General features: G+C 35.6%; 37 protein-coding genes and 1 CRISPR repeat array (2 of these 38 cut by a window edge). Of the genes, 22 read left to right on the top strand and 15 right to left on the bottom strand.

Features of this window, described 5'->3' with window-relative positions; genetic code table 11:
- Positions 1 to 572 carry the end of a class I SAM-dependent rRNA methyltransferase gene (locus ACFSQS_RS04735; RefSeq protein WP_388014875.1) on the top strand. The gene continues 658 nt to the left of window position 1, outside the view, so only the last 572 of its 1,230 coding nucleotides appear in the window; the start codon falls outside the window, past its left edge; its stop codon occupies positions 570 to 572.
- Positions 573 to 632: 60 nt separating this feature from the next.
- Entirely contained in the window at positions 633 to 1,580 is a 948-nt protein-coding gene (locus ACFSQS_RS04730) for an NAD(P)H-dependent flavin oxidoreductase (RefSeq protein ID WP_388014872.1), read from the top strand.
- Here ACFSQS_RS04730 and ACFSQS_RS04725 read toward each other — a convergent pair.
- From ACFSQS_RS04725 to ACFSQS_RS04715, 3 genes are all read right to left on the bottom strand, one after another.
- On the bottom strand, positions 1,573 to 1,929 hold the full coding sequence (locus ACFSQS_RS04725) for a hypothetical protein (protein WP_388014869.1): 357 nt from the start codon (positions 1,927 to 1,929) through the stop codon (positions 1,573 to 1,575). The two genes, ACFSQS_RS04730 and ACFSQS_RS04725, sit on opposite strands and share 8 nt — an antisense overlap.
- A gap of 169 nt (positions 1,930 to 2,098) precedes the next feature.
- Positions 2,099 to 3,016, bottom strand: coding sequence for a mechanosensitive ion channel family protein (locus ACFSQS_RS04720; RefSeq protein ID WP_388014866.1), 918 nt, complete (start codon positions 3,014 to 3,016; stop codon positions 2,099 to 2,101).
- 104 nt (positions 3,017 to 3,120) lie between these two features.
- Positions 3,121 to 3,981, bottom strand: coding sequence for an AraC family transcriptional regulator (locus tag ACFSQS_RS04715; protein ID WP_388014863.1), 861 nt, complete (start codon positions 3,979 to 3,981; stop codon positions 3,121 to 3,123).
- Between the two features lie 436 nt (positions 3,982 to 4,417).
- On the opposite strand from ACFSQS_RS04715, the gene cas9 reads away from it, so the two are divergent.
- Together cas9 and ACFSQS_RS04705 are read left to right on the top strand one after the other, a co-directional pair.
- Entirely contained in the window at positions 4,418 to 7,819 is a 3,402-nt protein-coding gene (gene cas9 / locus ACFSQS_RS04710; RefSeq protein WP_388014860.1) for a type II CRISPR RNA-guided endonuclease Cas9, read from the top strand.
- A 382-nt stretch (positions 7,820 to 8,201) separates the two neighbouring features.
- Positions 8,202 to 8,531: a GIY-YIG nuclease family protein gene (locus ACFSQS_RS04705; protein WP_388014857.1), complete on the top strand. Its 330-nt coding sequence runs from the start codon at positions 8,202 to 8,204 to the stop codon at positions 8,529 to 8,531.
- 205 nt (positions 8,532 to 8,736) lie between these two features.
- Positions 8,737 to 10,417: a CRISPR direct-repeat array (repeat unit 36 nt; unit sequence GTTGTGGTTTGATTAAAGATTAGAAAACACGATATT).
- Between the two features lie 123 nt (positions 10,418 to 10,540).
- On the opposite strand, the gene cas2 is transcribed toward ACFSQS_RS04705, so the two are convergent.
- The 4 genes from cas2 to ACFSQS_RS04685 all read right to left on the bottom strand — a co-directional run bounded on the left by cas2 (position 10,541) and on the right by ACFSQS_RS04685 (position 13,199).
- Positions 10,541 to 10,870: a CRISPR-associated endonuclease Cas2 gene (gene cas2 / locus ACFSQS_RS04700; protein WP_388014854.1), complete on the bottom strand. Its 330-nt coding sequence runs from the start codon at positions 10,868 to 10,870 to the stop codon at positions 10,541 to 10,543.
- The gene (gene cas1, locus ACFSQS_RS04695; RefSeq protein WP_388014851.1) at positions 10,861 to 11,745 is read right to left on the bottom strand and encodes a type II CRISPR-associated endonuclease Cas1; all 885 of its coding nucleotides are present in this window, start codon (positions 11,743 to 11,745) and stop codon (positions 10,861 to 10,863) included. Before cas1 ends, cas2 begins: the two co-directional genes overlap by 10 nt.
- A gap of 204 nt (positions 11,746 to 11,949) precedes the next feature.
- Positions 11,950 to 12,642 (bottom strand): DUF4328 domain-containing protein, encoded by a 693-nt coding sequence (locus tag ACFSQS_RS04690; protein WP_388014848.1) that lies wholly within the window; start codon positions 12,640 to 12,642, stop codon positions 11,950 to 11,952.
- 110 nt (positions 12,643 to 12,752) lie between these two features.
- Positions 12,753 to 13,199, bottom strand: a complete 447-nt coding sequence (locus ACFSQS_RS04685) for a hypothetical protein (RefSeq protein WP_388014845.1) — start codon at positions 13,197 to 13,199, stop codon at positions 12,753 to 12,755.
- A gap of 72 nt (positions 13,200 to 13,271) precedes the next feature.
- Between ACFSQS_RS04685 and ACFSQS_RS04680 the strand changes: the two genes are divergently transcribed.
- Positions 13,272 to 13,715: an Lrp/AsnC family transcriptional regulator gene (locus tag ACFSQS_RS04680; RefSeq protein WP_388015118.1), complete on the top strand. Its 444-nt coding sequence runs from the start codon at positions 13,272 to 13,274 to the stop codon at positions 13,713 to 13,715.
- 20 nt (positions 13,716 to 13,735) lie between these two features.
- Here the strand turns inward: ACFSQS_RS04680 and ACFSQS_RS04675 are convergent, their stop codons facing one another.
- Complete coding sequence (locus ACFSQS_RS04675; RefSeq protein ID WP_388014842.1) at positions 13,736 to 14,161, bottom strand: hypothetical protein; 426 nt, start codon at positions 14,159 to 14,161, stop codon at positions 13,736 to 13,738.
- A 520-nt stretch (positions 14,162 to 14,681) separates the two neighbouring features.
- Positions 14,682 to 15,893 (bottom strand): MDR family MFS transporter, encoded by a 1,212-nt coding sequence (locus ACFSQS_RS04670; protein ID WP_388014839.1) that lies wholly within the window; start codon positions 15,891 to 15,893, stop codon positions 14,682 to 14,684.
- A 536-nt stretch (positions 15,894 to 16,429) separates the two neighbouring features.
- Here ACFSQS_RS04670 and trxB point away from each other — a divergent pair.
- From trxB to ACFSQS_RS04595, 15 genes are all read left to right on the top strand, one after another.
- Positions 16,430 to 17,380 carry a thioredoxin-disulfide reductase gene (trxB, locus tag ACFSQS_RS04665; protein WP_388014835.1) on the top strand — a complete coding sequence of 317 codons (951 nt, stop codon included), beginning with the start codon at positions 16,430 to 16,432 and terminating at the stop codon, positions 17,378 to 17,380.
- A 349-nt stretch (positions 17,381 to 17,729) separates the two neighbouring features.
- Entirely contained in the window at positions 17,730 to 19,241 is a 1,512-nt protein-coding gene (locus ACFSQS_RS04660; protein WP_388014832.1) for an aminotransferase class V-fold PLP-dependent enzyme, read from the top strand.
- Between the two features lie 216 nt (positions 19,242 to 19,457).
- Positions 19,458 to 22,265: a helix-turn-helix and ligand-binding sensor domain-containing protein gene (locus ACFSQS_RS04655; protein WP_388014829.1), complete on the top strand. Its 2,808-nt coding sequence runs from the start codon at positions 19,458 to 19,460 to the stop codon at positions 22,263 to 22,265.
- Between the two features lie 230 nt (positions 22,266 to 22,495).
- Positions 22,496 to 25,522 carry a SusC/RagA family TonB-linked outer membrane protein gene (locus tag ACFSQS_RS04650; protein ID WP_388014826.1) on the top strand — a complete coding sequence of 1,009 codons (3,027 nt, stop codon included), beginning with the start codon at positions 22,496 to 22,498 and terminating at the stop codon, positions 25,520 to 25,522.
- A gap of 9 nt (positions 25,523 to 25,531) precedes the next feature.
- Complete coding sequence (locus ACFSQS_RS04645; protein ID WP_388014823.1) at positions 25,532 to 27,010, top strand: RagB/SusD family nutrient uptake outer membrane protein; 1,479 nt, start codon at positions 25,532 to 25,534, stop codon at positions 27,008 to 27,010.
- A gap of 107 nt (positions 27,011 to 27,117) precedes the next feature.
- Positions 27,118 to 29,154, top strand: coding sequence for a hypothetical protein (locus ACFSQS_RS04640; protein ID WP_388014820.1), 2,037 nt, complete (start codon positions 27,118 to 27,120; stop codon positions 29,152 to 29,154).
- 25 nt (positions 29,155 to 29,179) lie between these two features.
- Complete coding sequence (locus ACFSQS_RS04635; protein ID WP_388014817.1) at positions 29,180 to 30,823, top strand: glycoside hydrolase family 16 protein; 1,644 nt, start codon at positions 29,180 to 29,182, stop codon at positions 30,821 to 30,823.
- A gap of 160 nt (positions 30,824 to 30,983) precedes the next feature.
- Positions 30,984 to 34,442, top strand: a complete 3,459-nt coding sequence (locus ACFSQS_RS04630) for a hypothetical protein (RefSeq protein WP_388014814.1) — start codon at positions 30,984 to 30,986, stop codon at positions 34,440 to 34,442.
- An 8-nt stretch (positions 34,443 to 34,450) separates the two neighbouring features.
- A complete protein-coding gene (locus ACFSQS_RS04625; RefSeq protein WP_388014811.1) occupies positions 34,451 to 35,722 on the top strand; it encodes a glycosyl hydrolase family 17 protein in 1,272 nt (423 codons plus the stop codon).
- Positions 35,723 to 35,724: 2 nt separating this feature from the next.
- A complete protein-coding gene (locus ACFSQS_RS04620; RefSeq protein WP_388014808.1) occupies positions 35,725 to 36,732 on the top strand; it encodes a glycoside hydrolase family 2 TIM barrel-domain containing protein in 1,008 nt (335 codons plus the stop codon).
- Between the two features lie 4 nt (positions 36,733 to 36,736).
- Positions 36,737 to 38,233 (top strand): glycoside hydrolase family 30 protein, encoded by a 1,497-nt coding sequence (locus ACFSQS_RS04615; RefSeq protein ID WP_388014805.1) that lies wholly within the window; start codon positions 36,737 to 36,739, stop codon positions 38,231 to 38,233.
- Between the two features lie 39 nt (positions 38,234 to 38,272).
- Complete coding sequence (locus ACFSQS_RS04610) at positions 38,273 to 39,742, top strand: MFS transporter (protein WP_388014803.1); 1,470 nt, start codon at positions 38,273 to 38,275, stop codon at positions 39,740 to 39,742.
- 580 nt (positions 39,743 to 40,322) lie between these two features.
- A complete protein-coding gene (locus ACFSQS_RS04605; protein ID WP_388014800.1) occupies positions 40,323 to 43,577 on the top strand; it encodes a SusC/RagA family TonB-linked outer membrane protein in 3,255 nt (1,084 codons plus the stop codon).
- Positions 43,578 to 43,589: 12 nt separating this feature from the next.
- Entirely contained in the window at positions 43,590 to 45,098 is a 1,509-nt protein-coding gene (locus tag ACFSQS_RS04600) for a RagB/SusD family nutrient uptake outer membrane protein (protein WP_388014797.1), read from the top strand.
- Between the two features lie 128 nt (positions 45,099 to 45,226).
- Positions 45,227 to 46,153 carry a dihydrodipicolinate synthase family protein gene (locus ACFSQS_RS04595; protein WP_388014794.1) on the top strand — a complete coding sequence of 309 codons (927 nt, stop codon included), beginning with the start codon at positions 45,227 to 45,229 and terminating at the stop codon, positions 46,151 to 46,153.
- Between the two features lie 66 nt (positions 46,154 to 46,219).
- On the opposite strand, the gene ACFSQS_RS04590 is transcribed toward ACFSQS_RS04595, so the two are convergent.
- Positions 46,220 to 46,945, bottom strand: a complete 726-nt coding sequence (locus tag ACFSQS_RS04590) for a FadR/GntR family transcriptional regulator (RefSeq protein WP_388014791.1) — start codon at positions 46,943 to 46,945, stop codon at positions 46,220 to 46,222.
- Positions 46,946 to 47,070: 125 nt separating this feature from the next.
- On the opposite strand from ACFSQS_RS04590, the gene ACFSQS_RS04585 reads away from it, so the two are divergent.
- Both ACFSQS_RS04585 and ACFSQS_RS04580 read left to right on the top strand, forming a co-directional pair.
- Positions 47,071 to 48,231, top strand: coding sequence for an AGE family epimerase/isomerase (locus tag ACFSQS_RS04585; protein ID WP_388014788.1), 1,161 nt, complete (start codon positions 47,071 to 47,073; stop codon positions 48,229 to 48,231).
- A 28-nt stretch (positions 48,232 to 48,259) separates the two neighbouring features.
- Entirely contained in the window at positions 48,260 to 49,411 is a 1,152-nt protein-coding gene (locus tag ACFSQS_RS04580; RefSeq protein ID WP_388014785.1) for a sialidase family protein, read from the top strand.
- A gap of 574 nt (positions 49,412 to 49,985) precedes the next feature.
- Here the strand turns inward: ACFSQS_RS04580 and ACFSQS_RS04575 are convergent.
- From ACFSQS_RS04575 to ACFSQS_RS04555, 5 genes are all read right to left on the bottom strand, one after another.
- The gene (locus ACFSQS_RS04575) at positions 49,986 to 53,102 is read right to left on the bottom strand and encodes a glycoside hydrolase family 2 TIM barrel-domain containing protein (RefSeq protein ID WP_388014782.1); all 3,117 of its coding nucleotides are present in this window, start codon (positions 53,100 to 53,102) and stop codon (positions 49,986 to 49,988) included.
- A gap of 105 nt (positions 53,103 to 53,207) precedes the next feature.
- Entirely contained in the window at positions 53,208 to 53,981 is a 774-nt protein-coding gene (locus ACFSQS_RS04570) for a creatininase family protein (protein WP_388014779.1), read from the bottom strand.
- Between the two features lies 1 nt (position 53,982).
- Positions 53,983 to 54,633: a GDSL-type esterase/lipase family protein gene (locus ACFSQS_RS04565; RefSeq protein WP_388014776.1), complete on the bottom strand. Its 651-nt coding sequence runs from the start codon at positions 54,631 to 54,633 to the stop codon at positions 53,983 to 53,985.
- Positions 54,634 to 54,644: 11 nt separating this feature from the next.
- Positions 54,645 to 56,687, bottom strand: coding sequence for a family 20 glycosylhydrolase (locus tag ACFSQS_RS04560; protein ID WP_388014773.1), 2,043 nt, complete (start codon positions 56,685 to 56,687; stop codon positions 54,645 to 54,647).
- 82 nt (positions 56,688 to 56,769) lie between these two features.
- Positions 56,770 to 57,671, bottom strand: partial view of a glycoside hydrolase family 27 protein gene (locus tag ACFSQS_RS04555; protein ID WP_388014770.1) — the 3' portion only. The gene runs 277 nt beyond the window's last position; the window shows 902 of its 1,179 coding nt (coding positions 278–1,179); its start codon lies off the right edge, out of view; it ends in the stop codon at positions 56,770 to 56,772.

The following is a 57,671-nucleotide window of genomic DNA, read 5'->3' as shown; positions in this document are numbered from 1 at the left end:
TTTTAGACCATCGTGCCAATAGAAAACAAGTGGGCGCGTGGAGTAAAGGCAAAACGGTTTTAGATGTGTTTAGTTATGCCGGAGGGTTTTCGGTTCATGCTTTGGCAAATGGCGCAAAAGAGGTTACAAGTTTAGATATTAGCAAGCAGGCCATGGAAATTGCCCTTGAAAATGGAAAACTGAATACCTATGCCGGAACACATAAAACCATTGCTGGCGATGCATTTGACGAACTTAAAAAACTCATTAAAAACAAAGTTACATTTAATGTGGTTGTAATAGACCCACCAAGTTTTGCCAAACAAGCTTCAGAAGTTGTACTTGCCAAAAAAAAATATGCACAATTAGCAGAATTGGGTGAAAAACTTACGGCCAAAAACGGTTTGTTGGTATTGGCATCCTGTTCTTCAAGAGTTAATTTTCAGGCTTTTTTTGATGTGAATAGCCAACAATTAGCTTTAACAGGCAGACGCTTTAAAACCCTATTAAAAACGCAGCATGACATCGATCATCCCATAGGGTTTCCCGAGGGTGCTTATCTTAAAACCGTTTATTATCGTTTTTTTAATTAGATTTATCTTCATTTGTTATGCGTGCATAATATTTGTTATATTTGTTCAAATCAAAAAAAAATGGAGACCAAACTCACACACCTCTTAAATATTACATACCCCATAATTCAGGCTCCCATGTTTTTGGTATCGAACGTGGCTATGGTAACCGAGGCGATGAAAGGCGGTATTGCAGGTTGTATTCCTGCTCTAAATTATAGAACACTTGATGAATTACGGGCTGCAATAAAAGAATTGCATGCCAATAAAGTAGAAGGTGGCTCGTTTGGATTTAATTTAATTGTAAACAAATCCAATATTAAGTATAAAGACCAATTACGCGTGCTTTGTGAAGAAGGTTGCGATTTTATAATTACCTCGTTAGGAAGTCCCGAAGAAACTATTATACAGGCTCATAAAGTTGGTATAAAAGTATTTTGCGATGTGGTAGATTTAAAATTTGCGAAAAAAGTTGAAGATTTAGGTGCAGATGCTATTATTGCAGTTAATAATAAAGCCGGAGGCCACAGAGGCGGCATGTTGCCCGAAGTGTTAATTAAACATTTAGTTAAAAATTGTAATATACCAATAATATCTGCGGGTGGCGTTGGTTGTAAAGCAGATATTGATAAAATGCTTAGCTATGGAGCAGAGGGTGTATCGGTTGGTAGCCCGTTTATAGCATCGGTAGAGGCCAATGTAACAGAAGAATACAAACAGGCTTGTGTAGAATACGGGGCAGACGATATTGTGGTTACCGAGCGTATTTCGGGTACACCATGCACGGTAATAAACACACCTTATGTACAGAAAATTGGTACTAAAGCAACCTGGATAGAACGATTGCTTAACAAAAACAGAAAACTTAAAAAATGGGTAAAAATGATTCGTTTCTCCATTGGAATGAATGCTACCAAAAAAGCCGCTACCAAAGCCACTTACAAAACCGTTTGGGTAGCAGGCCCTAGTATAGAGCATACCACGGCAATTTTGCCAACAAAAGCCATTATAAACCGCTTGGTTAATTAACCAAGGCTATTTTAGCCTGTCTTTTATTTTTGTTTTTTCCAACAAACAAGCTAAGTGTTGCACTTACAGTTAAACCACCTAATGCCGTTGCAGCAACATCGCCAGTATCAAAAGTATTAAATTCTTTTTGGCTATCTATAACTTCTTTTGCAATTCCGGCAAGCGTTGCTGCTCCAAAACTATACCAAAATGCTTTTTTCTTATTTTTAGTAGTAGTATATACAATAGTATAAGTTGCTCCAGAAATTAGAGCACCTGCAGCAAGGTGAAGTTCGCCATCGTTAGAAATAAATTGCGCGCTGCAAAAACTTGTAAATGATAGGGCTAAAATAATAATTAATGCTTTCATATTGGTTTGGTTTTTAGTTATTTATGTGTAATTGTAATTAATATTTACAAAAGCATTAATAAATATTTGTTGAAATACCTTTTTATTTGATTACCGACTGTTATAGGAATTGAATTCTTATTTTTTTAAATTCAACAAGGGTAATGGCTAGTGTAGATTACAAACTAAATCAACGCAAAGTTCCTTCTGGAAATTTAACTTTATCCGGTGCTTCGTTAAGCAGGGGTAAAGCGTACCGCAATATGCGATTTCGTCGCCCACTAATATCTTTTGGTTCCACCGGATAAGCGACTACGGCTTCCATCCAAGCAAATGTATTTATCCTAAAATAAACCATGGGCTTCCATTGGTTTTGGTTTGTTAATTTGGGGTAGTATTCTTGAAAATCTTTTATCGAAGCCTCCAACAAACAGGTTTCTACAAACTTAAGGTCGCTGGTATAGGCAACCTGAATTGGGGTCTCGTTCCAAATAAAGGGCATTTCCGGCCCCGAATAATTAATGATTTCCTCTTTTAATATTAAGCTATTGGGAAACCGAATTACTCTACCGCTAGACCTGTCGTTGCCCAAATAGTCTCCACTACATTCTAAAATAGAAGTATCCAAATAGCTTATCTCGACAACATCGCCTCTAAAACCTTTTATCTGAATGCGGTCGCCCACTAAATAAGACCGTCTAAAAATTAAATACACCCAAGCTATAAAAGATACTATGGGAGCTTGCAATGCAAAACCTAGAATTAAGGAAATTAAACCAAAACTAACCGCTGCAGCATAAAGGTTTTGAAATAAAAACGAAGCCGCAACAATAAGGCTTAATGTAATGGATAAAAACCGTATAATGCGCAACAGGTTGTACTTGTCGCCTTCATTATGGTTTTGCTTTTTAACGATTCTAGAAATAATATTGCTAGAAAGAAAGATTAAGGAAATTAAAAATAAACTTATGCTTAATTTTTTTATTAAGGGTATATACTCGTTCCAAGGGTCTAAAACATTTAGTTCCAACAGATAATATATAATTAATAACAGTACCGCTATGGCCGAATAAATTACAATCCAACGTTTACTTTTTTGGTTTTGCATAATGTTTCAATTCTGTTTTGCCCTATAAAAATAAGACATCTTAATAGATAAATGGCATAATTTTAAGCAGAGAATTACAGGGCATAAACATGGCAATTCTATTTCTACTTAACGGGTATGTAAAATTCTGTTTTAAGTTTCTCTTCTGCAACCCTATCCGGATGGCTTATGTAGCGTTCTCTAACGGGTTCGTCTCGCAGTTGGTAGTTGGTGCTTAACAGCCATTCGTTAAAAATATAATTATAAACATTGGCAAAATAGCTATACGATCCTTGGTATAAAAACACGGCAAACTTACCGCCTTTTAAGGTTTTTACGCCAATATCGCCAACGGGTTTAGCATCTTTATGTATAATTAAACAGGCGTCGTAGCGTATTTTGTTTTCGTTGGTTACTTTAGGGTCGTCGTGCGGCAAACCAAAATGCTGTATCCCTTTGGTAAAAAGCTTTTGGGCTTTTACTTGCTCCCAAAGTTTTTTCCATGCACCTGAGTAATCTAGCGTTTGGTAGGCACCTTGCATGCGCAAATACAGGCATTTTTTATCTTCTATATCTTGAATTTTTGGTTTTTTAATGTTTAACTTGGCATTCATAATGTTTATTTTTTTTATGGATATGGATTTGTTTTTTCGATACGCTGAAGGCGACATTCCAAAGTGAATTTTAAAAGCTTTCGATAAAGACGAGGGCGTTTCAAAACCAACGCTGTAAGCAATAGTTTCGATATCTGTTGATGAATACCGAATCATTTTTGCTGCCGTTTCAAGTCGTGTTCTGGAAATGTAAGCCCCTATGGGCTCGCCTAAAAGCGCTCTACTAATGCGATGAAAATGATAGGGCGAAAAACACGAGATTTCAGCAAGGGTTTTAATGTCTATTTTACTGTCTAAATGCAAGTTTATGTATTCTATAATCACATTCAGTTTTTCCTTGTAAAACGTTTTATTAGTATGTTTTCCTTTCATCGTGTTGTATTAATACCACAAATATATACGCTAACTAATATAAAAACTTTTCCAATCTTGCTGTATTGTTTCAAATTACGGTACTGTAATCAAAAAAACACAATTTGGGAAAAAGCACCGGATAGTTTTATACACAAGGTGTTAATTTTGAAAATAACAGATATTGTGTCAATCCTAATCATTATATAACAAAAACCGAATTAGAATACTTGTGAAATTTGTAATGCAATTATTCAAGGAAAGCCAATAAAAAAAGTCCCACCGAAGCAGGACTAAAGATTTTCATCTACGGCATATAGCCTTATTGTGATAAGATTAAAGATTAGAAATTTTAATCTGAAACAAATATAGTAAAAAAACTTAAATAATAGTAAGTTTTTTATCATAAAAAATACAGGGTTTTTATATCTTTAAAGCGTATTAAATTTTTATTTTTATGAGTGGAATTTTAGGATTAGATTTAGGGACGAACTCTATTGGTTGGGCGCTGATAGACGATAATAAAAACAATATTTTAACTATAGGAAGCAGGATATTCCCCGAGGGTGTTGTTAATTTAGGTGAGGGAGAAGGACGGGAAGCTTCAAAAAACGCAAGTAGAACAGACGATAGGGGTGCAAGGCGACAATTTTTCAGACGTCGGTTGCGCAAACGTTATTTGCTTCGAGAACTTGCCAAACATAATATGTGCCCTATTGATTACAAAGCAGTAAAAATTTGGAATCAAAAAGAAATTTTCAATAATGAAAAACTTCAACAATGGCTAAAATTAAATCCTTACGAGTTAAGAGCCAAAGCACTAAAAACGCAAGTTAGTTTAGAGGAGTTAGGGCGTATTTTTTATCACATGATTCAACGGCGAGGTTTTCAAAGCAATAGCAGAAGTGCTGGCGCAGAAAACAATGAGAAAAGTGTCATTTTTAAAGGCGATGCGAAAGCAGGAAAAATAGGAATTGCCGAAACTGCAGAAAGCATAAAGGAAAGTAAAACACTGGGTGCATATCTAAATGAAATTTATCCGAAACAAAACAAACCTTTTTCGGGTAAACAAGAACGAATTAGAAATCGTTACACCACACGACAAATGTATATTGATGAGTTTGAAACAATTTGGGAAACACAAACTAAATATCATCCAGAACTTACAAACAACCTGAAAACAATATTTGGTGGCCGAAAAAAAGACGATTATCCAGAAGATGGTGTATTATTCCATCAGCGACCTCTGCGCTCTCAAAAACATTTAGTGGGTAATTGTACTTTTGAGCCTAAAAAAAACAAATGCCAAATTAGCGCTATCCACAATGAAGAAAGACGTATTTACGAATGGTTAAATACTCTAAAATGCGATTTAGCAGGCGAGAAAGTAGCGATTACAGCTTCGGATAGAGAAAATATTATAAAACTCCTGTTTTCAAAAGAGAAGGTTAAATTTAAAGAAATAAGAAAAGCTATAAATAAATTGGATGGCAATTATCAGTTTAATTATAAAGATGATGATCCTGTTTATGGTAGCCACACGATTAGTAACCTATCTAACAAAAAATTTTTTGGTGAACAATGGTTTAGCTTTTCAGAAAAAGAACAAGAAGATATTTGGCATGTGCTTTATAGCTTTGACGACAGAGATAAACTTAAGCAATATGCTATTAATAATTGGAACTTTGATGAAACAAGAGCAGAGAAAATATCAAAATTTAATCTAAAAGAAGGATATGCTAATTTAAGCAGAAAAGCCATAAACAACCTACTGCCATTTTTAAAACTCGGGTTTACTTACGATGTTGCTGTTGGTTTAGGTGGTGTTAAAAATGCTTTAGGAATAGATTGGGAGTTGCACGAGCAGTTTTTACTAGACAATGTACCCGAAATAGTACGCTCAAATATTAAAGGCGGTTACATAGAGCCTTTAAAAGAGATGTTAAAAAAGGAATGTAATTTAAATGATAAAGCATTATCAAAATTATACCACCATAGCAGTAATATTGAAAGCACACAACTATTAAACAGTCTTCCAGTTGGTCCGGAAGCCGATAAAGAAATACAGCGCATAAAAAATCCTGTAGTAATTACGGCACTTTTTGAAATAAGAAAATTAGTAAACGAAATTATTAAAGATTACGGAAAGCCAGATGAAATTAAAGTAGAGCTTGCGCGCGATTTAAAAATTTCAAAATCTAAACGAAACGAAATTAGAAGAGAGCAAAAACGTTTAGAGCAACAAAACGATAGGGTAAAAGCAGAGTTAGATTATATTGGGCAACGACCAACACACCTTAACATTCTAAAATACAAACTTTGGGAAGAGTGTAACAGAACATGCCCTTATACAGGGAAACCTATTGAAGTAAACCAATTATTTTCGGGCGAAGTTCAAATTGAACACATCTACCCATGGAGCCGATCGCTTAACGATAGTTTTATGAATAAAACACTTTGTTTTGCCGATGAAAATAGAGCAAAAGGCGATTTAACACCTTATGAGTTTTACAGCAAGCAAGGCGAAGAAGCTTGGCAAAATAAAAAATTACAGGCTTTAAGCTGTTTTAAAAACAAACCTAACTATCCAAAAGCTTATCAAAAATTTAAACAATTTGTCAAGCAAAAACATGACGGCGATTTTATTAGCAGACAATTAAACGATACGCGTTACATAAGTAAAGAAGCTAAAAATTATTTAGCTAAAATATGCGATAAAGTTACCGTGGCACCAGGACAAATGACATCCAATTTGCGTCACCATTGGGGGCTTAATACCATTTTAAATAAGGACGATGACCAAAAAACAAGAGAAGACCATCGCCACCATGCTATTGATGCGCTAGTTATGGCATGCGCTACCAGAAGTCATTTACAAGAATTAAGCAAATGGAACAGATACGACAGAAGCTACGAATTAAACAATTTCCCCAAACCATGGGAAACGTTTAGAGAAGATGCCGAACGCGCCGTAGATAATATTTTAGTTTCCCACAAAAAAACAAAATCAATACTTACCGTCAGGACGCATAAAACAAAAAGAAACGGTCAAATTTATAAAAATATAGGTGTAGCCGCCCGCGGACAGTTGCATAAAGAAACCGTATTTGGTAAACGAAAATCACCTAATAAAGAAGAAGCCTATCATGTAAGAAAACCAATAGACAGCTTAACAACTGAAAAGCAATTAGAAAAAGTAGTAGATGAAACAATTAAGCAATTAATTTTTAAGCGTATCCATGTATTAGGTGGCTTTGTAAAAGGTAAAATACCAACTGAAACATTTTTTGTTGTAGATGAAACAGGAATTAAAAAACCACAGATATTTTTACCAAATAAAAATGGAAATCCAGTCCCAGTTTTAAAAGTTCGGATGCGAGAAAACATTGGAGGTGCCGAGCAGTTAAAAGACGATTCAAACCAGTGGGTAAACCCAAGAAACAACCATCATGTATTAATTTATAAAGATGAAAAAGGCAACTTACAAGAGGATGTGGTTACTTTTTGGACGGTGGTAGAGCGTAAACGAAAAGGCTTTCCTGTCTATCAATTACCAGCAGACGGGATAGAAATTGTAACCACCATGCAAATTAACGATATGTTTTTATTAGGGCTTAATGAGGATGAAATTGACTGGGAAAAACCAAACAATAATCTTTTGAAAGCACATTTATATCGTGTGCAAAAACTATCTTCTAAATTTTATGAATTTCGATTAAATACTGAAGCATCTATACAAAATAACTTCCAACCTTACTATGTCAGAATACAAGGTTTTGGAGCAGGTAAAACAGGATGGTTTACGTTTAACCCCATAAAAGTTAAAATTAGCGTTTCAGGTAAAATTGAAAAGTTGTAGTTTATTATTCCAAAGCATAAGAAAACCCAGTACCATTTGTCATTCCGAAGCACAAGGAATTTCTCGCTAATTGTCATTCCGAAGCATGAGGAATCACATAAATCAGTAAAGCAAAGAAAAAACGAAAACAAAAAAAAACCAGTACCAAGTGTTATTGCAAAGTATAAGAAAACCCAGCATCAGTTGTCATTCCGAAGTATGAGGAATCACATACCAAGTATCATTCCAAAGCATGAAAAACCCGGTATCATTTGTCATTCCTAAGCATGAGGAATCCCATAAAACTATAAGAACAATGTTGCCAATGAAAAGTAGATAAAACCAAGACACACAGTTACCAAGTATCATTCCAAAGCATGAAAAACCCATAAACCACTAAACTATGTTAGATTTTAATGAAAATGAAGGTTATCACAGCTATTATGTTTACATAATAACAAACCCTTATCGTTCTACATATTATATTGGTATAAGCAATAACCTGGGCAAGCGTTTGCTTCAACATAAAGAAAACATAGAAAAAGGTAGAAAAACTTATGCAGCAAAGTATAATTTAAAGCATTTAGTGTATTATGAAAAATTTAGCTGGGTGCAAAATGCTATAGCCAGAGAAAAGGAATTAAAAGGTTGGAGACGCGAAAAGAAGTTAAACTTAATTCGAGCGTTTAATGAAAATTTCGAGTTTTTGGAAAACCGTTTTATAAAAAGCTAACTATTGTCATTTCGAATAAAGTAAGAAATCGCATAAAGAGAATTAATCAAGTATTAATAGAAATCACATAAAAAGAATAAAAGAAGTATTATGAGATTCCTCATGCTTCGGAATGACAAAACAAGTTCTTTGACATACCTTTTTGTATTAATCATCCAAACCACAACGAAAAATTGACCTTTTCAATTTTTTGCAACGATTTTTCGTTGTGGTTTGATTAAAGATTAGAAAACACGATATTACTCTTTTAACTCCCCTGGTTGAAAATCAAGTTGTGGTTTGATTAAAGATTAGAAAACACGATATTACCAAACAATTCATATCCGTTAGAGTTCATGTTGTGGTTTGATTAAAGATTAGAAAACACGATATTTAGCTGTAACCATCTTTACATCTACAATTGGTTGTGGTTTGATTAAAGATTAGAAAACACGATATTACTAGCGCATCGCGTTTTATTTGTAGATTTGTTGTGGTTTGATTAAAGATTAGAAAACACGATATTGAAAGTTACGATTTAGACAAATCAACTTTAGTTGTGGTTTGATTAAAGATTAGAAAACACGATATTAGGAACGTAGCAATATTGTGTACAACGTTAGTTGTGGTTTGATTAAAGATTAGAAAACACGATATTTAATATTGATGCTAGCGGTTTAGCCTGTAGTTGTGGTTTGATTAAAGATTAGAAAACACGATATTAGTAATTTAAAAGAAAAAACAAAAGGAGAGGTTGTGGTTTGATTAAAGATTAGAAAACACGATATTTTTGTTGTTGTCCCAGAATTTCATGTTATAGTTGTGGTTTGATTAAAGATTAGAAAACACGATATTTTATTACAATAACTATAACAACACTTATATGTTGTGGTTTGATTAAAGATTAGAAAACACGATATTGGAACAGTTTAATTTATGGCTTGGAATTTGTTGTGGTTTGATTAAAGATTAGAAAACACGATATTACGAGCAAGTTAACCCTAGCTCTATTTTTGTTGTGGTTTGATTAAAGATTAGAAAACACGATATTAGAAAGAAATGAAGGTGTGTTAAGTGCATAGTTGTGGTTTGATTAAAGATTAGAAAACACGATATTAAACTAAAAAAATAAAAATTATGCAAACATGTTGTGGTTTGATTAAAGATTAGAAAACACGATATTCAGTAAAGAAAAGCAAGTTAATTTGGCTAGTTGTGGTTTGATTAAAGATTAGAAAACACGATATTATATAGAAAGAGAAGATAGTAATAACAATGTTGTGGTTTGATTAAAGATTAGAAAACACGATATTGGAGACAATACCATTAATTGGGAGCGTAGAGTTGTGGTTTGATTAAAGATTAGAAAACACGATATTAATCCGCAATAGCTGCTTATGCATCCCAATGTTGTGGTTTGATTAAAGATTAGAAAACACGATATTCCAATAGCTATTAAACCTAAAAGAAAAAGTGTTGTGGTTTGATTAAAGATTAGAAAACACGATATTGCTCCTGTATAGCAAAGTACTTTTTTAAATGTTGTGGTTTGATTAAAGATTAGAAAACACGATATTTATTATAATATTGAATTAGACCCAAAGCACGTTGTGGTTTGATTAAAGATTAGAAAACACGATATTTCACAAATAATGTATTAGCATCATAAACACGTTGTGGTTTGATTAAAGATTAGAAAACACGATATTCTGATTTAAAACATAAGGAATATAAACCTAGTTGTGGTTTGATTAAAGATTAGAAAACACGATATTAATTGGAACGTTACACAAAAGGTCCTGGAGGTTGTGGTTTGATTAAAGATTAGAAAACACGATATTCTTTCGCTTTAATACTATTTTACTTGATATGTTGTGGTTTGATTAAAGATTAGAAAACACGATATTAGTTGGTATGTTACCTTCTAATAATCAATAAGCTAGAGTGAAATATCGTATAAAAAAACGCTTCTTTTTTGCAGTGATAAGGCAAGATTGAAGCGTTTTTTTTGTTTTAAGATTTTTTTTAAATTAAAATAACTCAAGTTGTGTGGGTGGTGGTTCTTTGGGTACTTCTGCACGTCCCCAAAAATTCATAATGTTTCCAAATTGTTTGTCGGTTATTCTTAATATGCTCACTTTGCCCAAAGGCGGTAATAAGCGTTTTATGCGTTTTTCGTGCGCATCGGCACTTTCGCTACTGGCGCAGTGGCGCATATATACAGAGTATTGCATCATGTTAAAACCATCTTTAAGCAAGTTTTTTCTAAAGCCTGCTGCGTTTTTACGGTCTTTTGCCGTATCGGTTGGTAAATCAAAAAAAACAAATAACCACATAATTCTATAGCCGTTTAATTCCATAATTTTGGGTACTTTATTTTTTTTATTTCGCCTGTAAAACATTGCTGTAGCGAGCTGGCTGTTTTTTGTAAAGCCACCATTAAAGGACTTTTTTCGTCTTTAAAATAAACGGTGCGTGTTAGTATTTGTAATAAAACAGATTTTATTTCGGTGTTAAGTTCCTGCGCGTCGTAATGTTCCATTAAGGTGTAAACGGCTTCGTCAACAAGTGGTCTAAAAGGTTCCATAATATCGTCTGCAAGCGCAAAGGCATTGTATTTGCTTTTGTGGTGTATGCCCAAGGTGTTTAGCAGTCCACTGCCAGAAAGTGCTCTAGCGGTAGCTGCCCTTAAAATGGCATAACCGTAGTTTAAAAAGTTGTTGGGGTATTGGCCAAAACGTTCGCGTTTAAAATCTTCTTTAAAAAAAGATTTCCAATAAAAGTTGGCGGCAACACCTTCCATATTGCTGGTATCGCCACTTAATACTTTAGATGCCAAATAATCAAATTTGTTTTTATTTCGAGTAATTTTTTCTAGCAGTAAACCTTGATTTGTAATTTTTTCAATTACGGTTTGCTGCCATAATTGCTTTTTTAAAGGTGTGCTGGCGTTTATTTGGTGCTTAAACAGTGCTTGTTGAATGTGGTGGCTGTTTAGGTTTAAAAACAGGCCGTTTGGCAAATGCGATTTACTGCAAATTACAACAGCACAATTGTTTTCTATAAGTAAGTTTAACGTGGTAATGCTTATGTAAACTTCGGGATTGTCTATTATTACAAATCCAATATCTTCAATAGGTATAGTAGATTCCCTATAATCGTTTTTTATTACCAATTGCAGGTTTTTGGTGGTTATACTGCTTTTGTTTTCAACTAAAATAGATTTTTTTAACATACTTTTGCTTTTAGCAAAGTAAGATAAATATCACTGTTAATATATAAAAATATTAGCTTAGGAATCTTATTTTTTTTAATTATTTGGGTAAAATTCTTATGTTTTTTTAATAGCTGTCTTTAATTTTTTAAAAAAGTAATGTTGACAAACCAAAAAATCTCCGGTTTATCAAACATAAACAGGTAAGTAAGCGTTGCAAAAGGTTTATTGGGTTCCAATTTGATCGATTAGCGATACAGATCTATCTGTTTTTTTAAGGGATAATTCAAGTTTAGAAATTTTTTGAATAACAATTACAGCTAAAGCAATCGATAAAATATCTACCAAATCAGACACCATGTAAAAATTATTTGCATCTATAAACTCATCAATCGTTGTTGCGCGGTTCATGGCTTTCGAGGCGAAATTGCCAACCACACCATTTACTATATACAGTATCCACCACAAAACTATAAAACTTGTGTTTTGATCTAAAACCAATGTAGAATCGTATGCTTTTATGGCTTTTTGCGTTTTTAAATATATTTCCTTCATTGTTTTTACGGGGCGCACCCAGTTTACAAACGGAATAAAGTAGCCCCAAACGGCAGCGTTTTCAGTATAATCCATACCAATATCCAAACGGATTAAATTCGCGTAAGCTCTTCTAAACCATTTTATAAACAAAACAATTAGGCTTATTATGCATATAAATTTAAATATTGCCAAAAACATGGTGGCATAATCTAGGTTGGTAATATACTCATCTGAATATTCACCGTACTCATAAGCTTTTAAAACCGAGTTTTGATAATAGCTTAAACCTATCGAGAGCAAATCTGTACCTGCCAAAATTGCAAATAGAATTAATGTATGCTTGCTTCTTAAAAAGTTGTCTTTTACCAATAGGTTTTCCATAATTTACTTTTTGTAAATATAAGATTATTCTTAAAATGTAAAAGAAAAATTTTACAAAAAACAGTAAACTGTCTCCTAAAAAAAGCGTAAAAGGGTATTGGTTAAATAGCTTATAGAGTAAGCAACCAAGTACGTTGCAATTTTTTAAACTTTTTTAATTCTTTACGTAAAATGGGTAAAAAATCTTTGCCGTTGCTGTTAGAATGCTCTAAACGATACGAGTTTTTGTATAACATGTTTGTAATGCGTTTAAGCGATGCGATGTGTTTGTGTCTTCTTTCTGTATAACGCTCTAATTCTGCATTAACGATTTCAGGAACCAAAGATACCGATTGCTGTACTATATCGCCTGAAAAATAAATGTTAACATCCTCGGACCCATCGTCTTTTAAAACAGATAAATCCTGATTTAAGTAAGCGGAAATGTTCTGAGATAAGACAAAAATATCTAAAGCTTTTTTATAAATCGGTAATTCCGATAGGTTTTGTGGGGTATTAGGTAACATGATTATTTTTTCTAAAGCAATTTCATCAAAATTACTCACAAGAATCCACATTGGTCTTTAGGTTTTAAAGTAAATTTGTATTTTTGATTTAAATATTAATGTTTTACTGTTTAATTTCTTTAAATAAATATGGACAACCTGAATAAGAAGATTTTAAAGTGCTTACAACAAAACGCAAGGCAATCTAATGCAGAGATTGGAAGGCAGGTTGGCATTAGCTCACCGGCCGTTTCAGAGCGTATAAAAAAAATGGAAGATTTGGGGGTTATTGAAGATTATAAAACCTTGGTTTCGCCATTCGAGCTGGGATACCAATTTAAAGCCATTATTACTTTGCGGGCTTTTATGGGAAAGCTAAAACCGTTTTTGGAAAAAGTAAAAACCTACCACGAAGTTATAAATTGCTATCGTATTACGGGCGATGAGAATATAGTTATGGAAGTGGTTTTAAAAGACCAAAAACACCTCGAGGAATTTATAGACCAATTGATAATTTACGGCGAAAGCAAAACGCAGATTGTTTTGTCTCGGGTGGTAAAACAAAAAGAGGTTAAGCCTATTGATTAGTTATTGTTCTTCAAAATCATCTAAATTAAAAGGTATGTATCATCTGGGTCTTTTTCGTCGTAATTTATACCCAGAGGATTAAAAAGCCCCTCCCATCTATCAGTAATATAATACTTACGGTTAAAAGTTTTTACCCATTCTGCAAATAAAATTCTAAACGCATCCACTTCAATTCTTAGTAAGTCTAAATATTCAATATCTTTAAAACCGTGCATTTGTATAGCTTTAGCATCGGTAATAAGTTCTCTTGCGGCTTTTCTAATAATAGTAGCGTTTTCCATTTTAATATCGTAAAACATATCTTGGTCTGCGGCCCCAGCAATTTTTGAGGGTATAATTATTGCGTTTTCTCTTAGGTATTGTAAATTATTCTTTCTTATTTTTGATTCAATTTCATTTTCAAATTCAATAACAGATTTTTCAACACATTCTAAAATGTAATCCACCAATTTTGTATTTCCATAGCTTTTTTAAAAACTGGTAATTTTTTCCATTTTTCAATCATACTCATAACTATTGTTTTTTGCCTTAATGAGAATTAAAATTCACAAAAAGTATCGTAATTAAAATAGATATTGTTCTCTTCATAATTTATTGTAGGCGCCAAGGCGGATTTTTCTTGTTTTTACCAGCTTTATAAAAATGATGTGATTGCCATCTAAATCGTTTAAATGGGCTTCTCGCCACAACCACATTTTATCTTCGGGTTCACTTGTAAATATAATGCCTTTTGCTTTTAGATGTTTTGTTAATTCATCAAGAATGTCATCTTCAAAATAAACAGTAATGCCTTTGCCTCTGGTAATTTTTTTACTTTATGAAATGAAAACGTTGAATTTCTGTCTGGGCATTCAAACCTTACATAATTTGGTGTTGCATCTACAATAAGATGCAGCCCCAAGATTTTATAAAACGCTGTTGCTTTTTCAACATTTAACGACGGAATGGTTATTTGGTTTAAATGGATTATAAATTGTTTTTTACTCTATTATTCAACCATATTGAAAGTAATGTTGCCAAGGTTGCGAACGCGCCTGTAATTAACCAATTTATCTGATAGCCATAATGTTCTACAATACTTAATCCTATTTTAGAACTGAATATGTGTGCCAAAGAAAACGACATGGCGTACAAGGCCATATAGCTGCCCTCGAAACCAGCTTTTGCCCGTTTTAAGGCAAAGGTGTTGGTGTAAGGGAACCCTAACATTTCGGCAAAAGTTATAATAACCATGCTTACTATTAAAATACCTATCCAGAAATTGTTGTAAAGTACATAAAAACTCAGCCCGAATAAAATACAAGATACCATAATAAATTGGGTGTGCTTTATGTTTTTTTTCTCAAGAAAATGTATGAATGGCATTTCTAAAACAACAATAATGGCCACATTTATAAACATTATTAGCCCAATGTTAAATTCGTTTAAACCGAATTGTTCTTCGTAGTAAATGGGCATGGTAACTAATAACTGAAAAAACGTCATGCCCATTAAAAAACAAATGGCAATAAATATCCAATACGATGTATCTTGGTAAATTACATTTTTGGCTTTAATAACTTTAGATTCTATTTCTGTGCTACGTTTTTGTTTTACTTCTTTTACTAAAATATAAAATGCAACAATAGCGGTTATGCAAGTTATACCATCAATCCAAAACAGCATATTATAGCCTTTTGTAACAATTATTAAGCCGGCTAATGTTGGGCCAACACCCATTCCTAAATTAATGGCCAAACGAATTAAAGCTAAAGATCTGGTTTGGTTTTCTGGCTTGCTATACGTTTTTAACGATACAAATAAAGCAGGACGAAACGTATCTGCAACTATCATTATAAATAAAATGGCAAAACACAAACCCCAAAACGATGTTATGTACTGTAAACCTATAAAGCCTATTCCGGTTACAAACAGGCTTAAAACCATAACTTTATAAAAGCCAATTTTGTCTGTTAACCAACCGCCTAACCACGAGCCTATAAGCGAACCAATACCAAAGAAAACCAAAATCCAACCAGCATCATCTTTACTAAAATCGAGGTTTTTGGTTAGGTATAACGACAAAAACGGAATAACCATTGTGCCCGCCCTGTTAATTAAAGATATTAAAGCGAGGTACCAAATGTTTTTCGATAAACCTTTAAAAGATTCTAGGTAATTGTTAAATAGTGTTTTCATTGTATTGGTTGGTTTTTTTATTTCCGCTAAAGCGGAAATCTCATTTTCATCATATTTTTTAAATTGATGGTTTTACTAAAAACAAAAAGTCCGACTGCGAAGTCGGACTTTTAAAAATAGTGTAATGTTTTATAATCATATCACCACAATAAATAATAAGCCCAACATCTTGCCTTTAAACAAGAGGTGCTTTGCTTTCTATAAATGGCGGTGTTACGCATCATTTCTGTTTTTTTTTGATTTACCAAAGCTAAATAAAAATTTCGGTAAGTTTTGTTTTCGAGCAGATTTTTTTAATTATTGCTATGTTTTATGGTGCGATTCAAGTATTGTTAGGGGTATAAAACTTACTGGTTATTATATGATATCCTAAAACAATATTCATTAGAATGTCTATAACCTTAGCTTAAAAAAATGCTGTAATTAGCATAAAATAGATTAATAAATTATAACTATTTTTTAATAAAAACTGTTGATAACTTCTCGGTAAGCATTGCCTCAAAAAAGCTACTTTTGCAACTATAAATTTTGAAAATATGTCTGATACAATAGAAAAAGTAAAATGCTTAATTATAGGGTCTGGGCCCGCAGGTTATACGGCTGCTATTTATGCGGCAAGAGCTAATATGAAACCCGTTTTATATCAAGGTACACAACCAGGTGGGCAATTAACAACTACCAACGAAGTTGAAAATTTCCCTGGGTATCCAGATGGTATAACTGGGCCCGAAATGATGATTGAATTACAAAAACAAGCAGAACGGTTTGAAACCGATGTGCGCAATGGTTGGGTTACCAAGGTAGATTTTTCTGGCGATGTGCATAAAGTATGGGTTAACGATACCAAAGAAATACACTGCGATACAGTAATTATTTCAACAGGAGCTTCTGCTAAGTATTTGGGTTTGGAATCTGAGCAAAAATACTTGAAACTAGGTGGTGGCGTTTCGGCATGTGCCGTTTGCGATGGCTTTTTCTACAGAAATCAAGAAGTGGTTATTGTTGGTGCCGGAGATTCGGCTTGCGAGGAAGCGCATTACTTATCTAAGCTATGTACTAAAGTTACCATGTTGGTAAGACGAGACGAGTTTAGAGCTTCAAAAATTATGGCGGCTCGAGTTAAAAACACAGAAAACATTGAAATATTATTCAATACCGAAACCGATGAGGTTCTGGGAGATGGACAAGTGGTAACCGGTGTGCGCGTATTTAATAATATAACCCACGAAAAGCACGAGATTCCAGCCACAGGCTTTTTTGTGGCTATTGGACACAAACCAAATACCGATATTTTTAAAGATTACCTTAATCTAGACGAAACAGGATACATTATTAACGAACCCGGAACATCTAAAACCAATGTAGATGGCGTTTTTGTATCTGGCGATGCCGCCGACCATGTTTACAGGCAAGCCGTAACTGCTGCAGGAACAGGCTGTATGGCAGCTTTAGATGCAGAGCGTTATTTGGCTGCTAAAGAAGGATAAAATTATAAAGCTGCACGGGTTTGCCAAAGTTACTATTAACCAAAAAAATGCCCCATAGCTTCGCCTTGGCGTTTCCGTTTAAGTTTAATTCCCGATCCCGATCCCGATAGCGATCGGAATCGGGAATATAAATAATAAATTTAGTTTTTTGGCCCTAAGATTCCCAAAAAACCAAGCTTAAACACTTCTAAGCCACAAGAATACTGGTACTGCCTCGAGCTTACTTCGTTTCAATAAATTTTTATTGGGCCTAATTTTATCGTTATTTTTGTAAATAAAACAAATAGCTTCCTTTAAAGTAATCTAATAAAAGTACCTTAGCTATTGTTTTGTTAAGAATTTATAATTTATGTCCAATACCCTTAAAAATATTTTAAGCATTAAAAAAAAAGCATCAAATCTTGAAGCTTACTTTAAGCCTTTTAGAGAAGAAATTATTGGCATTAACCAAGAATTTGATTCGCCTTATGGTAAAAAGAAAATTATTTATGCCGATTGGACAGCCAGCGGAAGACTTTATAAATCCATAGAAGAAAAATTACTGAATGATATTGGCCCATACGTAGCCAATACCCATACCGAAACCTCTGTTACAGGTTCTGCAATGACGCTGGCTTACCACGATGCGAGAAGCATTATTAAAAAACATGTTAACGCTTCAAAAGACGATGTTTTAATAACCGTTGGTACGGGCATGACCGGTGCAATTAACAAGTTTCAGCGTATATTAGGATTAAAAATAAATGAAAATTTAAAAGATCACACCCAGGTTCCAGAAGCAAAACGGCCAATAATTTTCGTTTCGCACATGGAGCACCACTCCAATCAAACCTCGTGGTTGGAAACCATTGCGCGGGTAAAAGTAATTCCTTCTAATACTGATGGCTTACCCTGTATTAATAAGTTGCAAGATTTAATAACCCAACATAAAGACTGCCCCATAAAAATAGCTGCCATTACAGGCTGCTCTAACGTTACCGGCATAAGAACAAACTACCACGATATAGCTAGGGTAATGCACCAAAATAACGGCTTGTGCTTTGTAGATTTTGCCTGTTCTGCACCCTACGTTAATATAAATATGCATCCAAAAAACGACGATGAGTATTTAGATGCCATAAGCTTTTCTCCGCATAAGTTTTTAGGTGGACCGGGGGCTTCCGGCGTATTAATATTTAACAAAAAACTCTATAAAAACCTAGTGCCCGATAATCCCGGGGGCGGTACGGTAAGCTATACAAACCCATGGGGCGACCACGACTATATTGATGATATTGAAACCCGAGAAGATGGTGGCACCCCAGGCTTTTTACAGGCCATTAAAATAGCTTTATCTATTAAACTAAAAGAAAAAATGGGCGTTAAAAATATTTTAGACAGAGAGCACGAGCTTAATGCTATTATATTTAAACGTTTAAAAAAAATAAAGAACCTGCGTGTTCTAGCAGAAAACCATACCGATAGATTGGGCGTATTTTCATTTTATATAGAAGATGCACATTACAACTTAATAGTAAAACTTTTAAATGATAAGTTTGGAGTACAAACCAGAGGTGGTTGTAGTTGTGCAGGTACCTATGGGCATTATTTGCTTAATGTTGATGAGCCAACATCCAAATCCATAGAAAAGAAAATACTCGATGGCTGTTTAATTGAACGCCCGGGTTGGGTAAGAATGTCTATTCATCCAACCATGACTAATAATGAAGTGCAATTTATTTGCGATGCCATTGAAGCTGTTGCTAAACATTTTAAAGACTGGGGAGAAGTCTATACTTATAATGCCATTAAAAATGAGTTTGTACATAACAGTCATCAAAATATAGAAAAAAACATAATTAAAAACTGGTTTAATATTTAACCAAAAAAGTTAGGCTTTAAAAAAGTATAAAACATATAGCTCCGTTGTTATCATGCACCGGAGCTTTTTTTTGTGGTAAATTTATTGTTTTATCCAACAATTGTTAGTTGATTTTATTTATGTAAAAAACCATACAAAAACCATACAAAATGCTCAAGATTTCAATAAATAAAAGGATTTTGTTATATTGGTAACGCAACAATAACTGCTTTAAAATTGAAAAAACTATTTAGGCTTGCAACATGTATATACCTTTTGGGTTCTTTAATAATTAAGGCCCAGGAAATACCGCCCATACAAGTTTATACGCCAAAAATGTATGGAGCAGAAAATCAAAATTGGTCCATTGCCCAATCAAAAGATAAAAACATTTATGTTGCCAACAACAAAGGCCTTTTAGAGTTTAATGGAGCCAAATGGCGTTTATACCCCTCGCCTAACCAAACCATAATTAGATCTGTTAACGTTTTTGATGATGTAATATACACGGGCTGCAGTAAAGAGTTTGGGTATTGGCAAAGAAACCAATTGGGCGATTTGATCTATACATCGCTTTCACAAAGGCTTCAAATTGAATTTCTTGAAGAAGAGGAATTTTGGAGCATTGTAAATTTCGACGATTATATCTTGTTTCAATCCCTACAGCGCATCTATATCTATAACAAAATCAATGACACTTATGTGGTTATCGATACAGATTCTACCATTTACAAAATGTTCAAGGTTAACGGTAGCATTTACTTTCAGCAAACAAAAGCGGGGTTGTATAAAATTGAAAACGGCATGCCCAAATTAATTTCAAACCATGCGGTCTTAAAAAACAGTTTGTTGGTTAACGTTTTTAATCATAAGGAAAACCTTCTAATAGAAACCGAAAATGCGGGTTTTTACATTTTAGAAAACAACACTTTAAAGCCATGGAATATACCGGCCAACAAATTGCTTCCTCAAAGCGGGGTTTACAGGAGCGCTAAATTACGCGATGGCAGTTTTGTGCTGGGTACCAGATCTAACGGGATATTCCACGTTACAGAAGAAGGCGAGATCAAGTTCCACATTAACATAAAACGTGGTTTAAGCAACAATACCATACATGCTATTTTTGAAGACACCGAAAATAATATATGGCTAGCGCTAGATAATGGGATTAATTGTGTTAACATAAAATCGCCCTTCAGGATATATTACGACAAAGAAGGCAAAATAGGAACTGTTTACGCCTCGGCAGTGCACAATGATTACTTGTACTTGGGCACCAATCAAGGTTTGTACTACAAACCTCTGTATTCCGATTCCGAGTTTCAATTCGTCGAAAACACCCAAGGTCCGGTTTGGAGTTTAATAAAATTAAAAAACACCTTGTTTTGCGGCCACGATGCGGGTACTTTTATTGTAAACAAAGACACTGCCAAATTAACAGTGGACATACAAGGTACCTGGAACATTGCTCCAATACAAAACAAAGAAAACGAGTTGTTGCAAGGTAATTATAATGGGCTTAACGTAATTACCAAGGTAAATGGTATATGGGTTTTAAAAAACAAAATTGAAGGTTTCGATATTTCAAGCAAGTTTTTCGAAATTTACAATGATAATATTTTTGTAAGCCACGAATCTAAGGGTATTTATAAAATAACAGTTGATAAAGATTTTACCAGGGCTACCCAAGTTGTTAAAGATTCAATAGTTGGCAAAAGCCTTAATTCTAGCGTTATAAAGCACAATAGCAATATTTTATATGCCCATAACGAAGGGGTTTTTAAGTATAGTTTAGCACAGAAGCGATTTATAAAAGACTCTGTTTATAATGGTTTGTACACTAAAACCAATTATACTTCTGGCAAACTAATATCAGACAAAGAAAACAATATTCTATGGAGTTTTTCCCAAAATAACCTAAGTTATCTTTCACCCGGTAAATTAAGTAGCATACCAAAAGTTAATAAAATATCGTATTCTACGGCACTCCCCAAAGGCTTAACAGGCTACGAAAATATCTCGCATTTGCAAAACAATAAGCATTTAATTGGTACATCAACAGGATACGTTGTTTTAGACCTAGATAAGTTAAATGAAAAAACATACAGCATATCCATAAATACCATTTCTACAAACGATTTAAAAGGAAACCTGCAAATTGTATCCAAACACAATAAAGGGCTTTTTAAAAACAAGGCCAATAATATTGAGTTTAATTACAGTGTCGCAGAATTTGATAAGTACCTAGATACCGAGTATCAATACCAATTAAAAGGCATTTACCCAGAGTGGAGCAGTTGGTCTGCCAGTTCCAGCATACTGTTTAAAAACCTACCGTATGGCGAGTATGTTTTTAACGTAAGGGCAAAAGTTGGCAACAATATAACCAATAATACAGCAACCTATAGTTTTAAAATTGAAAGACCTTGGGCCCTGTCTTACCAAGCCATAATTGTTTATAGTATTTTATTTATCTTGTTTTCTCTACTGTTGCATAATTTATATAAGCGCCATTACAAAAAACAAAGAGAAAAATTGTTGCAGAAAAACGCAAGCGAATTAGAATTGAAAGAACTTGAAAACCAACAACAATTAATGCGTTTTAATAACGAAAAACTAAGGCAGGATATAGAAAGTAAAAACCGCGAGTTGGGAATATCAACCATGAGCCTAATTAAAAAGAACGAGTTTTTAAATAGCCTTAAAAAAGAGCTTAAAAGCGTTTCCGAAAACGATAAAAGCCTTAAATCTGTGATTAGGATGATAGATAAAAACCTTAACAACACAGACGATTGGAATGTGTTTGAAGAAGCTTTTAACAACGCCGATAAAGACTTTCTTAAAAAAATCAAGGCTTTGCACCCATCGTTAACATCAAACGATTTAAGGCTCTGTGCATACCTTAGGCTAAACCTTGCTTCAAAGGAAATTGCACCTCTATTAAATATCTCGCCTCGAAGCGTGGAGGTTAAGCGTTATCGATTAAGAAAAAAAATGAATTTACCGCACCAATCCAGCTTAACAAATTATATCCTTGAAGTATAGGTGTTTAGTATGAGCCATACATACCTATACAATACCACAACATTTAATAAAATAACGTTTTTTTAACACTAATTTATTGTTTGGTAATATGTTGCCAAAACACCCGATTTTATTATGCTTTAAGCATCAAATGCTATAGTTTTTTGTTATGTATGCTTTTTGTTTGGGTAAAATATAAGGATACATCAATCGTATAGTTTAATTTTAACTAAACTCAAAAAACTAATTCAATGAGACACAATCTCTTTAAAATTCTAGCGCTTTTCTTTATGGCATATTCCAGTGCCCAAAATGTAAGTGTTAGTGGAAATGTACAGGACGATACAGGCTTTCCCATACCCGGAGCCAACGTATTGGTTAAAGGTACAAGTACGGGATCCGTTACCGACTTTGATGGTAATTTTACTATAAACGATATTCAAGTCGGTTCAACACTTGTATTTAGTTACATAGGCTATATAACGCAAGAAGTTGTGGTGGCCAATGGCAGTAACCTTAATATACAGATGTTGCCAGATATAGCCCAATTAAGCGAAGTAGTTGTAATTGGTTACGGCACGCAAACCAAAAAAGAAATAACAGGAGCTGTTTCCGTTATCGGGTCAGAGACCATAGAAGCCTTAAAGCCCACAAGAGTAGAGCAGGCTTTACAAGGGCAAGTAGCCGGTGTTAATATTACATCGCAATCGGGTTCCCCGGGCGGTGGCACAACCATAAGTATTAGAGGTGTTTCTACAAACGGAGATAGCAGACCATTAATATTAGTAGATGGCAATGTAGTTGAAGACTTAAGCGTTGTAAATCCCAGCGATATAGAAAGCATTAATGTGCTAAAAGATGCTACGGCGGGTATTTATGGTGTAAGAGCAGCCAATGGTGTAGTATTAATAACAACTAAAACAGGGCGTAAAGATATGCCTTTAACAATAGAGTATTCTGCCTATACTGGTTTTCAACAAACCTCCAGGAAGTTGCCGGCGCTAAACGCTACAGAATACGCTGCTTTGGTAAACGAAGCCTTTGCAGCTGGTGGCAGTACTCCTCCTTTTACAGATTTATCTGCCTTGGGTGTTGGTACGAATTGGCAAGACCAAGTTTTTCAAACAGCGCCGATTTTTAACAATAGCATTACCTTTAAAGGTGGTACCGAAAAATCATCGTACTCGTTTAGTAGCTCTTTTTTAAAACAAGATGGTATTGTTGGCGGAAGCAAATCTAATTTTACCAGATTTACAAAACGCGCCAGTTACAATTTTGATTTTTTAGAAAATTTTAAATTCACTTCTGGCTTAACCTATACAAGTACCAACAAGAATAATTTAGTTGAGTCTGCATTAGGCTCGGTGCTTTTTAATGCCTTGAACATGGATCCCACAAAAAGTGTTAAAGATCAAACAGGTGCTTTTACCATAGCCGAAGGCTTGGGTAACGAGGTTATTAATCCAATAGCTCAAACTGCTAATGCCTACGATAAAACCAAGGTAAGTAAACTAAGCGGAAATGCAGGTTTAGGGTATAACTTTTTAGAGCATTTTACGGCTCAAGCTAATGTTCAGTTTAACTATTCAGAAGTACGTTCTAAAATATTCAGGCCCACTGTTAATTACGGTAGCGGAAAAGTATTTAATATAGATAGGAGCGAGGTTATAGAAAACTTGGATTATTTTAGAGACTATACCTTTGATGCTTTTGTAAAATACGAAAACACGTTTAACGATATTCATAAACTCAACCTGCTTTTAGGAACATCGGTTTTTAAAACCACTGGCGAATTTACCGGAAAAAAAGGATTTGATATTGAAGGCAATATTGTGCAAAACGCCAATATTTTCCAAGCTTCGAATGTTGAAGACAGATTTCGCCTTAAAGGCAGAAACGACACCTTCGACTCTAGGTTGCTCTCCTATTTCGCAAGATTGCAATACGATTATAAAGGCAAATATTTATTGTCTGCTGTGGTACGTCGTGATGGCTCAACTAAATTCGGTCCAGAAAACAAATTCGGTATTTTCCCATCGGGTTCAATTGGTTGGGTAGTTTCAGACGAGGATTTTCTGGCCGATAGCAACTCCCTAAACTTCCTGAAATTAAGAGCATCTTACGGTATTTTGGGCAACGACAGAATTGGAGATTTTAGGTTTGTTTCTCTCCTAAACGGAGAAGGGACCTATGTTTTTGATGGCCAACTGGTGAATGGATTGGTTCCGGGCGTTATATCAAATCCAGAGATCCGTTGGGAAAAACAAAAAACCTTAAATATTGGCGTAGATATGAAGTTTTTAAGCAACAAGCTGGATGTTACTGCCGATTATTTTAAGAAAAGAACCGAAGATCTATTGGTAACCCCTCAGGTATCTGGTATTATTGGAGCAGGTGCAGCAGGTTCTGGCGCACCAACTATTAATGCAGGTGTGGTCGAGAACAAAGGATTTGAATTTGCCATTGGCTATTCTGATAATTTTAACGATAATTTTAAATTCAGCGTTAAATACAACGTTACCACAATTCAAAACCAGGTCGTTTCGGTTAGTGCAGACGGCGGGTTTCTTTCAGGCGGAAGTTTTGGTGTAGGCCAAGATCCGCCTTCAAGAATGGAAGCGGGTTTCCCAATAGGTTACTTTAGGGGGTACAGGACCGATGGTGTTTTTCAAAACCAAGCAGAATTAGACGCATATCCAACCATTGACGATCAAGTCCAGGCAGGAGATTTAAGGTTTGTAGATGTTAATAACGATGGTTTTATTGATGATGATGACAGGGTAAATCTAGGCGATCCAATTCCAGAAGCTACCATGGGGCTCAATATATCTTTGGATTATAAAAACTTCGACTTTTCAGCCTATGCCTTTGCATCAGTTGGAAACGAAATCGTACGAAATTACGAGTGTAATCAAAATTTAACAAACCGTACGGTTAATTTCTTAAACCGATGGACAGGTGAGGGCAGTACAAATACAGACCCAAGGGTTACCACAGGTGCAAATTCAAACGGCTTGTTTTCAGATTATTTTGTTGAAGATGGCTCTTTTGTAAGATTGCAAAACGTACAATTAGGATATACGTTTAAGCCTGAATCAGAAGATTCAAAAATAGACAAACTACGTTTATACGTATCAGCAAGTAACCTATTTACCTTAACAGAATACAGAGGTTACGACCCAACGGCATCTAGCGGAGATCCCATAGGTGGAGGTATAGATCAAGGGTTCTATCCAAACCCAAAAACCTTTTTACTTGGTCTTAACTTAAAATTTTAATTCAGAATTATGAAAAATTTAAAAATAAAAAATATACTTATAGTCTTTGTGCTAATGGTGTCCTGTAGCGACGACTTTGTAAATGTCGATTCGCCAGACGCGAATTCTGAAAGCTTCTTTAATACTGAAGCAGATTACGCAAGTGCTTTAATTGGAGCTTACGATGGGTTGCAATATACCTATGTAAATGTGATGCTGGGAGAAATAGCATCAGATAATACACTATGCGGTGGCGAGAGCGCTACAGATGTTGTTGGTTTTCAAGAAATAGACGACATGAGGCATACACCAAACAACGCCAATTTAAGGGATATTTGGAATTGGATGTTCGGCGCGGTAAATCGTGCGAATTTCATTTTAGAGTTTCAGGACAAAACAGATTTTCCAAACAAAAACAATATTATCGCCCAAGCCCGTTTTTTAAGAGCTTATTACAATTTCGAACTTGTAAAGTGGTTTGGCGATATTCCTTTTGCCATCGATAAGCGTATTCAATTTGGAGATCAATTCACTATTGAAAGATCTCCAAAATCTGAAGTCTATTCCCTTATAGAGCAGGATTTAATGTTTGCAGCTGCCAACTTGCCCTATGCACAAGCCCAAAAAGGAAGGGTAACAAAAGGCGCTGCCCAGGCTCTATTGGGAAAAGCGTTCTTGTACCAAGATAAATTTGCAGAAGCTGCAACCGTATTGGAGGATTTAATAATTAACGGTCCTTACGATTTGGTAACAGAAACCAGAAATGTTGAAGGTGTAACCATATTACCGATTTTTGAAAATGATTTTGAAAACAACATCGAATCGGTTTTCGAGGTGCAATATACAGATCAAGAGGGCGCTGGTTTTGACTGTTTGCAATGTAGCGAAGGTAACGTTGCAGTAGGTTTTAATGGCATTAGAAACTACAATGGGCCAGTTTTCGATTCTGGGTTCAGTTTTAACGTACCAACACAAGAAGTGGTTGATGCTTTTGAGGCTGGCGATATTCGATTAGATACAGCTATTTTAGATATTAATGCTTGGGCCTCAAATACTGGTGCAACTTTCGCTACAGGCTTCGAGCATACGGGCTATTACAACAGAAAATATATTGCCCGTAAAGGCGATTTAAATACCGGAGATGCTAACCTAACTAACCCAAACAATTACAGAGCCATACGTTTTGCCGATGTATTGTTAATGGCGGCAGAAGCCTTAAACCGAGGTGGAATAAGCGATACAAGAGCACAAGGCTATTTAAACCGTGTGCGTACAAGAGCAATGCTTCCAGATGTAGCAACTACGGGCTCTAACTTAACAAACGATATTTATAAGGAACGCCGTGTGGAATTGGTAGGCGAAGGCCATCGTTTTTTCGATTTGGTAAGAACAGGACGAGCAGCACAAGAAATAGAAGGCTTTACAACTGGAAAACATGAGGTCTTCCCTATTCCGGAAATTGAGATACAATTAGCAGGAAATACATGGGCGCAAAACCCAGGATACTAAATCATAAAAAATTAACTTATGAAATGCGCCATAATAAAAGTTTTGAAATTAACTGAAATCACTATTGGCGAAATACTTATGACGAAAAAAACAATAAATATTAACTTATGAAAACATTAAAATATATAATGAGTTTTGCTTTGGTATTCTTTATAAGTTGTGCCGAAGACGATAACGATTTAAGTTTTGTAGGAAACATAGTAGCTCCTACAGAGGTTTCGGCACAGTTTAAAGTAGCACAAGACAATAGCGGATTGGTTTCCATTACACCTAATTCCAATGGAGCAGTGTCGTACAACATTGCGCTTGGCGATGGTACAACAGATCTGGTAAATGTAAAACAAGGCGAAACCTTAGAACACACTTATACCGAAGGTACATATACGGTAAGTCTTGAAGCTGTTGGTTTAAGCGGTTTAAAAACGCTGGTAAATCAAGAATTGGTAGTGTCGTTTAAAGCACCCGAAAATTTGGTGGTTACCATCGAAAACGATGCGGCAATCTCAAAACAAGTCAATGTAACGGCTACGGCAGATTATGCAGTGTCTTTCGATGTGTATTTCGGCGAACCCGGAAATGATACTCCGGTAACGGCAAACATAGGCGAAGTTGCATCGTACAATTATCAAGATGCTGGAACCTATACCATTAGAGTTGTAGCCATGGGTGCAGCTATTGAAACTACCGAATATATTGAAGAGTTTCAAGTTACAGCAATATTGCAACCATTAGCTGGGGCGCCAACACCTTCGCGTTCTCAAAACGATGTTATTTCTATTTATAGCGATGTTTACGCAAATCCAAATCCTATTGATTATTATCCAAATTGGGGGCAAACCACCACATACACGCAAATAGATGTTAATGGAGACAATATAATCCAATATGGCGATTTAACTTACCAAGGTATCGATTTTAGTAGCGTTCCTGTTGATGCTTCGGCAATGGAATTCCTTCATGTTGATATATGGACCGCCAATGATAATTTTAATGCAAAACTATCGCCTATTAGCTCGGGGCCAAACGAGACCGCATACGATTTAGAATTAACCGCAAACCAATGGACATCGTTCGATATTCCGTTATCATTCTTTACAGATGCCAATCCTTTGGTAAATCTAGCCGATATTATTCAGTTTAAATTCGATGGCGTAGCTTCTGGGGCTGGTACTATTTTTGTCGATAACCTGTATTTCTACAGAGCGCCAACTACAACGGTACCAAGTGTAACGCCCATTACTTTCGAAACACCATTCGCTTTAGATCAATTTGATGGTGGCGGCACATCAATAGTAACTAACCCAGATACCAACGGAAACAATTCGGCAAGCGTTTTAGAAATGGTTAAAGGAGCAGGACAACCATGGGCGGGTTCTAAAATTACCATCCCAACACCATTCAATTTTTCAAATTCAACAACTGTTACTGCAAAAGTTTGGTCGCCAAGAGCAGGTTTAAATTTACTTATGAAATTTGAAGATAATGTACCCTGGCCTGGGGTTACAGGAACAGCAGAAATTACCGCAACAACTACACTAGCAAATGCATGGGAAACCTTAACCTTCGATTTTTCAGGAATTGATACGAATATAGATTGGTACAACATGGTACTCATTATGGACAACGGAACACAAGGCGACGGATCTGCCAATTACACCATTTATATAGATGATGTATCAACAAACCCGATGCTGGATTTCGAACCAAAATTCGAATTAAGTTCATTTGATGGCGGGGGTATTTCGGTAATAGCAAACCCAGATACCAACGGAAATTCTTCCAGTATGGTTGCAGAAATGGTTAAAGGCGCAGGACAACCCTGGGCAGGTTCTAAAATAACGGTGCCATCACCATTTAATTTTGAAGGAGCAACAACAGTAACCGTAAAAGTTTGGTCGCCAAGAGCAGGCTTAAATTTACTTATGAAATTTGAAGATAATGTACCCTGGCCAGGAGTTACAGGAACTGCAGAAATTACGGCAACAACAACCCTGGCAAACGCTTGGGAAACTTTAACTTATGATTTCTCTGGAATTGATACGAATATAGATTGGTACAACCTTGTTTTGATTATGGATAATGGCACACAAGGCGATGGATCTGCCAATTATACCATTTATATAGATGATATCGAACAAAACTAAAGTCAAAAATTTTAAAACTAAAATTATGAAAAAATTAAAATATAGCTTCAGGGTTTTTATAATGTTGGCTCTCGTTTTTACTGCCTGTCAAGAAGATGATGTTGCCGTTGGGGCAATAACAGCGCCTTCAAATATTCAAGTAGATGTAGATATTGTTGGAGCCGATGCAGCAAATCCAAACGGAGACGGCAGCGGAACGGTTAACTTTACCGCAACGGCCGATAACGCGATTTCCTACCAATTTGTGTACAATAACAATACAACATCTGCTCCCGGAGGAAAACAATCCTACGATTTTTCGGTATTAGGATTAAACACTTATTCGGTAACGGTATTGGCATTTGGTACGGGCGGCGCTTCATCAAGTAAAACCGTTGAGGTAGAAGTGCTTTCGTTATACGATCCACCAGCAGATTTAACAGAAATGTTACACGCCAATAGCTCAAGGGAATGGCGAATTAAAGCTGAAGCGAAACCCCACTTTGGCTTAGGGCCAGTTGGCGGATTTATTCCAGGTGAATGGTACAGCGCAGAGCCTTTTGAAAAAGACGCTGTTGGCATGTACGACGACCGATATATTTTTAATGCCGATGGTACATTTACACACATCACCAACAGCACTAATGACGATCCAACTACAGATACTTCAGGTACGGTTTTTGGGCGCGACCCATTAATTAACGAGTTAGGTGGTACGGGCGGCGGTACCGCTGATGGCGCGGATATATTAAATTACCCGTTTAGCGATTATACAGCACAATGGAGTTTAGGCGCACCAGGTGGTGTAGAAACACTTAGTTTAACCGGGACTGCTTTTATGGGGTATTACACAGGAGGAAATCATAAATACGAAATTTTTAGTCGCTCAGCTAACGAAATGGTTTTAAAAACTACCGATGGCAATGGCGAGTTCGATTGGTGGTTTACCCTTACAACTGAAGGTGAGGCGACCAGCGAATTTGAAACCGCTTACACCAACTTGGTTTGGGAAGACGGGTTTGATACAGATGGTGGTGCTCCTAATCCTGCCAATTGGACTTACGATATTGGTACAGGAACCAACGGATGGGGAAATAACGAAGTGCAAACCTATACCAACAATGCAGAAAATGTTTTAGTTGAAGGTGGTCTTCTTAAAATAACCGCAAAAGCAGATGGCAGTGGCGGTTATACATCGGCAAGAATAAAATCTGAAGGTTTACAAGAATTTACCTACGGAAGAATTGATGTTAGAGCTAAATTACCATCGGCTCAAGGCACCTGGCCAGCAATATGGATGTTGGGTTCAAACTTTTCAACGGTGGGATGGCCACAATCAGGCGAAATTGATATTATGGAACAAACCGGAGACGATAAAGCAAATTCTTTAGGGACTTTACATTGGTTCGATTCTGGTACCAATGCCAATGCCAGCTTTGGTAATACTACGGCGGTATCAAATGCAGCATCAGAGTTTCATGTGTATTCTCTAGATTGGTCTGCAGATAAAATGTACATACTTATAGACAATGTGCCGTTTTTCGAGTTCGATAACAATGCAGCATTACCATTTAATCAAGATTTCTTTTTCATTTTAAATATTGCCATGGGCGGTACTTTAGGTGGTACAATAGACCCCGGGTTTACGCAAGACACTATGGAAATCGATTATGTAAGAGTTTATCAATAAATAGTTTGAGTGTTTTTAAAAAGGTCGGCATTCTTACAACCGGCCTTTTTATTTCATTTTAAAATAATATAGGCATATTTTTTTATTGTATTAAGTTCAAATTCCAAATAAATAATACAATAATCATTTTGTTGCCAGCAATACATCTATACCAAAATTAATGAGCAATATATCTATAAAAGCAGATAAAAACGTTTTAAACCACACCCAAAAAGTAAAGGGTCAATTGGTGAGTTTTGATGGTGAAACCTATTACAAGATTTCTAACAGCGATGCTATGCGCCCATTTTTTATGAGCATAGTTAGCGACTCAAACCATTGGATGTTTATTTCTAGCAATGGCGGTTTATCGGCAGGCAGAAAAAATTCTGAATCTTCATTATTTCCTTATTATACCGATGATAAAATAACCGAACTAGCCGATATTACGGGGAGCAAAACCATCTTTCAAATTCATTTAAAAGGAAAAACCTATGTGTGGGAACCTTTTTCTGAAAGACAGGCTGGACTTTATCAAATTACCAGAAACATTTATAAAAACAGATACGGCAATAAGGTTGTTTTCGAGGAAGTTAACAAAAATTTAAGACTAACGTTTCGATATCAATGGAGTTCAAGTAACCAATTTGGTTTTGTAAAAAAATCGACCCTTCAGAATAACTCCAATAAAGATTTAAACATCACGTGTTTAGACGGATTGCAAAACATTTTACCCGCTGGGGTAACTTCCGATATGCAAAACGCATACAGCAATTTGGTTGATGCTTATAAAAAGAACGAGTTGTTGCCAGAAGTTGGTTTAGGTATTTTTTCGTTAAGTGCTATTATTGTTGACAAAGCAGAACCTAGTGAAGCTTTAAAGGCGAACACGGTATGGTCTGTTGGGGTTAAAAATCCAACGTATTTAATAGCGTCAACACAGCTTAGTAATTTTAGAAAAGGAAATGCTGTAAAACAAGAAGAAGACATTCGCGCAGAAAAAGGCGCGTATTTTACGGTTTCAAATATAGATTTACAAGCCAATTCAGAAAAAAATTGGAGGTTTATTGCCAATGTAAACCAAACCATTACGGGAATTACCCAAATTTCCGAACTCATAAAAAATGAAAATGACGTAGTTCGTCTTATTGAAAACGATATTGAGTTGGGTACAGAAAACCTAATAAAATTAACCACAGCTTCTGATGGTTTGCAAGTAACCGCAGACCCTTTAACAAACACAAGACACTTTGCAAACACGCTTTTCAATATCATGCGTGGTGGCATTTTTGATGACGATTACAACATCGAAAAACAAGATTTTGTAACATACATTTTAAAGGCCAACAAAGACGTTTTCAATACAAAACAGAAAACCTTAGAAGCTTTACCCGAAATTTTTCAGTTAAAGGATATTAAAGCTTTCGCTGAACAAAGCGCGGATAAAGATTTTAAACGTTTGTGTTTCGAATATTTACCGTTAAAATTCAGCCGAAGACACGGCGACCCAAGCCGACCTTGGAACAAGTTTTCAATAAACACAAAAAGTGAAATTGACGGTTCTAAAATTTTGGATTACGAAGGCAATTGGCGCGATATTTTCCAGAATTGGGAAGCTTTGGCGCATGCATACCCTGAGTTTATCGAAGGTATGATTCATAAATTCTTAAACGCCACAACTTTTGAAGGCTACAACCCGTACCGCGTAACAAAAGGCGGATTTGATTGGGAGGTTATTGAAGAAGACGATCCGTGGTCGTACATAGGCTATTGGGGCGATCATCAAATTATTTACCTTCTAAAATTTTTGGAGTTTATTGAAAAGCATTACCCAAATAGATTGGAAAAACTATTCGATCAAAATATTTTTGTGTATGCCAATGTGCCTTATAAAATTAAGAGTTATCAAGACACTTTGTTAAACCCAAAGGACACGATTGATTTTGATTATAAACTGAATGAAAAAATAAACGAAAGAAGGGCGGAAATAGGCGCAGACGGGGCATTGCTTTTAGATAAAAATGCGTCCATTTACAAAGTCAATTTAATTGAAAAATTATTGGCAACCGTATTGGCAAAACTGTCTAATTTTATTCCAGAAGGCGGTATTTGGTTAAACACCCAACGCCCCGAATGGAACGATGCCAACAACGCTTTGGTGGGCAACGGCGTTTCTATGGTTACCTTGTATTATTTAAACCGTTTTTTCAATTTCTTTGAAACGGTGGTATCAAAATCTGAAACCGAAAAGGTAGAAATATCTTCAGAATTAAACGTGTTTTTTAATGAAGTTGTTACCACATTTCAATCTCATAAAAACATACTTTCTGGGCATATTTCGAATAAAGACAGAAAAATAGTTTTAGATGGTTTAGGAAAGGCAGGGAGTAAATTTAGAAGCACTATCTATGAAAACGATTTTTCAAGCGATAAATCTTCTGTAAACAAAACAGAACTTTTAGAATTTATAGGGGTAACAAAATCCTATTTACAGCATACCATTGATGCTAATAAACGCGCAGATAATTTATATCATGCCTATAATTTAATGACGGTTGAAAATAGTGGAGAAATTTCCATTTCATATTTATCCGAAATGCTCGAAGGTCAAGTTGCCGTTTTAAGTTCGGGCTATTTAGCGCCAAAAGAAGCTCTGGATTTATTGGACGGATTAAAACACAGCGCACTGTTTAGGGCCGACCAATACAGCTATATTTTATACCCAAATAAAGACTTGCCGAGGTTTGACAAAAAGAATAATATTCCAGCCGAAAACGTGGAGCAATCCCAATTATTAAAGCAATTGGTTGATGATGGGAACACGCAGATAATTGAAAAAGATGTTTTAGGAAATTTCCATTTCAACGGAAACTTTAATAACGCAAATAGTTTAAAGGAAGCGTTGCATAAATTATCGGATGAAAAATATAAACCACTGATTGAAAAAGACACCCAATTCTTATTGGATACATTCGAAGCTGTCTTCAATCACAAAGCATTTACGGGACGTTCGGGAACATTTTTTGGTTACGAAGGATTGGGGTCAATTTACTGGCACATGGTTTCCAAATTGGTATTGGCGGTTCAAGAAAATGTACAGTTAGCCATTAACACCAATGAAAGCGACGACATAATAGGCAGATTGTTGGACCATTATTATGAAATTCAAGCCGGAATTGGCGTGCATAAATCTCCAGAATTATATGGCGCATTTCCAACCGATCCGTATTCGCATACGCCAGCAACAAAAGGTGCACAACAACCGGGAATGACAGGGCAGGTTAAAGAAGATGTGTTGAGCAGATTTGGGGAACTGGGCGTTTTTGTTGAAGATGGAAAACTGTTTTTCAATCCACGATTGTTACGAAAAAGCGAGTTCTTAAATTCATCAAAATCGTTTGAATATACCAGCATAAATAAAGCAGATAAAACCATTCAATTGGAAGCAGGTTCATTGTGTTTCACTTATTGTCAAATTCCAATAATTTATAAAATTTCAGAAAACGAAACCATTAAAGTGGTTTATCAAGACAACACGATTCAAGAATTTCAGGATTTAAGTTTAGATGAAAAAACTTCAAAATTAATTTTTGAAAGAACAGGTAATATTAACCGCATTGAAGTTTCAATTGTAAAGTAGATTTTAAAATGAAAACCACTCTAAGAAATACATTGATATTGTGCATTTTAATTGTGATGGTTGGCTGTGGGAATAAACTAAAAAAAGAAGAAAACAAGGTGGCAACAGAAAAACTGATAACAGCAAAAGATATTTTAGGTAACCCTGATTATTTGGCCATTTCTTATGGCGGTTATAGGCAAACGTCGCGAGATATTCAACCCACAATTGAAGAGCTTAAAGACGACATGAAGATTCTTGCCGCTATGGGTGTTAAAATATTGCGCACCTATAACGTACAGTTACAGCAAGCGCCAAACTTGTTAAAGGCTATTAGTGAACTAAAAAACGAAGATTCAAAATTTGAAATGTATGTTATGCTTGGTGCGTGGATAGATTGTAAAAACGCGTGGACAGACCAAACACCGGACCATAATGTGGAAAGCGAACAAAATGCTGAAGAAATAGTTAGGGCAGTAGCCCTTGCAAAGGACTATCCGGACATTGTAAAGGTAATTGCCGTTGGTAACGAAGCCATGGTGCGTTGGGCAACAAGCTATTTTGTGCAACCCAACATCATTTTAAAGTGGGTCAATCATTTACAAGGTTTAAAGCAAAAAGGCGAGCTTTCAAAAGATTTATGGATTACAAGTTCAGACGATTTTGCCTCTTGGGGCGGTGGCGATCCGAGTTACCATACTCCGGATTTGGAAAAGCTAATTAAGGCTGTCGATTATGTTTCCATGCATACCTATCCGTACCATAACTCACACTATAATCCGGAGTTTTGGAAAGTGCCGGAAAATGAGCAAAACCTATCCGATTTAAAAAAGATAAATGCAGCGATGTTGCGGGCTTTTGAGTTTGCAAAAAAGCAATATAATGATGTTTACAAATACATAAAAAGCATCGATGCGTCAAAAACAATTCATATAGGCGAAACGGGTTGGGCAACGGTTTCAAATGGGCATTACGGCAACAATGGGTCCAGAGCTACGGATGAATACAAATCGGGACGCTATTATGAGTTGATGAGGGCTTGGACAAACAAAGAAAACATCTCTTGTTTTCACTTTGAAGCGTTTGATGAGCCGTGGAAAGATGACAGAAACCCGTTAGGTTCAGAAAATCATTTCGGACTTTTTAAAGTCGATGGTCAAGCAAAACATGCCCTTTGGGATTTGGTTGATAAAGGCGTTTTTAAAGGATTAACCAGAAACGGAAACCCCATAACAAAAACCTATAATGGCGATAAAGATGCTTTAATGAAAGACGTTTTGGTGCCGCCAACAAAAGAATAAAGATGAAAAACTATATCGTACTATTTGTAATGCTTTTTGCTTTTGCATCGTGTAAAAACGAGGCGCAAAGCCATGTGGTTTCGGTAAGCGAGCGTCAAATTCTTGTAAACGGTTCGCCCTATCTTATAAAAGGGATTTGTTATCATCCCGTGCCAAAAGGAAGCGATAAAAGGGATTTTAGCACCTTAGCCCAAGATTTAGACTTAATGGTCGAGGCGGGCATTAATACCATTCGAGTTTATGCGCCTATTGATAACAAAGCGGTTTTAGACGACATACATGCAGCCGGAATTAAAGTGATTATGGGTTTTGGGTATAATCAAAAAGGAAAGTTTGATATACTTTCAGGAACATATATCGATTATGTAAACAAGTATAAAAACCACCCATCCATTTTAATGTGGGAACTGGGTAACGAATACAATTACCATCCAGAATGGTTCAGTGGCGACATAAAAAATTGGTATAAAGCCATGAATGATGCTGCAGAACGTATCCATAAAAACGACAGCAATCATCCCGTAACCACGGCCCACGGCGAGCTGCCCGATGCATTGGCATTGTCAATGGGGCCAAATATCGATGTTTGGGGGATGAATGTGTACCGATGGGACGATCCATCAAGTATTTTTTCCCAATGGGAAGCCGTTAGCGATAAACCCATGTATTTATCCGAAGCCGGTGGCGATAGTTATATGGCCATTTCAAAGGCTGGATTTAAGGAAGGTATTAATGAAAAGGCACAAGCTGCAGCCAATAATAATATTTTAGACAAAATTTTTGAAAACCAAGAGGTTTGCTCTGGTGTTACCATGTTTTCGTTTACCGATGGCTGGTGGAAAGCAGGAAACCCAGATACGCAGGACATTGGTGGTTGGGCGCCCAACAGTAGCGGCGTGCCATACGACGGGACTCCAAACGAAGAATTTTGGGGTATTGTTGACATCGATAGAAACAAAAAAGAAACATTTAGTGTTGTAAAAACCAAATATAATCAGTTAAAACATTAAGAAAATGAGGCGCTGCAATTATGTATCAATTTTTATATTGGCGATACTATTATTAAGTTGTAATGTGAAAGGTAAAGCGTTGGATTTTGAGGTTTACGAAACATCGGAAAGCGGAAATAAACTAACCAGAATTACCGAATTTAAAACACTGGATAGTGTTGTTAAAATAACTTTAAACCCCGTAAAAACGTTGCAAACCATTACAGGTTTTGGCGGTTCCTTCACCGAGTCTTCAGCTTACTTATTGAACAAGTTGAGCAAAAAAAATCGCGATACCATTCTGCAGGCTTATTTTGGTGAAGAAGGCGCGCGCTACTCGTTAACAAGAACCCATATTAGTTCCTGTGATTTTTCATTGAATAATTACACCTACGCACCGGTTGAAGGTGATATGGAATTGGAAAATTTCTCCATAGAAGAAGATCGTAACGATTTAATTCCAATGATAAAAGACGCTATGGCGATTTCAAAAGATGGTTTCAAAATTATAGCCTCACCTTGGACGGCGCCACCATGGATGAAAGATAACAATGCCTATGTTGGTGGCGAGTTATTGCCACAATATTACGATACATTCGCCCTGTTTTTTTCTAAATATTTAGACGCCTATAAGGCTGAAGGTATTGACATTTGGGGTTTAACGCCTGTAAATGAGCCTCACGGAAACGGCAATAATTGGGAGAGCATGCATTTTTCGCCCGAGGCAGAAACAGATTTTGTTCAAAATTATTTAGGCCCAAAGCTTGAAGCCAATGGCATGGGAGCCGTTAATATTCTTGGTTACGACCAAAATAGAGCCGGTTTAAAAGAATGGGTCGATGCCATGTTCGCTACCGAAGCATCTTCAAAATATTTTGCCGGTACGGCCATACATTGGTACGAGAGCACTTATGATTATTTCCCCGAAGCTTTACAATACGCTCACCACAAAGCACCAGAAAAATACTTGATAGAAACCGAAGGCTGTATAGATTCTCAAGTTCCGGTTTGGCAAGACGATGCTTGGTATTGGAAAAAAGAAGCTACCGATTGGGGCTATGATTGGAGAGAGCCCGAAAAAAAATATTTACACCCAAAATATGCACCTGTAAATCGTTACGCGAGAGATATTATTGGTTGCTTAAACAATTGGGTTGATGGTTGGATAGATTGGAATATGGTATTAGACCGACAAGGTGGACCAAATTGGTTTGAAAACTGGTGTGTCGCCCCGGTTATTGTAGACCCGGAAAAAGATGAGGTTTACTTCACGCCACTATACTACACCATGGCACATTTTAGCAAATATATAAGACCTGAGGCTAAAGTTATTTCGCATGATAATTCAGATGAAACCCTTATGGTAACAGCTGTTAAAAATCCAGATGAATCCATCGTATTGGTGTTATTCAATGAAGGTGATACGCCTAAAAGTTTCAATATTAATTTAAACGAACAATCTATTGCTGTTTCGATAAGTAAAAAGGCGATTCAAACCATAATAATTTCAAATCAACACTAAACCCAAAGTATTCATAATGTTAATTAATAACTAAGCAACATGTCAAAAACCAGTAAAGTACCCTTAGGACAAAAAATGGCTTTCGGTGTCGGGATGCTAGCCAATCAAATGTTTCCGGCAGCAATAAGTATTTTTATTGTTGTATTGGTTCAAGATCTTGGGTTTCCGGGCTGGATGTGGGCAGTTGTTTCCGTTGGGCCTAGGTTATTTGATGCCATCACAGACCCGATTATGGGCTTTATTTCAGACAATACAAAATCTAAATGGGGTAGAAGACGACAATATGTTCTTATAGGTGCTATTGTTATGGGAATTTCATTTGTTATTATGTGGCAATTGTTTAGGGATAATGGCATTGATTATAATTTTGCGTATTTCTTCTTTTGGTCTTTTGTTTTTTATCTTGGGCTAACTATTTTTAGTGTGCCCTATGTAGCAATGGGGTATGAAATGAGCGACGATTTCCATGAACGTACCAACATTATGGCTATTGCACAATGGATAGGGCAGTGGGCTTGGGTTATTGCACCATGGTTTTGGGTAATAATGTACGATACAGGGTTGTTTGAAACTGCAGATATTGCAGTAAGGGAACTGGCTGTTTATGTTGGTATTATTTTTGCACTTTGCGCTATGGTTCCGGCCATTTTTATAAAAAGCAAATCTTCGGTAAACGAAAATTACTCTTCATTAACCATCCAAAATATTGGTGGTAGCTTAAAAGAGATCGGTAATGGTTTTGTAGAGGCTTTTAAATCAAAACCATTCCGTAAATTATGTATTTCAACATTTTTTATTTTCAATGCTTTTAATACTGTAGCAGGTTTTACGTTTTTTATTATTGTTTACTATTTATTTAATGGAGATGCAGGTGAGGCTGGAATATGGCCAACCCTTTTTGGAAGCCTGGGTGCTTTGGTTACTACTTTTTTGGTAATTCCGTTGGTAGCCAAAATGTCTAAAATAATGGGTAAAAAGAAAGCCTTTATGGTATCTCAAACCATTTCGTTAATAGGTTACATCATGTTTTGGTTTTTATTTGTTCCGGGCAAACCCTATATGTTTTTGTTTGCTTTACCGTTTTTTTCTTTTGGCATAGGCGGACTGTTTACAATTATGATGTCTATGACTGCAGATGTAATTGATTTAGATGAATTAAATACAGGTAAACGTAGAGAAGGGGTTTTTGGAGCAATTTACTGGTGGATGACAAAATTTGGCTTTGCCATTGCTGGCGGTTTAACAGGAACCATTCTTACCCTTGTTGGTTTCGACACAGCGCTAGAGGTACAACCAGAATCGGCCATTACAGGCTTAAGGTTGTTTTTCTCTGGTTTGCCAATTGTGGGTACTTTAATAGCATTGTATATTATGCATGACTATGATATTACTGAGGAAAGAGCTAATAAAATTCGTTTAGAACTAGATAAACGAGCTAAGGCTAAAACCCATAAGCAAACCAATACGTTTAAAAAAGAAACTAAAAATGAAGAATACCCTGTTATTTAGACCTGCTAAATCTAAGGCCTTGACAGAAGATAATATTCCTGATAACTCCAATAAAGCGTTATACTTTAGTTTTAATTAACTTTTTAGGATATGCTCATAGATGTCATATTATATATTAATGAAATAAGCAACCCAGCTTTTAAGCAACAAGCGGCAAAAAAGGGATTATAACAGAAGCAAAATCGCTAAACTTAGCATATAATTGTAAAGAAGTAAAGCCCAAGTTTCAAAATACTTTTTCAAGATACCTAATATATTATATCCGCTCCCGCAGATAATATGCTTACTTGTATAACAGAACCATTAATAACAGTATGCAAAGAGTAAAACTTGTAAAAACATCATAAAAGAAAAATTGATTTTCATTCTAATCAAGTTAATTAATAGGTTTTTTCTAAATTCCTTTAAGTGGATTTATGCTGTATTTGTTTTTATAACATCAACATATTCAGAGTATATGTCGAAAAAATAGCTGTTAAAATTTTGAATTACTAAAATTATTTTTCTAATATTGCATTATGTATTACATAATACGTAATACAATAAACTAACGTATTTTAACTAATTCAAATTATTTAGTATGAAAAAAAGAAAGCTTAATATCAGTTATTTGATATTTATTATGCTCTTTTCTTTACCAATTTTAAGTTTTGGTCAAGAAAAAACAATTACAGGAACCGTGGTTTCGGCTGGTGACAATATGCCATTGCTAGGGGCAACGGTTATTGTAAAAGGCACAACTACAGGAGCGTCAACAGATTTTGACGGTGCTTACACCATTACGGCCAATACAGGAGATGTTCTTGTGTTTAGCTATATTGGGTATGCTGCAAAAGAAGTTACTGTGGCTAACGAAACGGTAATTAACGTGTCTTTAACCGAAGATACGGCAATGCTGGACGAAGTGGTTATTACAGGTTATGGTAAACAAACCAGAGCCACATTAACAACTTCGGTATCTAAATTAGATACACAAATTTTAGAAACATCAACACGATCTAATGCGGCAACCGCTTTACAAGGGACTATTGCTGGTTTACGTGTAACAAACACTACGGGGCAACCAGGATCTACGCCACAAATAGTTTTGCGTGGTGGTACTAATTTTAACGGTACGGGTACCCCATTAATATTAATTGATGGTATCCCAGGTTCTTTTTATGCCTTGAATTCAGACGATATCGAATCTATCGAAGTGCTTAAAGATGCTGCTGCTACCGCTATTTATGGTGCAAGATCTGCCAATGGTGTTATTTTGGTTACCACTAAAACTGGTAAGGTTGGAAAATCTTCTATCAATTACAGATATAAGTATAGCATCAATAACGAAAGAAACGACCAAAAATATATTGGTGCAGCAGATCATATCAATTACAACAGACAATCTATCGCTTGGTACAGAGAGGTTGTTAACAACTCAGGTAGCTTTGGTGCGTTTTTAAACGGTAACCATAGTGCGGCAACAGGTAATAATACCACTAACGACCCATTTACCACACAGCTTTTAACACCTGCAAATCAATATTTGTTAAGCCAACCAGGGTGGATGTCTATACCCGATATTTTAAATCCTGCCCAAGAGATTTTGTTCTTTGATAACAAAGAGGTTGGAGATCGTATCTATCAAGATAGCGCATCTAAAGACCACTATTTATCTTTTGATGGAGGTAGCGAAAAAGGAACCTATTACTTAGGTTTAGGTTTATTAGATAACGATGGTTTGGTTTTAGGCTCAGGATTTAAAAGATACTCAGGAAAATTTAGCGGCTCTTACCAAGTTACAGATCGCGTAAAAGTAAATTCAAACGTTTTATACTCGCATTCTAACCTAAGCAGAAGTCCGCTAGGTGGCGATGATACGGTATTTAGAAGATTCCAAGGTCAAGCATCTACATCAAGAACTTTTGATAGTAACCCAGATGGTACTTTTACCAGCGATTACGCACCTGGGCAAAACCAAGGTTTTGGTAACCCTTTATATTACCAAGATAAATTTGTTAGAAAAAACTTAGAACAACGTTTATCGGCCTCTGTTGGCGTTAATTGGGATATTATTGACGATTTAACATTGGCTGTAAATGGTAGCCACTTTACTATCAATAACCACAACGAAAGCTTTAATAGAGCTTACAGGGTAGGTAGTAATCTTGGACCACTGCGTACGGGACGTGAAGCATCTGTAAGTTTAGGAAGAACTTTAAGAAACCAATTAACAGGTACCTTAAACTATACCAAAAAATTTGGCAAGCATAACGTTAATGCCTTAATTGGTGCAGAATATTTTAAAGACAACTTTTTTAACACATCTGCTGGAACAAGAAATTCTCCAACAGATTTAATTGAAACCCTTAATGCAGGTGCAGAGGCTAACGGAATACCTTATAGCTTTGAATCTGAATATGTTATAACATCTACCTTTGGTAGATTACTTTACGATTTTGATGATAAATATCTATTTGGTTTTACCTTTAGAAGCGATGGGTCTTCAAAATTAGGAAACAATAAATTCGACTTTTTCCCTGGTGTGTCTTTTGGATGGAATGCTCATAACGAAAAATTCTTTGAAGAGTCTTCATTAAGTAATACCATTTCTAGATTAAAGCCAAGATTAAGTTATGGTGTAAATGGTAATCAAGAAATATTAAGCAATTATGGCGTTTTCGGTTCTTACGGAAGCCAAGGGGTTTATAATGGTCAAACAGGTTACGCTAATTCTGGGTTACCAACTCTAGATTTATTTTGGGAAAAATCAACAACCTTTAATGCTGGTTTAGATGTCTCTTTCTTTGATAACAGATTATCAATCATTACCGATGTTTACTCTAGAGACATTAAAGATAAATTGGCAGGTCTTACACTGCCATTCTACACTGGCTTTAGCAGTATAACAACCAACAACGGAACCATACGTAACAAAGGTTTTGAGTTGCAAGTTAATGGCGATATCATTAGAAACGATGATTTAACTTGGAATGTAGGCGCTACGTTTACATCCAATAGAAACTATGTTGTAAAACTACCTGAAAACGATAACGACCTAAACAGACAAGGCGGAACATTAATTTGGAACCCTAATACTCAAGAAGAAGAGTGGGTAGGTGGTTTCCAAGAAGGACAACGCTCAGGTCACGATTTAGTAGTTGCTTTCGAGCAAGCTGGTATTTATGCTACACAGGCTGAAGCCGATGCAGACAATGCTATTACCGATACTTATATGCCAGGAGCTAGCCGTAACCAACGTTGGGCTGGAGATGTTAAATGGGTAGATCAAAACGGTGACGGTGTTATCGATAATCTAGACAGAAAGGTTATTGGGCGTACCACCCCAGATTTTGTTGGTGGTTTAACAACCAGTTTACAATACAAAAACTTTAACTTATTTGTAAAAACCGATTTTGCTACCGGACATTTAGTATGGAACCATATTAGAAACAAAGGCTACGGGCAAACACAAGGTAACCTTGCACAACCTATTGAAGTGCTAGATTCTTGGACACCAACAAACACCGATACCGATTGGCCACGTTTTGTTTTTGTTAACGGAGCCAAAAACGTTTGGAGAGGTAGCGAAGGTGCTAGTAGCCTACAAAATTTCGCAAACAATAAATTCTGGGAAAAAGGAGATTATTTAGCATTGCGCGAAGTAACTTTAAGCTATAATGTGCCAACTGAACATTTTAACGATGTTATTAAAAGGCTAAACATATATGTAACCGGTTCAAACTTACATTACTTTAAAAGTATGAGTGGCGATACGCCAGAAGTAGGTGGAGTACAATATGGGCAATTCCCTGTTCCTAAAACATTCACAATAGGACTTAACGTAACATTTTAAATTTAAAACAAAATGAAGAAGTATATATATATATTAATAGCTGTAATGACTTTTAGTGCTTGCGAAAGCGAACTGGAATTAACAAGCCCTAGTCAATTAACAGCAGCAGGTTTTTGGGATACCGAAGAAGGTGCAAAAACCGCACATACAGGATTGTATGCAAACTTAAGATCATCAGCAGGAACGCTATGGTTGTTAGGAGAAATGAGAAGCGATATTTGGGGCGGACGCACTTACGAGTCGCCATCAAATCTATCTTTAATCGAATCTAACATTACAATATCTACAGCACCTTTTGGTGGGTGGGCAGGTTTGTACACTAGAATTCACAGACTTAACGACTTTTTGTTAAATGCACCAAATGTAACTTTTAACGATGAGTCCGAAAAAAATCATTTATTAGGTCAGGCTTACGGGTTAAGAGCTCTATACTATTACACCTTACTAAAAACCTGGGGCGATGTACCTATTATCTTAGAGCCTTTTACAGATATAGATCCTGCTGGATTAAGCAGAGCAAGATCACCGCAAAGCGAGGTAATGGCTCAAATTAAATCTGATATTGCTGCATCTTTAAGTGCATTCGGATCTGATGATAGTTTTTACCAAGGAAGCAGAATATTCTGGTCAAAAGCTGCAACTTTAGCACTTAAAGGCGATGTGTTTATCTGGTCTGGTAACCTATTAGGTGGAGGAAACGCAGATTTTACAGAAGCCAAAACCGCTTTGCAACAAATAGCATCTTTAGGTGTTAGTTTAGTACCAAGTATAGATGATTTATGGGGCGTACCAAACGAAAACAACAATGAGTTTATTTTTGCCCTGCAATACAAAAGAGACGAAGCTTCTAACATCTACAACAGTTTAACAGGTAGAAGTACTGAAATCAATCCTCAGTTTAACGCTGCTGGAGAATCTATGAGCGATTTTGTTATTGCTGGAGCAAACCGATATGGACAATCTGAAAAAACCATATTGTTATTAGACGATAATGACGATGCCCGTAAAGATGCAACTTTCATTAGATTATATACTGATGATAATGGTGGTTCAGGATACCCAACCTACAACGAGCCAACATATTTCGGTTCTATATTCAAAAAGTTTTTAGGTCAAGTAGATGGATCGGAACGTATTTTTGAAAACGATGTACCTGTTTACAGATACGCCGATGTTATTTTACTTTTGGCCGAAGCAAAAAACTTACTTGGTGAAGATCCATCAGGAGAAATCAATCAAATTCGCCAAAGAGCTTACGGTGCAAACTATGTACCTGCAACTCACGCCTACGTAAACAGCACCCAAACCGATAATGCCAATGCTATTTTAAACGAGCGTTACAAAGAATTTATTGGAGAAGGAAAACGCTGGTGGGACTTGAGAAGAGCTGGTGATAGCTTTGTATATGATAATGTTAGCTTCATATCACCAAGCGACAGCCAGTTATTATTATTACCAATTACTGAAGACATGATAGGTAGAAACCCATTGTTAGAACAAACACCAGGTTATACCAATTAATCATTATATAGTTTCATTAATTAGTTTAGTTTGAGTTAGTCAAAAAGAGAGTTTTAGTTTTAAAAACTTAGCTCTCTTTTTTTGGCTAATACTATTAATAAAACATATAAAATTATTAAGTCCGATTTATGGAAATAAAAAATTTAATAGCTGCAGCTTATGCACCAATGCATAACGATGGTTCTATAAATACCACCAAGATTAAAGATTACAGCAAATTTTTAATCCACAATAAAGTTTCAGGAGTATTTATGAATGGCTCAACAGGAGATTTTGTCTCATTATCTACCGCAGAGCGTAAAGAGATTACCCTAGCATGGTCCAAAAATAAATCAGAAGATTTGTATTTAATAGATCATGTTGGCCATACCAATTTACACGAAGCAAAAGAGTTAGCAACCTATGCTGCCGATAAAGTAGATGCTATCTCGGTACTGGCACCTTATTATTTTAGGTTAAATAAGATTGAAAAATTGGTTCAATATTGCAAAGAAATTGCTGCCTGCGCACCAAACCTTCCTTTTTATTATTACCATATTCCTGTATTGTCTGGTGCTCATTTTAATATGAACGAGTTTTTAAAGCTCGCAGAACAAGAGATACCTAGTTTAGCTGGAATAAAATTTACCAATAACAATTTAATTGATTTTCAGCATAGTAAAAAGGTAGCAAACGGTAAATTTAACATACTTTTTGGATTCGACGAGTTGTTTATAAACAGTTTGCCCTTGGGTGCAACCGGTTGGGTTGGTAGTACTTACAACCACTTGGCACCATTGTATTATAAAATAAAAGACCTTTTTGAAAACGGCCAAATGGCTGAAGCCTCAGCATTACAAACCAAAGCCATAAGATTTGTTGAAATATTAGACAGCAAAGGTGGGTTTAATGGTGTAGGAAAAGGATTTATGAGAGTTTTGGGCGTAGATTGTGGCCCAAGCAGATTCCCGCATTCTACTTTAAGCGATGCCGATTACAAGATTATTAAAGAAGAGTTAGATGCTTTAGGTTTGTCTGCTTTGTTTAGCAGTACAGAAAAATCTTTAGCAAAATAACTTACAATAGTTTGTTTTGTTCTTTAAAAAGCCAATTTTAGAGTTTTTCTAAGGTTGGCTTTTTTGTTAAAATTTTACCATCCTTAAAATCCTCTCAAAATGTGGCTCAAGATGGTTTCTCATGGCTTCCCTAAAAATTTCGGCATTACCATTTTTTAAAATTTCCAATAAATCTCTGTGCGTAACAAACTTACCTTTTGAGTATTTAAAATCCTGCGCACCAATAGGCATATTATCGTGTACATAATTAAATACCGGCAATAACAGGTCTTGAAACCTTTGTAGTGTAGAGTTTCCAGACATCTCGTATAATTTACCATGAAAAGCAATTTCGTTTTTTAAGCTAAAAACCACAGTATCTATTTCCTCCTTTTCTTGACTAGCCACAATTTTCTCCAATTCATCAATATCATTTTGGGTTTTTCTGGAAAATAATAAATCTGCCATACCCATTTCCAAAATCAACCTAAGCTCAAAAATATCTACTAAAGCTTCCTCTCCCAGTAAATTATACTCAATGGCTTTTTTAAAATTCTGTATAATATCGGGTTGGGTAAGTACCATACCGCTACGTTTTTTAGATTGTATAACGCCAATGGTTCTTAACCTTAAAAGTGCTTCTCTAATAACAGTCCTGCTTACACCAAGGGCCTCTGCAAATTCCAGCTCTTTAGGTATCGAATCGCCAATTTTCAAATTATTTTCCTTAAAATATTCTTTTAATCTAAGCTCTACTTTGTCAACCAACGATAGGTTTTCAAGCGGTGCAATTTTGCTAAGTTTGGCTTTCATTTCATTTAATTGTTAAAAACAAGTCATTCAAATGTTTAATTTCTTATTTTTGTATTATGTTATACATATAAAATTACAATTTTTTAGCGTAAAAACAAAAAGCAAAACAAAAAACTTATTCGATTATGAATTTTTCTACAATATACAAGAAAACTTTACTTGAAGATGTTATTCCGTTTTGGGAAAAACACTCAATAGATCTGGAAAACGGAGGCTATTTTACATGCTTAGACACAAAAGGCAATGTTTATGATACCGATAAGTTTATTTGGCTACAGGGGCGACAAGCATGGACGTTTTCTATGCTATACAACAAAGTAGAAAAAAATAAAAAATGGCTTGCCATAGCTAAAAACGGCATCGATTTTTTGCGTAAATATGGCATGAACGATAAAGGCGATTTCTATTTTTCGGTAACTCAAGACGGCAAACCCTTGGTGCAAGCCTACAATATATTTTCAGACTGTTTTGCAGCCATGGCATTTAGCCAATACGCCATAGCCTCTGGAGATGAGGAGGTAAAAGAACTTGCTAAAAAAACCTATTTTAATATTCTTAGTAGAATTGATAACCCAAAAGGGAAGTACGAAAAAAACACAGATACCAGGCAACTAGTTGGGTTTTCGTTACCCATGATTTTGTCTAATTTGGTGTTGGAGTTGGAAGCCGTTTTAGATGCAGACGAAGTTGAAAAAACAATAGATTACAGCATCCATCAAGTTATGGAAGTGTTTTTGGATAAAAAATCAGGTTTGATTTTCGAAAACGTTTTACCTAACGGCGAGCATCATGATAGTTTTAATGGGCGATTGTTAAACCCCGGCCATGGTATTGAAGCCATGTGGTTTATGATAGATATTGGCGTACGAAAAAACGATAAAGCACTCATTAATAAAGCAACTCAAACTATTTTAACTATATTAGACCATAGTTGGGATGATAAACATGGCGGGATTTATTATTTTATGGATTCTAAAGGCCATCCGCCACAACAATTGGAGTGGGACCAAAAACTATGGTGGGTACATTTAGAAACCTTGGTGGCATTGGCAAAAGCTTACGAGCAAACCCAAAACCCCGATGTTTTAAAATGGTACAATAAAGTACACGATTATGCCTGGAGCCGTTTTTCGGATCCTGAAAATGGCGAATGGTACGGGTATTTAAACCGCCAAGGCGAAGTGTTGCTAAATTTAAAAGGCGGTAAGTGGAAAGGCTGTTTCCATGTACCAAGAGCCATGTACCAATGCTGGAAAGCTTTCGAAAGCATTGAAACCAAACAATAATAATTTAAACCATTAAAATAATACAAAAATGATTAGAAGTACTGTTTTACTATTGATGATGGTGTTGCTAAGTTCTTGCAAAGGGAAAGGCAATACAGAAACAAACCAAAAAAATACCGAACCTATTAACGAAACCCCAGAATTTGTAGCCCTATTTAATACAGGCATGGAAGAGGGTGTGGCTTGTTACAGAATTCCTGCAATCGTTACTGCTCCAAATGGAGATTTAATAGCCGCTATCGACCAAAGAGTTCCCGGTTGTGGCGATTTAAAATGGAGTAAGGATATAAATATTATTGTACGAAGAAGTAGCGATAATGGTAAAACCTGGACACCAATTGAAATGGTTATCGATTTTCCAGAAGGCAAATCGGCTTCCGATCCATCTATGATAGTAGATAAGGTTACAGGCGATATTTTTATGTTTTATAACTACATGAATTTAGATACCGAAAAGGATATTTACTATTTACACGTTATGAAGAGTTCTGATAATGGTAAAACTTGGAGTAAACCAGAAGACATTACATCTCAAATTGCAAAACCAGAATGGCACAAAGATTTTAAATTTATTACCTCTGGCCGTGGTATCCAAACGCGATCAGGTAAGTTATTGCACACTATGGTTAACTTAAATAGCGGATTGCATTTATTTGGAAGCGACGACCATGGTAAAACTTGGTATTTTATTGATACACCTATTTTGCCAGCCGACGAATCTAAAGTAATAGAACTTGCCGATGGTACTTTAATGATTAATGCACGTGTAAACGGCAAAGGCATTCGTTATGTACATACCTCTAAAGATGAAGGGAAAACTTGGGAAACCAATCCAGTGCCAGAATTAATAGACCCAGGTTGTAATGCAAGTATTATCCGTTATACTTCTATTGAAGATGGCTACGAGAAAAACAGAATCATTTTTTCTAACGCACAATCTGAAAATAAACGTGTAAATATGTCGGTTCGTATTAGTTACGACGAAGGAAAAACCTGGAGCAAAGGTAAAACCATTTACCCAGGCTCATCGGCTTATTCCTCATTAACTGTTTTAAAAAATGGCGATATTGGTTTGTTTTTTGAAAAAGACGAATATCAAAAAAATGAGTTTACAAGCTTTTCTTTAGAATGGTTAACCGATGGTAAAGACAGCTATAAAGCGCCTAAAAAACAAAATTAGTTTTAAAATACAATAGTATTGCACCTAAAAAATACTATTGCAATGTGTTTATATTGAGTGTATTATTAGGATAATTTCCATAAAAAAACCAAACTATTTTTTTAATTAGTTTGGTTTTTTTATTCATAAAAAATTATAATAGCTAATTAACTATAAACCTTGTGTTTACTTAAGCTTAACCAAGTTGTGTTTGTTTTTGTAGATTTTTATTATTGGGTGATTTTTCAGGAGAGTTTCTAAAGCTAAACTTATGCTTTAAAGGCTTCTTGTTTTTTATATTTTAATCTAAAAACAACTGTAATAAAACGTTTTTTCAGAATTAAAAAAAACTACGCGCAGTTAAGTAAATCCTTTGTTTTTATTCATAAAAAAAAAATTATTGAGAAAAATAGGGGCGATGTGCTTTTATTTTTTGGAAAACTTAAATTATAAAAAAGTATAAATTTAAAAGAAGCAAATAAAAAAACGCAGTTTAAATACATTGTTTGCTGTATTCAATGTATTTAAATTGCGCTTTATAGCCTGAAAATATAATTTTATTTTTTAGATGCTACTAATAAAATTTTAAAAGCACTTATTTTGTTGAGATGGGTAACATCCAATACGAGTAAGAGTAATCTTTATAAGGCAATCTGTATTGTTCCATTGGCAATCGGCCCCAACTATTTATACTCCCTATTCCTTGTTGGAAACCATCAATATTTACAAAAACTTCTTTTCTAGGGTCTAACTCACCGGCATGTTCTTGCCTTCTTTTATCTCCTGAATGTAAATCGTCTTCGCTATAATTTAAAGCAGAAATATGAAAAGGTGTTTCGCTTAAAAACTGCAAACCAAATCCATCTTCTTTGGTTAAAGTTGCCCAACGCACATCCTTTTTATTGCCATTTTCTTGCGGACGGATATAAGGGAAATATTGCTCTTCTATAGTTTGTTTATACAAGCCTACTTTGGCAGCATGTTGCCTATCTGCATAAGCCTCAAAAGGCCCTTTACCGTAAAAGGTAATGTTTTTATACGCTTCTGGTAATACCATTTTATTTCCGAATTTAAACATATTCGGGTGGTCGCCTTTAATCGCTTTTAAATCGTTTGTAACTTTTACAGCACCGTTTCCGTTTACAATATAAGTTTGGGTAAATTGGGCATCGCCGTTTAAAATAGCTCTTGTGAAGGTTATTTGTACATTAGTTTTAGAAATGGTTTTAACTGCAGAAACAACATTAGCTACTTGCGCAGCATCTTTCCAGACTTTAAACTTATTTTGAAGTCCTGCACCGTAATCATTATCTACAGGTGCTCTCCAGAAATTAACTTCTGGTCCGTTTTTCAACAAGCTTTGGTTTTTGTAATTGTAAGCTGTTAAGTTTCCTGTTTTTTTATTGAATAAGATTTCAAAATCATTTCCAGTTACAGTAATTACATCGTTTTTAGTTTGATGACTTACCGATGCCGTTGCTTTTTCTGGTACAGCAACACGTCCTTTTTGTAATTCAAATTGCTCATAAGCTATAATATGTCCAGTTTTCAGCAAAGGCTCATCCGATTTTAAAATAGCTGAAACATTTAAGAAATACTCTACATTATCTTCAAATGCTTTTTTAAATGGAATGCTTATGGTTTTTTTAGTTTGCGGAGCTGTTACAATATTGTTTATAGTGCCAGATTCCACTACTTTGCCATTAGCAATAACTTCCCAGTTTAAACTATAGTTTGATAAATCTCTAAAGAAATACCAGTTTTTAACATCAATTGTACCATTGGCAAGATTATTATCATAAAACTTTATATCTTGATGAATGTGCCTAACCTCGTAAATATGTGGGTTTACTCTTCTATCTGGTTGTACCAATCCGTTATTCAAAAAGTTATTATCGCTTGGTGTGCCTTCTGGTCCAAAATCGCCTCCGTAAGCAAAAATTTCTCTACCGTTTTTAACCGTTCTTAAACCTTGGTCAACAAAGTCCCAAATAAAACCGCCTTGCAATTTATCGTATTTCTCGTACAAATCCCAGTACTCTTTAAAGCCGCCCATACTATTTCCCATAGCATGCGCATATTCGCATTGCACATAAGGTTTTGTTCTTCTTTCGTCTTTAGCATAAGCCTCTACCATTGCAGGTGTATCGTACATGGGTACAAATAAATCTGTATTCCATTCGTGCACCGCACGCTCGTATTGGGTTGGTCTGGTGTTGTCTAATCTTTTGGCCAATAAATACGATTCGTAAAAATTGTATCCATTTCCAGCTTCGTTTCCTAAAGACCAAATTACGATTGAAGGGTGGTTTTTATCTCTTTCAACCATGCGCTCTACTCTGTTTTTATGTGCTTTTAACCAAGCAGGATTATTGGCCAAAGTTCTGTCTAAAGCATAGCCCATACCATGAGATTCTATATTGGCTTCATCGATAACATAAATGCCATACTCATCGCATAATTCATAAAAATACGGGTCGTTTGGATAATGTGCCGTTCTTACGGCATTGATATTATGTTCTTTAAAAATTTTGATATCCCTTAGCATATCCTCTCTAGAAACCACATGGCCATTATCAGGGTCGTGTTCATGCCTGTTTACACCTTTAAATAAAATAGGTTTGCCGTTTACTAAATATTGGCTGCCTTTTACTTCGGAAGTTCTAAAACCTAACTTTCTGGAAATGGCTTCTAAAACATTTCCTTTTCTATCTTTAATTTGGATATTTAATTGATATAACTCTGGAATTTCTGCAGACCATGTTTTAACTTTCGGAATGGTTTTATTGAATTTTATGGTTTTATCTGAATTTGAACCTAATTCGTAAGCCGTTGAAGTTGTGTAAACCGTTTGATTGTTCTTGGTTATTTCAACACTTACTGATCCTTTTTGAGTTTTTGTATCAATGTTTTTTAGGTCTAAAGCCAAATCAAAAACACCATCGGTGTAATTGTTTTCCAATCCTGCTTTTGCAAAATAATCTGCTATTTGCACGTTTGGTCTTGCGTATAAATATACATCGCGCTGAATTCCAGAAATCCTCCAGAAATCCTGACACTCTAAATAGCTGCCATCGCTCCAACGGTAAACCTCTAGAGCAATACTGTTTTGTCCTGGTTTAACAAACTCTGTTAGATCAAATTCTGCGGGTAATTTCGAGCCTTGGCTATACCCAACTTTTCTGCCATTAACCCAAATGTAAAAAGCAGACTTTACAGCTCCTAAATGTATATACACAGCTTTACCATCCCAATTATTAGGAAGGTTGAAAGTTCTTTTATAAGACCCTACAGGGTTATCGCCATCTGGAATATCAGGCGGATTCAAATATCCTTTTTGAAACGGATAGGTTGCATTTACATAAATAGGCACTCCAAAACCTTCAACTTCCCAATTTGCAGGCACTTTTATTTTGTTCCATTTTGAAGTATCAAAATCTTCTTTGTAAAAATCTGCTGGTCTCACCTCTGGTGTATCGCTATAATTAAATTGCCAGATACCATTTAGCGATAAATAATTTTCAGCCTTTGAAAAATCGTTCTGTTTTGCTAAATCTAAACTAGTGTATGGAAAAAAGGTAGCGCGCGCATCTAATTTATTAATCCCAATTACATCTGGGTTTTCAATAACGGGATCTAGTGTTTGTGCATGTATATTTTCAATCCCAAAACAGGTAACTAGAGTTAATACTAATAACTTAAATTTTCTCATTTTTAAAGGCGTTTGTTTATTAATTATTTAATGAATTTTAAATTTTGGATTAAAGACAAATATAAGTAAAAATAGGGGAGTTGTATTATGTTTAAAATATAAAAACTACGCGTACATATCCTTTAAATCTGCATCGTTCAATTCTTTAAAAAAAGAAGCCAATTTTTGTGTAACAGCCTGAAAAAAACGTGAACCATTTTCTGGGGTTGCCTTTTTTGGGTTGCCAACGCCCGTATCTTTGGTAACCGATGTCCATTGGCGTTGCGCTGTTACCCAACCTTCTTTTAAGGCTTCGATTTTAAATTTTTTAGATGCGCCATCGCCAGCTTCCTGTAAAGGCAACACCAAATTGGGTTCTAAAAACATGGTAACCGCAGTTTCTAGCTCGCCTGCATGATCTCCGGGTTCGTTAAAAAAATCATTCCCGTTTTCTGCATGCCACCAATTTACGGCACACACGAAAACCTCAGGAAAATCAACGGATAATTCTCTAATTATTTGCTTAAAATTATTGCCGCCGTGACCGTTTACAATGACTAATTTCTGTATGTTTTGCCGATTTAAAACATCTACAATATCTTTTAAAACCACCAATTGTGTACTCGGATTCATGTTGATGCAAAAAGAAATATCGAGCTGCCCTGTGTTTACGCCAAAAGGAATTGTAGGCAAAACCACCACTTTTGCATCGTTTTGCCAAGCTATTTTTGCGGCTTCAATAGCAGTGTTTTCAGACAAAATATTATCGGTTGCATACGGCAAATGATAATTGTGCGCTTCGGTTGCGCCCCAGGGCAAAATGGCAACCGTGTATTTTTGATCTTTAACCGTTTTAAAATTGGTTTCTGCCAACACATAAGGTCGTGGTTTTGTACTCATTTTAATTAACGTATTTACGAATTATTTTGCTCCATTTTTTGTAGCCTTCATCACTTAAATGCAACCCATCGTAGGTGTAATTTGGCTGAATGTGTTTTTTAGCATTTCGCATTTTTTTGTGCAAATTGATAAATTTCACATCCAGTTTTTTTGCCATTTTTTTTAACTCCTTGTTGGTTTCTATAATTTTTTGGTGATTATTTTTATGCCCCGAAAACTTTTTACCCACATTTGGATTGATTGGCAAAATACTTTGTAGATATATTTTTGTTCCTTCGGATTGACTTTTGATTTGCGAAATAATTTTTGCTGTATGTTCTAAAACATAAGCAATGCTTTTACCGCGTGCCAAATCGTTTGTACCAATTAGTAGAAATACTTTTTTGGGTTTAGATTCGGTTACCTCATCCAATCGAAATAAAATTCCGTCGGTAACATCGCCACTAATTCCTCTATTAATTACATTTTTATCAGGAATTAAGGCTTTCCAATCGCCGCCTTCGGTAATGCTATTGCCTAAAAAAATAATTTCGTTTTTTGTGTTGGGTTCAGCTTCAAACAAGGCTTTTCGTTTGTAATAATGGTCTGAATAGGTTTGCGAAAACACACTGTTTACAAAAGCTAAAAACAGAATTACAATTAAATGTTTCATTTCACAATATGTTATTTATTCTCAAATTTGGTACTATATTTTAATTCGCTCACTTCTCTAAATCCGTCTTTTGTTACTTCAACTGGAACGCAGGTAAACATCCATTTCCAAGACCTTGTGTCTTGCGGAATTTTCAATAATACTTTATTCCAACCTTTTTTTAAAGCGATTTTTGTCGGACTTCTATAAAAATAATCTTCGTCAATAAACGGAATCTCATCTGTTTTTGTGCCTAAATTGGGTTGTTTCCAAACTGGCGGCGCAATTTCGGTGTCATTTACCCAAATTTTTGGTTTGGTGGTATGCCAATCGCCTTGAGCTGGAAAAGGGCCAACGCGTCTTCCGCCCGAACGCGACCAACCCTGAAAACCTACCCAAAAATCTTGAATTCTGTCGTTTGGAGAATAAATATTGGTGTAGGCATAATACGTGCCTTGCCTTTCTTTAGTAACCGCTTCAAATCCGAAGAAATGTTTTAAATGGATGGTTGCCCCAGGATGCGTATCTGTCCAAGTATATACTTTACCGTCAATGGTGTAACTTTCTTTGATTTCTTTTTCTACGGGGAATGATTTTTCAACATTTCCGTTGTGATTCAAAACGCCCAACAATTTCCAATGCTTATCGGTTTGCCTGATGTATTGAAACTCTTTTCCTTTAAAAAACAAATCTCTGTGTGCAATTACTTTGTCTTCAAAAGCCTGAAAATCTTTAAATTCCTGCGTGTCTTTTGCTGGCAATTTTGCCCAATATTCTGGATAATCTTTTGCTCTTCCGTTCCAAATAGCATCGGCATAAAAAACCATTGAAGGATAAATGGGGTTTTGAACTAAAACATCGCGTTCGTGGTTTATATTATTGTCTGGCCATGCTGCCAAAACACCGCCCAAGGCTAACGCATCGCCTTTTGGCTGGCGCGTTGGTTGCTGAAAAAACAGGCGTGCCATACCAGCAAATGGGTCTAAATGATTGATGTAATTGCTTCTCGAATCTATGAAACGATGTCCTTTTCTACCTTCGTGATAAGCCCAAAGTTGATTGATGGACGTAGAATCTTTTTTTACAACAATACCTTTTTTCCAAACAATAACTTCGCGATTATTTTTTTTGATGAGTTGCATCAATTCAAAAATAACATCGTGGGAAACGCGCTCAAAATCGTTGCGCACTTCGTCGGTGCCAATATGAATGTACGGCATGGTCTCGGCGTCTGCCAAATCCATTAACTCTTGAAATAAATCGAGTAAAATAGGCCTCACCTTTGGGTCTCGCATTTCATCAATTTGCAAGGCTTTTCGAAACGCATCAGTATGACCGGGAATGTCAAATTCTGGAATTACCGTAATTTTACGTTCTTTACAAAAAGCCAAAACATCTTTAAAGTCTTCTTGGGTATAAAAGTTTCCTTTTTGTCTTGTTGTTGCCGCTTCCGATTGTAATTCGGGGTAAATTTTACTCTCTAACCGCCACCCTGGGTTATCGGTTAAGTGCCAATGAAACACATTGTATTTGTATTGCGATAATATTTCAATTTGCTCTTTTAGCTGCCCTACCGATTGAAAATTACGCCCTGTATCGTGCATAAAACCACGGATTTTAAAAACTGGGAAATCTGTAATTTCTACTTTAGGAAAAACGCCTTTATCTTTATTTTTTCTAAAAATCTGTTTTAAAGTTTGAATACCGTAATAAATGCCTTTATCAGAATTTGCGGCAATTGTAATGGCATCAGAAATTGTTAATTTGTAGCCTTCGTTATGCATATCTTCGGCAATATTTTGTTTTACTAACTGAATCTTTAAACCATTTTCGGTAGTATTAATTTCGTTTGTTTTAAAAAAATCGGTGATTAATTTTGCTTCATTTTCAAAATTGGTAGGTTGAATTTTGAAGCTTTTAAAATGAAGCTCTTCCGTACCGTAAGTCATTTTTTTAGGCGTTGGAATTATAGGGTATTTTTCTGCAAGATTTTTAGGGTTTGTTTGAGAACAGCCCATAAAACAGAAAAATAAAAGGCTTATAAAAACAATGTTTTTTATTTTAAATACATTCATTTTGATAAATTTTTAAAAGCGCTTCGGTTTCATAAAAAAACATAAGATCTCGACTGCGCTAGAACGGACAATGCTTAATGTTTTATTTTTTCAATCTAAAAACCACAACATCTCTAGCAGGAACTTCAATTAAAATATTGGTGTTCGTAGTGCCAATGGTTTTGTTTTGCCAAAGATTTTCAATCGTATATTCTCCAGAAAAATCTTTAATATTCATTTGATTCCAATTTACCTGATACTTTTTATTAGTAATTTCTCTGTTAAACAAGCAAATTGCAATATCGCCATTTGACAGTGGTTTTTGCCAAACCTCAAAATTTCCGTAATCTTTAATTTTAAAGCCTTGTTTGCCTAAAGCATCTTGATTTACAGCAATTAAGGCTTTGTTTGTTAAGATTTCTTGATCGGTAAAAGACATGGTTCTTAAATCGTTGCCCGCCATTAAAGGAGCCGCCAACATTGCCCACATACTAAAATGTGCTCTAGCTTCGTTTATTGGCATGTTGTTGCCAACGGCCAACATATCGGGGTCATTCCAATGTCCTGGACCTGCATATTTTTCTAGTCCAACTTGCATATCTACTAAATCGGACCAGCCAAAGAGGTTGCCATTAACATTGCCGTCAAAACGTCCATTCATATCAATATCTAAGGTGGTTCTCCATAAGTGCCCAACATTTTCAGCCCATTCCCAAGGTTTGTTTTCGCCCCATTCGCACATACTAAACACAATCGGTCTTCCCGCTTTGTACAGAGCATCTCGCATTAATTTATACGATTGTTGCGCATCTTGCCCCTCGGTAAAACACCAATCATATTTTAAATAATCTACGCCCCATTTGGCATAAGTTTCTGCGTCTTTATACTCAAAACCTTTACTTCCAGGGCGTCGCGCGCAGGTCATGGTTCCAGCATCAGAATAAATTCCGAATTTTAAACCTTTAGAATGTACATAGTCTGCCAAAACCTTAATTCCTGACGGAA

This window comes from Gelatiniphilus marinus, assembly GCF_042684345.1.
GTDB classification, from domain to species: domain Bacteria; phylum Bacteroidota; class Bacteroidia; order Flavobacteriales; family Flavobacteriaceae; genus Gelatiniphilus; species Gelatiniphilus marinus.
The sequence above is the reverse complement of the archived record's forward strand: the minus strand, read 5'-3'. Positions and strand labels throughout refer to the sequence as shown.

Coding starts and splice junctions, on each gene's coding strand:
- ACFSQS_RS04730 (WP_388014872.1), top strand. CDS start 633: ATGGAGACCAAACTCACACACCTCTTAAATATTACATACCCCATAATT.
- ACFSQS_RS04725 (WP_388014869.1), bottom strand. CDS start 1,929: ATGAAAGCATTAATTATTATTTTAGCCCTATCATTTACAAGTTTTTGC.
- ACFSQS_RS04720 (WP_388014866.1), bottom strand. CDS start 3,016: ATGCAAAACCAAAAAAGTAAACGTTGGATTGTAATTTATTCGGCCATA.
- ACFSQS_RS04715 (WP_388014863.1), bottom strand. CDS start 3,981: ATGAAAGGAAAACATACTAATAAAACGTTTTACAAGGAAAAACTGAAT.
- cas9 (WP_388014860.1), top strand. CDS start 4,418: ATGAGTGGAATTTTAGGATTAGATTTAGGGACGAACTCTATTGGTTGG.
- ACFSQS_RS04705 (WP_388014857.1), top strand. CDS start 8,202: ATGTTAGATTTTAATGAAAATGAAGGTTATCACAGCTATTATGTTTAC.
- cas2 (WP_388014854.1), bottom strand. CDS start 10,870: ATGGAATTAAACGGCTATAGAATTATGTGGTTATTTGTTTTTTTTGAT.
- cas1 (WP_388014851.1), bottom strand. CDS start 11,745: ATGTTAAAAAAATCTATTTTAGTTGAAAACAAAAGCAGTATAACCACC.
- ACFSQS_RS04690 (WP_388014848.1), bottom strand. CDS start 12,642: ATGGAAAACCTATTGGTAAAAGACAACTTTTTAAGAAGCAAGCATACA.
- ACFSQS_RS04685 (WP_388014845.1), bottom strand. CDS start 13,199: ATGTGGATTCTTGTGAGTAATTTTGATGAAATTGCTTTAGAAAAAATA.
- ACFSQS_RS04670 (WP_388014839.1), bottom strand. CDS start 15,893: ATGAAAACACTATTTAACAATTACCTAGAATCTTTTAAAGGTTTATCG.
- trxB (WP_388014835.1), top strand. CDS start 16,430: ATGTCTGATACAATAGAAAAAGTAAAATGCTTAATTATAGGGTCTGGG.
- ACFSQS_RS04660 (WP_388014832.1), top strand. CDS start 17,730: ATGTCCAATACCCTTAAAAATATTTTAAGCATTAAAAAAAAAGCATCA.
- ACFSQS_RS04650 (WP_388014826.1), top strand. CDS start 22,496: ATGAGACACAATCTCTTTAAAATTCTAGCGCTTTTCTTTATGGCATAT.
- ACFSQS_RS04645 (WP_388014823.1), top strand. CDS start 25,532: ATGAAAAATTTAAAAATAAAAAATATACTTATAGTCTTTGTGCTAATG.
- ACFSQS_RS04640 (WP_388014820.1), top strand. CDS start 27,118: ATGAAAACATTAAAATATATAATGAGTTTTGCTTTGGTATTCTTTATA.
- ACFSQS_RS04635 (WP_388014817.1), top strand. CDS start 29,180: ATGAAAAAATTAAAATATAGCTTCAGGGTTTTTATAATGTTGGCTCTC.
- ACFSQS_RS04630 (WP_388014814.1), top strand. CDS start 30,984: ATGAGCAATATATCTATAAAAGCAGATAAAAACGTTTTAAACCACACC.
- ACFSQS_RS04625 (WP_388014811.1), top strand. CDS start 34,451: ATGAAAACCACTCTAAGAAATACATTGATATTGTGCATTTTAATTGTG.
- ACFSQS_RS04620 (WP_388014808.1), top strand. CDS start 35,725: ATGAAAAACTATATCGTACTATTTGTAATGCTTTTTGCTTTTGCATCG.
- ACFSQS_RS04615 (WP_388014805.1), top strand. CDS start 36,737: ATGAGGCGCTGCAATTATGTATCAATTTTTATATTGGCGATACTATTA.
- ACFSQS_RS04610 (WP_388014803.1), top strand. CDS start 38,273: ATGTCAAAAACCAGTAAAGTACCCTTAGGACAAAAAATGGCTTTCGGT.
- ACFSQS_RS04605 (WP_388014800.1), top strand. CDS start 40,323: ATGAAAAAAAGAAAGCTTAATATCAGTTATTTGATATTTATTATGCTC.
- ACFSQS_RS04600 (WP_388014797.1), top strand. CDS start 43,590: ATGAAGAAGTATATATATATATTAATAGCTGTAATGACTTTTAGTGCT.
- ACFSQS_RS04595 (WP_388014794.1), top strand. CDS start 45,227: ATGGAAATAAAAAATTTAATAGCTGCAGCTTATGCACCAATGCATAAC.
- ACFSQS_RS04590 (WP_388014791.1), bottom strand. CDS start 46,945: ATGAAAGCCAAACTTAGCAAAATTGCACCGCTTGAAAACCTATCGTTG.
- ACFSQS_RS04585 (WP_388014788.1), top strand. CDS start 47,071: ATGAATTTTTCTACAATATACAAGAAAACTTTACTTGAAGATGTTATT.
- ACFSQS_RS04580 (WP_388014785.1), top strand. CDS start 48,260: ATGATTAGAAGTACTGTTTTACTATTGATGATGGTGTTGCTAAGTTCT.
- ACFSQS_RS04575 (WP_388014782.1), bottom strand. CDS start 53,102: ATGAGAAAATTTAAGTTATTAGTATTAACTCTAGTTACCTGTTTTGGG.
- ACFSQS_RS04570 (WP_388014779.1), bottom strand. CDS start 53,981: ATGAGTACAAAACCACGACCTTATGTGTTGGCAGAAACCAATTTTAAA.
- ACFSQS_RS04565 (WP_388014776.1), bottom strand. CDS start 54,633: ATGAAACATTTAATTGTAATTCTGTTTTTAGCTTTTGTAAACAGTGTG.
- ACFSQS_RS04560 (WP_388014773.1), bottom strand. CDS start 56,687: ATGAATGTATTTAAAATAAAAAACATTGTTTTTATAAGCCTTTTATTT.